General features: G+C 54.5%; 43 protein-coding genes and 1 tRNA gene. 15 read left to right on the top strand and 29 right to left on the bottom strand.

The annotated features are described in order from the left end of the window. Nucleotides 1–106: 106 nt before the first annotated feature. The 5 genes from JUK32_RS19810 to JUK32_RS19790 form a co-directional block, all read right to left on the bottom strand. Nucleotides 107–1,540 carry a hypothetical protein gene (locus JUK32_RS19810; RefSeq protein WP_204140592.1) on the bottom strand — a complete coding sequence of 478 codons (1,434 nt, stop codon included), beginning with the start codon at nucleotides 1,538–1,540 and terminating at the stop codon, nucleotides 107–109. Nucleotides 1,541–2,417: 877 nt separating this feature from the next. After that, nucleotides 2,418–3,857, bottom strand: a complete 1,440-nt coding sequence (locus JUK32_RS19805) for a DUF697 domain-containing protein (protein ID WP_375541592.1) — start codon at nucleotides 3,855–3,857, stop codon at nucleotides 2,418–2,420. Next, nucleotides 3,858–5,426, bottom strand: a complete 1,569-nt coding sequence (locus tag JUK32_RS28500; protein WP_204140590.1) for a YcjF family protein — start codon at nucleotides 5,424–5,426, stop codon at nucleotides 3,858–3,860. 187 nt (nucleotides 5,427–5,613) lie between these two features. Next, entirely contained in the window at nucleotides 5,614–6,033 is a 420-nt protein-coding gene (locus JUK32_RS19795) for a type II toxin-antitoxin system HigA family antitoxin (protein ID WP_204140589.1), read from the bottom strand. 33 nt (nucleotides 6,034–6,066) lie between these two features. Further along, nucleotides 6,067–6,369: a type II toxin-antitoxin system HigB family toxin gene (locus tag JUK32_RS19790; RefSeq protein WP_204140588.1), complete on the bottom strand. Its 303-nt coding sequence runs from the start codon at nucleotides 6,367–6,369 to the stop codon at nucleotides 6,067–6,069. 243 nt (nucleotides 6,370–6,612) lie between these two features. Between JUK32_RS19790 and JUK32_RS19785 the strand changes: the two genes are divergently transcribed. Both JUK32_RS19785 and bioD read left to right on the top strand, forming a co-directional pair. Beyond that, complete coding sequence (locus JUK32_RS19785) at nucleotides 6,613–8,532, top strand: serine/threonine-protein kinase (RefSeq protein WP_204140587.1); 1,920 nt, start codon at nucleotides 6,613–6,615, stop codon at nucleotides 8,530–8,532. A 2-nt stretch (nucleotides 8,533–8,534) separates the two neighbouring features. Next, nucleotides 8,535–9,230, top strand: a complete 696-nt coding sequence (gene bioD, locus JUK32_RS19780) for a dethiobiotin synthase (RefSeq protein WP_204140586.1) — start codon at nucleotides 8,535–8,537, stop codon at nucleotides 9,228–9,230. A gap of 159 nt (nucleotides 9,231–9,389) precedes the next feature. On the opposite strand, the gene JUK32_RS19775 is transcribed toward bioD, so the two are convergent. The 7 genes from JUK32_RS19775 to JUK32_RS19750 form a co-directional block, all read right to left on the bottom strand. Further along, a complete protein-coding gene (locus tag JUK32_RS19775) occupies nucleotides 9,390–10,319 on the bottom strand; it encodes a glycosyltransferase family 2 protein (RefSeq protein WP_204140585.1) in 930 nt (309 codons plus the stop codon). Nucleotides 10,320–10,400: 81 nt separating this feature from the next. Further along, nucleotides 10,401–12,149 carry a glycoside hydrolase family 9 protein gene (locus JUK32_RS19770; protein ID WP_204140584.1) on the bottom strand — a complete coding sequence of 583 codons (1,749 nt, stop codon included), beginning with the start codon at nucleotides 12,147–12,149 and terminating at the stop codon, nucleotides 10,401–10,403. An 842-nt stretch (nucleotides 12,150–12,991) separates the two neighbouring features. Continuing rightward, on the bottom strand, nucleotides 12,992–13,192 hold the full coding sequence (locus tag JUK32_RS28800) for a hypothetical protein (protein ID WP_375541591.1): 201 nt from the start codon (nucleotides 13,190–13,192) through the stop codon (nucleotides 12,992–12,994). Beyond that, entirely contained in the window at nucleotides 13,189–14,907 is a 1,719-nt protein-coding gene (locus JUK32_RS19765) for an ABC transporter ATP-binding protein (protein ID WP_375541590.1), read from the bottom strand. The genes JUK32_RS28800 and JUK32_RS19765 overlap by 4 nt, the downstream gene beginning before the upstream one ends. 136 nt (nucleotides 14,908–15,043) lie before the next feature. After that, on the bottom strand, nucleotides 15,044–15,688 hold the full coding sequence (hisG, locus tag JUK32_RS19760; RefSeq protein WP_204140583.1) for an ATP phosphoribosyltransferase: 645 nt from the start codon (nucleotides 15,686–15,688) through the stop codon (nucleotides 15,044–15,046). Nucleotides 15,689–15,766: 78 nt separating this feature from the next. Then, a complete protein-coding gene (locus JUK32_RS19755; RefSeq protein ID WP_239112875.1) occupies nucleotides 15,767–16,516 on the bottom strand; it encodes a DUF4336 domain-containing protein in 750 nt (249 codons plus the stop codon). Nucleotides 16,517–16,540: 24 nt separating this feature from the next. Further along, nucleotides 16,541–17,158, bottom strand: coding sequence for a TetR/AcrR family transcriptional regulator (locus tag JUK32_RS19750; protein WP_204140582.1), 618 nt, complete (start codon nucleotides 17,156–17,158; stop codon nucleotides 16,541–16,543). A 201-nt stretch (nucleotides 17,159–17,359) separates the two neighbouring features. Here JUK32_RS19750 and JUK32_RS19745 point away from each other — a divergent pair, with 201 nt between their 5' ends. Together JUK32_RS19745 and JUK32_RS19740 are read left to right on the top strand one after the other, a co-directional pair. Then, nucleotides 17,360–18,727, top strand: coding sequence for an 8-oxoguanine deaminase (locus JUK32_RS19745; protein ID WP_204140581.1), 1,368 nt, complete (start codon nucleotides 17,360–17,362; stop codon nucleotides 18,725–18,727). 472 nt (nucleotides 18,728–19,199) lie between these two features. Beyond that, nucleotides 19,200–20,471 carry a tetratricopeptide repeat protein gene (locus tag JUK32_RS19740; protein WP_204140580.1) on the top strand — a complete coding sequence of 424 codons (1,272 nt, stop codon included), beginning with the start codon at nucleotides 19,200–19,202 and terminating at the stop codon, nucleotides 20,469–20,471. Between the two features lie 59 nt (nucleotides 20,472–20,530). Here the strand turns inward: JUK32_RS19740 and JUK32_RS19735 are convergent, their stop codons facing one another. From JUK32_RS19735 to JUK32_RS19725, 3 genes are all read right to left on the bottom strand, one after another. Further along, on the bottom strand, nucleotides 20,531–21,376 hold the full coding sequence (locus JUK32_RS19735) for a hypothetical protein (protein WP_204140579.1): 846 nt from the start codon (nucleotides 21,374–21,376) through the stop codon (nucleotides 20,531–20,533). 110 nt (nucleotides 21,377–21,486) lie between these two features. Further along, nucleotides 21,487–22,461, bottom strand: coding sequence for a TraB/GumN family protein (locus JUK32_RS19730; protein ID WP_204140578.1), 975 nt, complete (start codon nucleotides 22,459–22,461; stop codon nucleotides 21,487–21,489). A gap of 101 nt (nucleotides 22,462–22,562) precedes the next feature. Continuing rightward, entirely contained in the window at nucleotides 22,563–23,975 is a 1,413-nt protein-coding gene (locus JUK32_RS19725) for a NupC/NupG family nucleoside CNT transporter (protein ID WP_204140577.1), read from the bottom strand. A 169-nt stretch (nucleotides 23,976–24,144) separates the two neighbouring features. Between JUK32_RS19725 and JUK32_RS19720 the strand changes: the two genes are divergently transcribed. Continuing rightward, nucleotides 24,145–24,432 (top strand): hypothetical protein, encoded by a 288-nt coding sequence (locus JUK32_RS19720; protein WP_204140576.1) that lies wholly within the window; start codon nucleotides 24,145–24,147, stop codon nucleotides 24,430–24,432. Between the two features lie 5 nt (nucleotides 24,433–24,437). Further along, nucleotides 24,438–25,370 (top strand): ribokinase, encoded by a 933-nt coding sequence (gene rbsK, locus JUK32_RS19715; protein ID WP_204140575.1) that lies wholly within the window; start codon nucleotides 24,438–24,440, stop codon nucleotides 25,368–25,370. Nucleotides 25,371–25,500: 130 nt separating this feature from the next. On the opposite strand, the gene JUK32_RS19710 is transcribed toward rbsK, so the two are convergent. The 8 genes from JUK32_RS19710 to JUK32_RS19675 form a co-directional block, all read right to left on the bottom strand. Continuing rightward, a complete protein-coding gene (locus JUK32_RS19710; RefSeq protein ID WP_204140574.1) occupies nucleotides 25,501–26,250 on the bottom strand; it encodes a hypothetical protein in 750 nt (249 codons plus the stop codon). Nucleotides 26,251–27,071: 821 nt separating this feature from the next. Beyond that, nucleotides 27,072–27,563: a hypothetical protein gene (locus JUK32_RS19705; protein ID WP_204140573.1), complete on the bottom strand. Its 492-nt coding sequence runs from the start codon at nucleotides 27,561–27,563 to the stop codon at nucleotides 27,072–27,074. Between the two features lie 169 nt (nucleotides 27,564–27,732). Further along, a complete protein-coding gene (locus JUK32_RS19700; protein WP_204140572.1) occupies nucleotides 27,733–30,558 on the bottom strand; it encodes a tetratricopeptide repeat protein in 2,826 nt (941 codons plus the stop codon). Nucleotides 30,559–30,695: 137 nt separating this feature from the next. Beyond that, the gene (locus JUK32_RS19695; RefSeq protein WP_204140571.1) at nucleotides 30,696–32,012 is read right to left on the bottom strand and encodes a hypothetical protein; all 1,317 of its coding nucleotides are present in this window, start codon (nucleotides 32,010–32,012) and stop codon (nucleotides 30,696–30,698) included. Between the two features lie 377 nt (nucleotides 32,013–32,389). Continuing rightward, the gene (gene trpA, locus JUK32_RS19690; RefSeq protein WP_204140570.1) at nucleotides 32,390–33,193 is read right to left on the bottom strand and encodes a tryptophan synthase subunit alpha; all 804 of its coding nucleotides are present in this window, start codon (nucleotides 33,191–33,193) and stop codon (nucleotides 32,390–32,392) included. A gap of 91 nt (nucleotides 33,194–33,284) precedes the next feature. After that, entirely contained in the window at nucleotides 33,285–33,623 is a 339-nt protein-coding gene (locus JUK32_RS19685) for a DUF3007 family protein (RefSeq protein ID WP_204140569.1), read from the bottom strand. 126 nt (nucleotides 33,624–33,749) lie between these two features. Then, the gene (locus JUK32_RS19680; RefSeq protein ID WP_239112874.1) at nucleotides 33,750–34,247 is read right to left on the bottom strand and encodes a DUF302 domain-containing protein; all 498 of its coding nucleotides are present in this window, start codon (nucleotides 34,245–34,247) and stop codon (nucleotides 33,750–33,752) included. A 79-nt stretch (nucleotides 34,248–34,326) separates the two neighbouring features. After that, nucleotides 34,327–34,524, bottom strand: coding sequence for a hypothetical protein (locus JUK32_RS19675; RefSeq protein WP_204140568.1), 198 nt, complete (start codon nucleotides 34,522–34,524; stop codon nucleotides 34,327–34,329). A gap of 38 nt (nucleotides 34,525–34,562) precedes the next feature. Here JUK32_RS19675 and JUK32_RS19670 point away from each other — a divergent pair, with 38 nt between their 5' ends. Beyond that, nucleotides 34,563–34,778, top strand: a complete 216-nt coding sequence (locus JUK32_RS19670; protein ID WP_204140567.1) for a hypothetical protein — start codon at nucleotides 34,563–34,565, stop codon at nucleotides 34,776–34,778. A 106-nt stretch (nucleotides 34,779–34,884) separates the two neighbouring features. Here JUK32_RS19670 and JUK32_RS19665 read toward each other — a convergent pair whose 3' ends face one another. After that, entirely contained in the window at nucleotides 34,885–36,126 is a 1,242-nt protein-coding gene (locus JUK32_RS19665) for an NAD(P)/FAD-dependent oxidoreductase (protein ID WP_204140566.1), read from the bottom strand. 180 nt (nucleotides 36,127–36,306) lie between these two features. On the opposite strand from JUK32_RS19665, the gene glpX reads away from it, so the two are divergent. Both glpX and JUK32_RS19655 read left to right on the top strand, forming a co-directional pair. Next, nucleotides 36,307–37,347: a class II fructose-bisphosphatase gene (gene glpX, locus JUK32_RS19660; RefSeq protein WP_204140565.1), complete on the top strand. Its 1,041-nt coding sequence runs from the start codon at nucleotides 36,307–36,309 to the stop codon at nucleotides 37,345–37,347. Between the two features lie 305 nt (nucleotides 37,348–37,652). Then, entirely contained in the window at nucleotides 37,653–38,948 is a 1,296-nt protein-coding gene (locus JUK32_RS19655) for a glutamyl-tRNA reductase (protein ID WP_204140564.1), read from the top strand. A gap of 303 nt (nucleotides 38,949–39,251) precedes the next feature. Here JUK32_RS19655 and JUK32_RS19650 read toward each other — a convergent pair. From JUK32_RS19650 to sufR, 5 genes are all read right to left on the bottom strand, one after another. Then, nucleotides 39,252–39,323, bottom strand: a tRNA-Gly gene (locus tag JUK32_RS19650). A gap of 259 nt (nucleotides 39,324–39,582) precedes the next feature. Then, nucleotides 39,583–40,671, bottom strand: coding sequence for a DUF3365 domain-containing protein (locus JUK32_RS19645; RefSeq protein WP_204140563.1), 1,089 nt, complete (start codon nucleotides 40,669–40,671; stop codon nucleotides 39,583–39,585). Nucleotides 40,672–41,002: 331 nt separating this feature from the next. Beyond that, nucleotides 41,003–41,878, bottom strand: coding sequence for a rhodanese-related sulfurtransferase (locus tag JUK32_RS19640; protein WP_204140562.1), 876 nt, complete (start codon nucleotides 41,876–41,878; stop codon nucleotides 41,003–41,005). Between the two features lie 54 nt (nucleotides 41,879–41,932). Further along, entirely contained in the window at nucleotides 41,933–42,784 is an 852-nt protein-coding gene (locus JUK32_RS19635; protein WP_204140593.1) for a histone deacetylase, read from the bottom strand. A 239-nt stretch (nucleotides 42,785–43,023) separates the two neighbouring features. Further along, the gene (gene sufR / locus JUK32_RS19630; RefSeq protein WP_204140561.1) at nucleotides 43,024–43,695 is read right to left on the bottom strand and encodes an iron-sulfur cluster biosynthesis transcriptional regulator SufR; all 672 of its coding nucleotides are present in this window, start codon (nucleotides 43,693–43,695) and stop codon (nucleotides 43,024–43,026) included. 315 nt (nucleotides 43,696–44,010) lie between these two features. On the opposite strand from sufR, the gene JUK32_RS19625 reads away from it, so the two are divergent. The 6 genes from JUK32_RS19625 to JUK32_RS19600 all read left to right on the top strand — a co-directional run bounded on the left by JUK32_RS19625 (nucleotide 44,011) and on the right by JUK32_RS19600 (nucleotide 49,903). Further along, nucleotides 44,011–44,373 carry a ferredoxin-thioredoxin reductase catalytic domain-containing protein gene (locus tag JUK32_RS19625; protein WP_204140560.1) on the top strand — a complete coding sequence of 121 codons (363 nt, stop codon included), beginning with the start codon at nucleotides 44,011–44,013 and terminating at the stop codon, nucleotides 44,371–44,373. A gap of 84 nt (nucleotides 44,374–44,457) precedes the next feature. Beyond that, nucleotides 44,458–45,894, top strand: a complete 1,437-nt coding sequence (sufB, locus tag JUK32_RS19620) for a Fe-S cluster assembly protein SufB (RefSeq protein ID WP_204140559.1) — start codon at nucleotides 44,458–44,460, stop codon at nucleotides 45,892–45,894. Between the two features lie 4 nt (nucleotides 45,895–45,898). Beyond that, entirely contained in the window at nucleotides 45,899–46,321 is a 423-nt protein-coding gene (locus tag JUK32_RS19615; protein ID WP_204140558.1) for an aspartyl protease family protein, read from the top strand. Between the two features lie 65 nt (nucleotides 46,322–46,386). Beyond that, on the top strand, nucleotides 46,387–47,175 hold the full coding sequence (sufC, locus tag JUK32_RS19610) for a Fe-S cluster assembly ATPase SufC (protein WP_204140557.1): 789 nt from the start codon (nucleotides 46,387–46,389) through the stop codon (nucleotides 47,173–47,175). After that, on the top strand, nucleotides 47,175–48,518 hold the full coding sequence (sufD, locus tag JUK32_RS19605) for a Fe-S cluster assembly protein SufD (protein ID WP_204140556.1): 1,344 nt from the start codon (nucleotides 47,175–47,177) through the stop codon (nucleotides 48,516–48,518). The genes sufC and sufD overlap by 1 nt, the downstream gene beginning before the upstream one ends. Nucleotides 48,519–48,628: 110 nt before the next feature. Then, nucleotides 48,629–49,903, top strand: coding sequence for a SufS family cysteine desulfurase (locus tag JUK32_RS19600; protein ID WP_204140555.1), 1,275 nt, complete (start codon nucleotides 48,629–48,631; stop codon nucleotides 49,901–49,903). Nucleotides 49,904–50,030 lie beyond the last annotated feature (127 nt).

The raw sequence follows: 50,030 nt of genomic DNA, 5'->3' as shown, positions 1-50,030 counted from the left end.
CCGCACTCCTGAAATAAACTAGGGCCTGTCGTCCTTTTGCCGCAAGGCTTTGATGACTAAATGATGACAGGCCCTAGAATTTTGATGACAGTTTCAGGCTCAGACTCTAGATTGCTCGACCTTCTGCTATGCCAAAGGTTGCATAGTGTTCAAAAGCACTCTTGAGGCTACCGCCAGCCACCGCCGTAGCAACATCACCATGGATAGCTAAGTAAGCATCTTGGTCAAAGCCCGCGCTCGGATCACGATTTTCGGTTTGGCCAAAGGCGAGAAAATGCTCCCATCCTGAGTTAATCAAGCCGTCCGTCACTGCTTTGGCGACATCCGCGTTACTCGCTAAATAGTAACCTTCATCAAATAACAGCCCACCCAGTCGGCCTTCAGCCAGACCAGCGTTAGCAAAATGCTCGAACGCACTGCCCACGACACCGCCGTCAACCGCCGCCTTGACATCGGGGTTGTTGAGTAGATAGTCGCTGCTATTAAACACCGCAGCAGGGTCGCGCCCTTCTTCATGGCCCGACAATAGAAAATGCTGTAGCCCACTCACTAAGGCTCCGGACTGCACCGCTGCTGCCACATCCGCATTGTTGGCTAGGTAGAAATCTTCGTCATAAAACTGGAAGGGCTCGCGGCCTTCTGCCAGACCAGCACTCAGAAAATGGATATAGCCTGACTCAATCGCCCCAGCCGCGATCGCCGCCCTAACATCAGGGTTAGTCGCTAAGTAATACCCCTCGTCAAAAATGTTTTCGATATTAATGCCGTTCACCACGTAGCCAAAGGTCTTTACCGGTTGCCCCAAACCCGCCAAGCCAATTTGCGCAGACAGGCTCAGCGGCAGAAAGAGCGCATCTGATACAGGCGTGATGCTGCCCCCTGAACCACCGCTGCCACCCACCACACCACCGATGTCTCCTGAACTGCCCCCTGAGCCACTGCTGCCCCCCGACACAGTAACGGTGAAGTTGCCCCCAGCAAAAATTTGTTGATTTTCGTCGTCGGTTGTCCAGTTACTCGGGTCAAAGAGGGCAGCTTGTAGAGTGGCTTTGTCGCCGGAAAGGGAACCTGTGTATACAGCATTATCAACTTCATTCAGGGATATGGCATGGATGCCTTCTGTCAGGCCGAAGGGCAAGGCAGAGCTATTTGTGTCTGGTGCGTCAGCCTGCCATGTGGAGTCTTGATTATTGAGTGCGGCAATAAAGGTTGGGGCCTCGGCTGTACCTTGATACGCAAGAATTTGGTCGCCAGCTGTTGACAAGCCATATGACCCAGCAGACCTCACAACCGTGCCTGCCGAGGTCGAGTCGCCATTTCCGGTAATGGTGACCACAGTGCCAGCGCTGATGCCACCTGCGGGAGCCGTCCAAGTCAAGACCCCCTCGCCGATCCGAAAGGTGTTGTCACTCTTCCACCCCCGGTCGGTAAAATTAATCACCACATTAGCGTTGATTTTGACGAGGGCAACAAAGCCAATTTCATCCGGGTCGTCGGAGTTATATAGGACAAAGCCAATATCGCCAGCAGTCAGTGACATGGTAGATATCTCTGTGAAGTTTGCCGAGAAAATTGTGGTGTTAAGTCTTCGTGCCGCTGGTTCGCTTGCACCAATGCTCGATGATGTGGAGTGCTGGGAACGCCGATGAAATGTCCGAATCAGTTCCCCATAAACCTGCCCATATCAATCCTCGTTTGGGCTGGGTTGAGTTAATCGCTGATAAGCGCAATGGATATCTCAACCGATTTGCAGCCTTAGGCCAAAGTATTCGACTCGCTTCACCTGATTAAACGAGGACGGGAAGATGGCTCATGTAGTCTCTGATCGTGCGACGGGAAGGGGATTGATAAATCTGAGTTGGGGGATGAAATTGGCAACTGTCGGATTTGGCGGCGATCATCAGACTGTTCAAAGCGGTTGGTACTGGCAACCTGCTCGCTTTGGCAACGCCTCCGATCTGGGTGATCATGCGGCAAGGTCAGTCGAGGTTGGCTGATTAATTTCATAAGTTCATGCGCTGTGTAGATGCCCATCTAATCGCGGCGGATCAAGGCATTGATTAATGTCAAGTTGCCCAAGTGGGTGTGGCATCTTCTACGCAGAAACTCGGATTTTTCCAGCGTCAAATATTATTTCTATTAAAAAACGTGTAGTATTCGGGCCATCGCAAACTTCAAAAGGCAAAGTACTCTTCGAGAAGGGCAAAGCCCTACCAACTTCAAAGGTAAGCCCCTGGCATTACAAGGCCTCTGGCACTTTAAGGGGCCTGAGACCATCAATCAGCGGCTTGCGATCGCCTGTCGTCGAGTTTGGCCCAGACAAACGCTTGTTATGCAAGCAAATGCTCACCCTACTGTGGGCTGAGTGCAGGGTTAATGATGTGTCTTCTTGGCCACGGGCAAAAGACGAGGGCCAGTTAGCGATCGCTTTTAGCCAGCAGTTGGGCTTCAAGTTCTTGACGCAGGCGGGAAACGGTAGAGTCGGAGTCGATCTGGCTGAGGATATCTTTCATGACGGCTTTGACGCCGTTAGGCCCCCAGGTGCAGCCTTGTTCTAAATACACTTGGGCGGCTTTGCCGACGGCGTAGGTGCCGTAGCCGGAAGCGCCAGCCTGAGCAGCCATAACGCTAAGCAGTGCCGAAAATCCGCTCGCACTGTCAAACATGCTCCACACGGCGGCGGCTCCTTTGCCCGTGCCTAAAAGCAATCCGGTGCCGACTTCGCTGAGCAGCAGAGTACCGGAACTTTTGGCGATCGCCTGCCACAGTTTTTTTGCCTCGTGTTGGGTGATGGGCAGTCCATAGAGTTTCGCAAGCGTCCGAATCATGACGAGGTCGGTGACGAAACCGCCTGCCAAATCCAATACGGCGATGGGGTTGAGGGCCACAGCGAGAGCTTTGTATTTGGCAAATTTCCAGATCAGGGCTTCGGCGTCTTCGTGGTGCAGGGCGATCGCCCGTCGGGCCATGTCGGCTTCCAGGGAGTCGGCTTCGCGCAGGGCATTGAGGGCGATTAACGTGGTGCCATCTTGACGAGCGATGGTTAGCAGCGCTTGCTTCAGGCCGTCCATTTGCGGCGGCAACTGTTCCCATTCATGGGTGATTTTGCCGTCGGGCCACTCGACCCGGACTTGCAGGGGGGCTGGGGCGGCCGCCACCATCACCACATCGTCAACAGCCAGGGCGGCATTGGGGCGATCGCGGTTCGTCGTTTTCCATAAATTTGTCAGCACCTGATAAATGGCTTGGCGATCGGTATCAGGAAACAGATCAATCTTGTTAAAGACCAGCAGCAACGGCTTCTTCGCGGCTTGCAAAGTCACCAACGCATCATATTCAGTGCGGGTGATGTCTCCCGCCACCACAAAGAGAATTAAATCAGCTTGATGCGCCACATCCTGGGCCATCGCCCCCCGGGCCTCGCCGTCCACTTCATCCAGTCCCGGCGTATCGATCAGTTCAATTTGGGGCAGTTCGTCGACATCGTGAACCGCCTCAATGGGGGGCCGCCAGTACACCGATCGCGGCCAGCGGGTGACGCCGTGCAGCGGCCCGGTGGGCAAAATATCTTCCCCCACCAGGGCATTAATCACCGCCGATTTCCCCCGGCTCACCAAGCCGAACACCGCCACGCGCAGCACCGGTTTTGCCAGTCGGGCTTCTAAGGCACTCAGCGCACTAACGCCGTCTTGCACCGCTGCTTTTCGCGCTTGTTGATCTCCATCTGACCACGATCTTTGCAAGGTCGGCGCATATCGCTGCACGCTCTGGCGCAGGGCTCGGCGCACCTGCTGAAACCGATTGATGGCAGAAGTGGACACAGTGTGATTCTCTACAAACGATGGGCGTTCAGCAATTCAGACCAGTTCACCTGAGGATATCGTCTCCATCTGAGTGGACAATATTTGAGGGGTCGGTTGAGACAGGTTCAGGGCGGCTGTTTCCCCTGGTGCCAGGGCTGGGGCGGTTTTGGGTGAAAGCTTTTGCCGCCCCTGGTTGATGAGGGTTTGCAAAAACTCGGCGCGCTGGGTGCTGGGCATAAGGGCTTGTAGCTTTTGCCCGATCGCGTCTACCGAGATGGCGGTTTCGGCCTGTCCCGACAGGGCGCGCTCCTCAAAATAGGCCATCAGACTTTCGCCACAAAGGCGGGTGAGATAAGCCGCACTAAACGCCTGGACGCCGCCGCCCACGACAAAGGTCGCTGCATGGCTTTTGAGGGCCGCAGTCAGCAGTTGAGTGGAGACTTCGACCACGCCGAGTTTGACCACGACGGTGGCGAGTTCAGCGGCAATGGTTTTTGCCTGATCAAGCGCCAGGGGTTGTTGATAAGCCTTGCTTAAATCCATCACCAGTTGGCCGTTGATGGCGATCGCGGCGAGCAAATCGAGCGACGGCACGGGACTCGCAAAGGCGGTACCCGCCGCCGCCCACTGCAACTGTTCGACCAGGGGCAGGGCCTGTCGATGGCGTGCCTGATTCAAAGTCGTCTGAATGTCGCGACGGAATTGATGCACCTGACGCATGACGGTTTGTGCCACCAAATGCGGGACTTCCTGCTCGCACCATTGTTGAACTGGGGTCGTGATCGGAGCCACTTCTGGGTCTGGGGTTTCTAGGTGCTCGGTCACTTGGCCCGCCGCGTCGTGGGTGCGCACTTTGATGGGGCGCGGGGCGGTGGTGATGGCGACACAGGCAATAGTCTGCGGTAGCGATCGCAGTTGGGCCTGCATCTTATCCAGTATTGCAGTCTGTTCGTCGGGCAAATAATGATCTCGTTTGTTGAGGCACAGCAGTACCCGCTGCCCCGCTGCCGTTAAAGTTTTCAAGTCGGCAAACACCGAATCTGTCAGGTCTTCGGTCACTAAATAGATGACGGCATCTTGCTGTTGCAGCAAGTCAGCCATGACTTGAGGATGAGCGGTTGCAGCGGTTAGGGCGATTTCTGCCACCGTTAACCCTGCATCGGTTGCCTCTGGGGAGGCTGACGGTAAGGCTGTCAGAAATGTCTGCAACAAGGATTTGCCAGAGCGGGGATAGCCCGCGATCGCCACCTTCAACGCGGCTCTATCCAGCTCTGTCAGAAGTTCCTGGCGCTGCTGCTCGAACCGGGCCATGGTGGCCGCGACCAGCTCCTCTGCTTCTAAAGCGGACAACTCTTGCTGTAGGGCGTCGAGGTCAGCTTTGAGGGTAGCGATCGCGGCCGCCACTTGCTCCCGCTCAACGGGCGTCGTCGGCTTGATCTCAACGGTTGCAGTCTCAGGACGTTGGCGTCGCCACCACCAGACCCCAGCCCCCGTCGCAACGAGCCCTGCCACCGTGGTGCCGTCGGCAAAGACATCCTGCAACCCGCCCAACAAACTCAGCGTCGCAGCTAAGCCCAGCCCCCCGATCAAAATTGGACGTTCGAAAAGCAGCTTGCGCACCACCACACAGACCCCGCAAATGCCAACATGCTCGCTAACGTCAGAAGCTAAGCATTCTCATTTTAAGACCTCATCGGGCTTTGTAGATTACGGCAACCCGACTGCAGCACCTTCCTGCTGTGGAAACAGGTCTGGGTCTGACTCGCTGTACCAACTTGAGTGGGGCTGGGCGAGTAGCCCAAGCGGGCCATCACTCCAAATTTTGGGATTTAGCGTTAAAGAAGACGGAAGGTGAGACAGAAAAGAACTGGGCGAGTTTTTCGATGTGTTCCACAGTCAAGCGGCGATGACCGTTGAGCACGGCTGACACAATGGACTCCGTTTTGAAAATCGGCACCAGATCTTTTTGCTTCAGGTCAAACTCTTCAATGAGGGCCTTGAGCAACTCCACTCCGGCTAAATCTGGCATGGCGACGTGCTGCTCATCATATTCCTGAATAAGTAGACCCAATAGATTCAGGTAGTCGCGTTGATCTGCGGTCAGCTCTCCTGCATCCAGCAAGCGATCGATCACTGCTTGCAAAGCCCAATAATCCTGTTCAGATTTAATTGGACGAGGGGGAAAGTCTTGCAGGAGTTCGAGATAGGGCTTGGGTTCCGTTGTAAACATAGCGTTATAAGTCACCAAAGTTTGACAACCGACCTATTGATACCAGCTATTCTGCTTCCACTTTTCTTGGTCATATTCGGCATGGGTCAAAATGTCGCGGATAAACACCTTTTGATAGGTGTAGTCAATGAAGGTAATCAAACGATACTTGTTGCCACCGATATTAAAGACCGTAAAGTTAGCCACTTGATCGGCGGATCCAAAAGTCTTACGGACTTCAGCTAAATCTTGCCATTTAGCACTTGTGGTCAACTTGTACCACAGAGATAAACCAACTTGCGCTTGAGGGTGCCGCTGCCAAAACTTGGTCAACCGTAGTTTTGTAATTACATGCATTCAGATGTTGGGTTATGCCCCTGCCCTTCTTATCCAAAGTTTCACTGGGTATTGGGACCGGGAAAGCAAGACCTTAAGACAGATCCTTTGGTGCTTAATACCCGCGCTTTTAATATAGCGAAAATTCGCAAATTGCGAAGACTGCCAAGTGGGATTGGCACATTCTACAATCGATAAATCTTGAAGGCAGGCTACCTTGATTGAGGTATGCTTGCTTGTGTTTTTGCCCAGAGACGTTGGTTTATGTATTCTCCACTCCCCTTTGGCACTGTCCTTCAGTCGCGCTATCAGATCGTTCAACTGCTCGGCCAGGGGGGCTTTGGACGGACTTATCTGGCGCAAGACCAGAATCGCTTTAATGAGCGCTGCGCGGTCAAGGAATTTCTGCCGCAGCAGGGAGAAGATCATTTCTCTAGCAAGTCTGCCGAACTATTTCAGCGGGAAGCGACCATTCTGTATCAGATTCAGCATCCCCAGATTCCGCAGTTTCGCGCCACGTTTGAGGTGGAAGGGCGGCTGTTTTTGGTGCAGGATTACGTGGAAGGATCGTCCTATCGCGAGCTGCTGAATCAGCGCCGCCTGCAAAATTCGACGTTCTCTGAGGCGGAAGTCCGCCAATTTCTGCAGCAAATGCTGCCGGTGCTGGCCCATATTCACGCTAAGGGCATCATTCACCGCGATATTAGTCCGGACAATATTTTGCTGCGCAACCAAGACCGCCTGCCCGTGCTCATCGATTTTGGCGTGGTGAAAGAGGTGGTGACGCGGGTGCAAATGTCGGGGCAAACCCATCACGCGACGACCGTAGGCAAACCGGGCTATGCGCCGAGCGAGCAAATGCAGTCCGGGCGGGCGTACCCCAGTAGTGACCTGTATGCTTTGGCCGTGACGGCGATCGTGCTGTTGAGTGGGCGGGAACCCCAGGACATTTTTGATGATGTGAATCTGACCTGGTATTGGCATGATTATGCCGATGTCAGTCCGGGGCTGACCCAAGTGCTGGATAAGGCGACCAGTTATCGACCGGGCGATCGCTATCAAACCGTGAGTGAAATGGCCCAGGCCCTGGGCACGGTCGGTAGTTTTGCTACGGCTCGACCCCAGGCACCGTTTACGCCAGCGGTGGCCCCAGCTTCTCAAGTGCGGACGGTAGCAGTGGGGCGATCGCCCCAATCCACTACCATTGCCGGCCCAGAATCGCCGCAAACCTATCGACCCTCTACGCCTGGCGTGCTGACCGAAGATGAGGGCTCGATTTGGGAAAATCCCCTGGCGATCGGAGCCTTGGCGTTAGGGTTAGCCCTGGTGGCGGGACTCGGGGGATGGGGCCTGGTCACGACCCTCAATCGGGCACCGACCAACCAGCCCGATGTACCGGAAATTGAAATTGATCCAGACCGTCCCGTCACGCCGCCCACTACGCCCGACCCCGACCCCGACCCCGAACCGCCAACGGAGCCCGTGGAATTCACGCAAAATTTAGACATTCGCGCGGGCGAATCCACCACCGTTGAGGGTAGCCTGAAAGCCAATGAAACCGTGAATTACATCGTGGCGGGGCGCGAAGGCGAAACCCTGCTCGCCCAATTAGAGGGCGAAGGCGTACTGATGACTGTGCTTGCCCCGAATGGCAATCCGCCAGACCGTCAGGCCCGCCGAGTGTTGGGATGGACTGGCACGCTGGAACTGACCGGCGACTATACGGTGCAACTGCGACCCGTTGAGGGCGTAGGCCAGAGCGACTATCGCCTCAATGTCTCGTTATCTGAGGGGGAAGATCCCGAAGCGCCAACGGAGCCGGAGACGCCCGATCCCGAGCCCCCCATCGAGCCGGAAACGCCGGAACCACCAGACGAACCAGAAATCATTTCCGAGCAGCGGGTCAGATTTCCCGCGGGCCAAAATACCACATTGGTCGCTAACAGCGCCGGGCCGGGGCGCATCCGTCGTTATGTCATTAACCTCCGCGAAGGGGAAGTGATTGAAATTCGAGTGGCCCGGTCGACGGCCCCCACGAGCTTTACGGTAAAACTGCCGACGGGCGATCCGTTGGCTTCGTCGGTAGAGCTGTGGGAAGATGCTGCGCCTGTGGGGGGAGATTACCTGGTCGATGTGACGGCCACGGGCGACTCAGAATTTACCCTACAGTTTTTGAAAAGGTAGCGATGGGCACTCCGATTAAGAATGGCTTGCTGATTACGGGGACTGACACGGATGTGGGTAAAACCATCGTCACTAGCGCGATCGCGGCTTATTGGCTCCAGCACCATGCCGCCGACTCCTTGGGACTGATGAAACCCGTACAGTCGGGCCTGGGCGATTTTGAAACCTACACGCGGCTATTTGACCTGAAGCAGTCCGCTGAGTCGATTACGCCGCAGCGCTTTGCGGCCCCGCTAGCGCCCCCACTCGCTGCCGCCCAAGAAGGTAAAAGGATTGACCTGACAATTGTTTGGCATTATCTCAGTCAACTGCTAGCCGAGCGGCAATTTGTCTTGGTGGAGGCGTTGGGTGGCTTAGGGTCGCCCGTTACGGATGAGTGGACGATCGCCGATCTTGCGGCTGCTTGGCATTTGCCCATCGTGTTGGTAGTACCCGTCAAGCTGGGAGCGATCGCTCAAACCGTGGCCAACGTGGCCTTAGCTCGTCAGCATCAATTATCAGTTCGGGGCATCGTCCTCAACTGCACGGCACCGCTTACTGCTGAAGAGCGACAAAACTGGGCTCCGATTGACCTAATTGAGCGTCTGACCCAACTCCCTGTTTTGGGAGCGATGCCCTATCTGCCTCAGACTGACGATATTTCAGCGCTGGTGCAGGCCGCTTCTGATCTCAAGCTCGAAGCCCTGTTGCCGCACTAACACTGCCAGGGTAGAGCGATCGCAAAGTGGCAAATTAAAAAGTGAAGCTGTCGCCACACCAGGTTCCTAGCTTTGCAAGGTGACTGCAGGCAACTATGAGTCGCTGTGAAATGCGCGCTTAAATTTTGGGCACCGCACCTTGGCTGCAAAGGTGTCGCCTTAACGATGAGCGCCGCCCCAGGCTCCTCGGATATTCACCAAGCCCGATAGACTACCGAATCCTCGGTAAACATAGATCAGAGATTGAGCAATCCGGTGCCGTCCGAGCAATAAACCAGGTGCCAGCAAACATAGCCCCAGCAGAATATTCAAAAAACCTTTAAGGACTCTTTGCGCTTGAATCAAGACAGACGGAAAGTATTTTTTTTCGGTCACACTGTGAGCACTGTAGCCGTAATAATTTCGGTCTAGTAGCCATTTGACGCGCATACGATTTTCTGGGATGAACTCATAAACCATTGCCTCACTACACCAGACAATTTTGGCTCCCTGAGCAAAAAGTCGGGTAAATAGGTCAACATCTTCTGCCCCCTTAAAAGCCAGCTTGTCATCGAAGGGAATTTCAATCTGCCGTATTAGCTGGCTTTTTACCAATGTGTTGTTAGTAAATGCCACTCCCATCAACTTGCCAGTTTCATGTTGCACAGGGTCAAAAAAACCGCCCTTGAGCACCCAGCTTGGCACTTCGGCGACCTCAAATTTAGGCGTGATTGGTCCCGTTACGACATCAGCATCATATTCTTTTTGACAAATTAGCAGCGTCTCTAGCCATAAGGCATCAGGCACTTCATCATCATCAATAAACACGAAGAAATCAGCGTCTGGGGACGCTAACGCAAGGGAACGATTGCGCGCAAACGTTACCCCCTGGTGAGGCTCAATGCCATAGACCAATTTCCAGTTAAAGGTGGGCTTAACTGATTCATAAATCTGCTTGGCTGATCCTGCTTTATCATTATCGGCAATGACCACTTCAATCGTCGGAGTTTCAAGTTCGCTAAATCTTAGAGTGTTAATGCTTTCTAACAGTCGAAATAGCCCTTGAGGACGTTTGTAGGTGGCGATGCAGATTGAAATAGAGGTTGTCATAACAAAGCGTTGATGATTAATGGGAAAAAACTAACCGACTATGGACTGTTTAGTGACATTGATGAATAGGTATTAGGAAGATTAAAGGCGTGATAAAAGCCTGATATAAGGTGCTTGATAAGTGATCGATGGCTCCGTGATTTCCCACATGTAGAGCTCCGAATCACTCCGATCTAAGTAGGCTCGCATAATGGGACGCTCGGCAATCCCCTCAGCCGGGCCGGTGTAATCGTTATTGGGTCCACCAGTAACATACCCAGGTGCTGGCCCACTACGAGAGGTTTGGGCATTTTTATAAATCCCATCGCCCAGCCAGGCATGGAACATTTCGTTTGCCGAGTATTCGGCCCCGACATCGTACATGTTGGTGAGATAAACGATTCCGAGTGGGTTGACCCCATGTAAATAATGCAAATAGCCCAGGGCCTGATTTGTATACATTTGAGCGGCACTGGTGTCATTCGTCGCGGCGCTTATCGCTTGGTTGATATTGCCAAAGTTGCTTTTGACGGCATTGCTACCCCAGTGATATTGCCCATCGGGCATGTAGGCCCGATACGGGTCGAGGTTCACAATATCGTTAAAAAAGGGGGATAACTGGTCGAAAAAGAGCGTCGAGAAATCAGCCTCCATCTGGGCTTTGAGATCGGCGGGGGCGTTAGCCGATTGAAGATAGGTCATGAGACCATCCACCACTGACGAGGCATACAACACACCCATGGAATCATCGAAGGGTCGCGTCTCTGAGTAATGGTCGCGGATGTAGGTGTGAAACTGCGGGTCGTCCCGTAGCTGTGATAAATAGACGGCGGCTAAAATCGCCCCTCCCATTTGCACCGCTGGGTCGCGATCAGCATCACCTGCTTTGATTTCCTGGCTATCACACTCGGTCTGTATCGGGTGGCGGTTGAACCAATCCCAAGCTTGTAGCGATCGCTGCTCTAAAGTCGCCGCTACCGATTGCAATTCAGGAAAGTCGCGAAAGACCACTGCCGCGTGGGCAAAGGTACTCGCTAAGTCAATCGTAGAGGAAGAACATTTGGGGCCATAAAAACGCGGGCGGCGATCGCGACCGGGCGTACTGGCAGCGTTGTGGTCTAGAGTCCCTAGCTTGATAAAAACACCGCCGTCATCGTCTTGCATGCGCTGAAACCAATCTAGCTCGTACCGCACTTCATCCAGCAGGTCGGGAATGCCATTGTTGGACTCTGGAATATTAAAGTCATCCGGCCACCGGTCAGGATTTTGGGAATAAGCGCTGAGCAGTAAGTGTAGAGGCTGAGCCGCAAACGTGACGTATTTATTGGTATCGCCCGCATCAAACCAGCCGCCACGCATATCCCGTGCGAGCGCAGCATTGTCTTTATCATCCACAAAGCGGGCTTCCGGATCTTGACCAGGGCCTAAAAAAGCCGCCCGATCCGTCCAGCGTGGATCGGCGTAGGGCGGTGCTTTCTCAAAACCGCTGCGCTGGTAGTAATACATGCGGGTAGCCGTTTTCAGCACGTTTTGATAAACGTCTGGAGCGATCGCAAATTGGGCCGATGTTTCCCCCGTACGAGTGTTTTGGATCGCATAGTTCCCTGGAGTTTGCACGGTCGAAAAATCAAACCAAGCGACGCGATCGCCAGATTGGTCGTGGATTTTTCCGTCGGCCCAAATTTCTGCTGAGGCGGTATAAACTGGGGCGTCAGGTGCTTCGACATCGATGACCTGAAAGGTATCGTTTAGATGCTGATATAAGTTCGGGTCATCCTCTTCGGTCGCATTTGCTTGCTGAATTACGGCAACTTTTTGATCGCCAGGACGGTAGCCAAACTGATCGATCAAGATGTTAGGAGGTGAGGCTAGAGCCGATGATTGAAACGCTGAGCAACTGCCAAAAGCGATCACCGCGATTGTGCTAAGCACGCCCAAGCAGATAACCAGCCATCGCCGATGGCGACCGAACAGATGGCGACCGAATAAGGAACTAAATTGAATCGATGCAAATGTTGCCATAAATGTTAATTGATCAAATGCTCTGAAAACCTTGCACTCTCAGGGTGTTCAATGCCTTTCTGGATTTTGAAAGCAGTTTTTTATCGTCACTATCGATCAACACATTAGGCCATGCCGATTTAGGCTGGCGATGCCTGCTTGTGTATGAGATATTCACCCTCAAGGGTCTCATCAACTTTCAGTCCAGAAATTTGCTTCAGTACCCGAGTCTTAAAAGTGGCTTGAACCTATTTTCAGAATGCGACTTGATTAAAGGATATTGAGCGCTATTCAGGCCTGAATAGCAGTTTTCAGTTTGAGGGAATGGGCCAAGCATCCCATCATTGTCAGGCAGGAAAGACAGCATATTCAGTGCAGAAAAAGACAAATCGCTCACAAATACTGGGATAAATAGCCTTGATTGAATAACCTCTATTCAATAATTAAAAGTGACACTATTAGCAAAAGTATACGCTGAACGTTTAGAACGTCGTAAGTGGGCATACTCATTGTTTTCATGAAAAATACGGAGCTTACTTTAAAGTTTTTATGAAGTTAACCGAACCCATGGTGAATATTACCGATATCAGGGTGCTTCGCATACACCCTGATTTGGGCTAGCCAATCTGGCTGGTGGATAAGCTTTCCGCCCTCCAGCGTGGTTGAATCGCCAATCTAGGCCCGCCGCAACTTTAGCCCTCTAACATTTGCAGTTTGTACAAGCTGGCATATAGGCCATTTTGCGCCAATAGTGACTCGTGGTTGCCCTGCTCAATCAACTCGCCTTGCTTGAGCACGAGGATGCGATCGACATTGCGAATGGTGGAGAGGCGGTGGGCAATGATGATGGCGGTGCGGTTTTCCAGCAGCTTTTCAAGGGCATCTTGAATCAAGGCCTCTGTGCCAACATCGAGGTTGGCACAGAGGCCTCATCCAAAATGAGAATACCGGGGTTGCGGATGGCGGCGCGGGCGAAGGCGAGGAGCTGCTTTTGTCCGCCCGATAGGTTGGTGCCCCGTTCTCGCAGCAAGGTGTCGTAGCCCTGGGGCAGCTGTTCGATAAAGGATGCCACGTTGGTTTTGGCGGCGGCTTCTTGCACGGCCTCCAGGGGATAGTCTTCGCCGAGGGTGATGTTGCTTTTGACATCGCCCGCAAACAGAAAGCCGTCTTGCAAAATCACGGCCATGCGGCGGCGCAGTTCTGCCTGGGGCAGATCGCGGATATTGACGCCATTCAACAAGATGGCTCCTTGGGTGACGTCATAAAGTCGACAAAGCAAGCGAATGATGGAGCTTTTGCCTGCGCCCGTAGGGCCGACCAAGGCGACTTTTTCGCCGGGTTGAATGGTGAAATTCAGGTTTTTGAGGACATACTCATCGGGCTTATAGCCAAATTGCACCTGCTCAAAACGGATTTCTGACGCTTTGGTGCTATCGCTCTTGTCGCGATCGCCATGCTGTGCCGCGATCGCCACTGCCACGGGTGCATGGGCCGAGCCGTTCACCAGCGCATTGGCCGGCACCGCCTCAGGAGCAATTTGAGGCAGCTGTGTGTGCCCCGGATCTTGAATTTCGACGGGGACATTGAACAGGTCGGTGATGCGTTCAACGGCAGTAAATCCGGCCTGAATGGAGGTGAACTTATCGGCAAATTGTCGCAGCGGGTCAAATAGCCGCTGGGCGAACAGAATGAAGGAGGCCAACACCCCAAAGGTGAGCGACTCCTGCATGACCAGATAGCCCCCTAGCCACAGCACCCCCGCGATCGCCACGAGGGCAATCCATTCCAGGGTGGAAGAGACGGCGGAGTCGTGAAAGATGGTTTTATCGATCGCCTGCACATACTGCTCATTGGTGGCCCGAAAGATTTCTGAGTTGAAGCGCTCGCGGCGAAACATCTGGACTACTTCGATGCCCATGATGTTTTCTTGCAGGGCGGCGTTCAGTTCGGACAGTTTTTCGCGGGCGCGGTAGTTGGCTTTGCGGTACTGCTGCTGAAAGTAAATGATCAGCCAGGTCACGGGAATCAGCATGCCCATGAGCATCAACGCGAGCTGCCACTGCAACCAAAACATGGCGATCGCAATCACGCCAATGGAAAAAATGTCGCTAAAAATGCCGACAGCGCCCGTGGAAAACACATCGCCCAGGGCATCTACATCACTGGTCAGGCGGGTGATGAGCTTGCCGACGGGAGTGCGATCAAAGAACCGGACTGCCAGGGACGTTACGTGCGTAAACAAATCGTTGCGGATGTTGGCCGTGATGCGCTGGCCGACTTTTTGCACCAAAAAGCTTTGCCAACCGTCCAGGGTCAGCCGCACCGCTACGGTTACCACCAGCACCGCCACCAGTAAATTGAGCCCTCCTTGGAGGGTGCGCTCTTCTAAAAACCAGGCGACGGGCTCTTGGCGAATCAAGGAAATAGCCTGACCAATCAAAATCGGCTGTAGGGCATTGGCCAGTGATAGCGGCACGAGCATCACAAACGGCAGCCACAGGTAGCGGCGCTGGGCGCGGATATAGGGCCACAGCCGCAAAAACAGCCGCCAGTCACTGTTTGGGGCGGCGGCGGTGGGAAGATTGGATGTATCAGTGGCTGAGGTCATAAAACGGGGGAATGCGATCGCCGATAAAGGGGCAGAATTGCCGACGCCCGACCAGCGCATTGGCGAGGACTGGCCCTCTTCACACTGTATCTCAGGTGACGAAAACCCATGGGCGATCGCCGGGGTGGGGCGGGGGCTAAGCCGTGACCAAGGCGGGCGATCGCAATTGCTGGATAATGTCGCTCAAACCATCGGAGTTGACCCGATAGCTGATGGGATGGGCAATGAGGCGAGCCGTGCTTTGATAGAGCACCTCCAACTCCACCAGGTTATTTTCTTGGAGGGTGCGCCCGGTAGAAACCAAATCCACAATGGCTTCTGACATGCCAGTGATCGGCCCCAGCTCCACCGAGCCATACAGCGGCACAATATCCACCGGCAAATCAATGCCGTTGAAATAGTCCCGAGCGCAGTTCACAAACTTCGACGCCACCCGGCAGTGGGCGGGCAAATCCAGCGCTGAACGATAGGGACTCGTGGCTTTGACCGCGACCGACATGCGGCAGTGTCCAAAGCCCAAATCTGCTAGCTGCGCCACATCGGCCTGCTTTTCGCGGAGTACGTCATAGCCGACGATGCCGAGTTGCGCTTGGCCATACTCCACATATACGGGTACATCTTGCGCCCGCACGAGCAGCCCTTGTGCTTTGCCATTGGGCGTGGTGATTTGCAACTGGCGGTTGGACTTGTCGAGAAAGGCGCTAAAGTCTAGGCCAATCGCTTGAAACCGAGCAATACTTTCTTTGAGCAGGGCTCCCTTGGGGAGGGCGATCGTCAGCATGATGTTGTGGGTGAATATCGCCTCTGATCCTATCAGTGAATGATTGCGAGTGTGTGACTGGCGCGTTATCCGATCGCCTCAGCTGTTGCCGGCTATCGTCAGGGGCTGACCGGGGGCCAGCGATCGCCCCAAAAACCACTCAAACCCCTCTCTTAGCTGGGTTTTGGCGTCGTTCTCGATAATCGAGCCGTGACCCGGAATGACGAGATCGAACTCCCACTGCAACACCTGGCGAATGGACTGCTCAACAGCATCTTTGTCAAAACTGCCCCATTTTTCGAGCCGGGTCGGGCGGAGCGTTTGATAGCTGCCGAGCACCTGGGCCGCGAGCCGTGAGGTAAAGGGAAACGTTTCATCAAAATTAAAAGCAATATCCGTGAGAATCAGCGTCTGGCTGGGCTGATGCCAAAATACGGTTTCATGCGCTAGCTGCACGCCCTGCAACATAATGCTGCCAAAGCCCTCAACCGGTAAATAATGGAGGACGTCAGCAAAACTGCCGGGCTCATTCAAGGTACCGTCAAACCTGAGATCAGGCCGTTTTTGCGCTAGTCCTTGCACCCCCCAGGCCTGCGCCTGGGGATAGAGAGCCTGCGCATTGCCAAAATAAAGATGGTGAAAGCGATTGGGCGCAATCAAGTGTTTGACGGTACCCAGAGCGTCTAAACGAGCGCGATCGCCATGCTTCAGAGGCAACGGTGAAATTAACACGAGTTCACGGTTGGGCAATCGCACCACCGTCATGCGACAGCCGACTTCTAAGCCCAAAAACCGCAGCAATTGAGTCGCCGTCCACAAATCGGGAGCCATCTCGGTTAAAAACAGCATCTTATTGATTCCTGCCGCGACACATTATGACCAACCCCCGGCGTTGACAACGTTTTTACGGTGAACCGCTGTTGCGCCCAAGCCGACCCAGCCCCTGGCATAGAGTTGACAAAAGGCGTTGATCTGCCGGGTAATTTCGGCCTCACCCCGTCCGTAAAGGCATTGCAACAGCAGGCCATCTAAATAAGTCAACAGACAATCCACTGCCTCGGGGGCGATCTGTAAATACGCCACCAACTGGTGATGTGTTTGTTGCCAAAACTGCTGTAGTACGGTGTCGCTGCCCTTGCCGGTGTGCTGACAGTGCTGATAGAAATCAATCCAAATCAAAAACTGCTGCTGATAGGCCCCATAGTTATGGAGAAAAAAAGCCATCACATATTGCAGTCTTTCTTCTGTCGTGGCGGCAGTAGGCGCTTGGGCAAAAAACTGGGCGACATCCTTGCTGCAATACTCTTCGACTAATTGCACAAAGATGCTCTCTTTGTTGGGGAAGTAGTGGTATAGCGTCCCGGTTGACACGCTGAGGCTCGCGGCAATTTGCCGCATGGTGACCGCCCCAAATCCCTGTTCGGCAAACAGAGATAGGCATTGGGCGAGCAATTCTCGCCGATAGCGATCGTGGTTAACAATCTTAGGCATGTCTTTTTATATCATGCGTTCGATATAAAAAGACGATCGCTGACTAGAGCGTCGATATTCATTCGCGACCACCCGTAGCTACCATGCGTCCTAACTTAAACAAGGGTGAGTTTCGCGTTATGCAATACATCGAAAGCGCGTCAGGTGGCAGACAGTATGATGGGGCGATCGCATCTGCCAACCCACTCAGGAGGACATCGCGTGGCAACTTTGTTGGTCAAAAATATCCATACCTTGGCAACTTTTGATGATGAACGGCGAGAAATTCGACAGGGGGCGCTATTTGTTCGCGACAACGTGATTGAGCAAGTCGGGACGACTGCTGAGTTGCCTGACACGGCTGATGAAGTGCTGGATTTGGGCGATCGCTACATCGTGCTGCCGGGACTCGTCAACACCCACCACCACTTCTTCCAAACCCTGACGCGCGTCATTCCCGCTGCGCAAGATCATGAGTTGTTTCAATGGCTCCAGAGTTTGTATCCGCTCTGGTCCAATATCACCGCCGATATTTTGCGTACTAGCGCCCAAATGGCCGCCGCCGAACTCATCTTGTCCGGCTGCACGACCGCCAGTGACCACAGCTACTTATTTCCCAATGACTGCACCCTCGACGACGAAATCCAGGCCGTACAGGAAACTGGGCTCCGCTTTCATGCCAATCGCGGCAGCATGAGCATCGGCGAAAGCAAAGGCGGGCTGCCGCCGGATGGCTTGGTTGAGGCCGAAGATTTTATTCTCAAAGACAGTCAGCGACTGATTGAGCAATATCACGATGACGAGCGCTACGCGATGCTGCGCATGACCTTGGCCCCCTGCTCACCGTTTACGGTCTCTCAGGATTTAATGCGGGAATCTGCGGCCATGGCGCGATCGTATCCGGGCGTCAGGCTGCACACCCACCTGGCGGAAAATGTGAGCGATGTGAATTACAGCCTGGAGCGCTTTGGGCAGATTCCGGGGGAATATGCGGAATCGGTGGGCTGGCTTGGGGACGATGTTTGGCATGCCCACTGTGTCAAATTGAGCGACAGTTCCTTGGCAAAGTTTGCCGCGACGGGGACTGGAGTCGCGCATTGCCCTTGCAGCAATATGCGGTTAGCCAGCGGCATTGCTCCCATTCGCAAAATGTTGAACTTACAAATTCCCGTCGGGCTGGGGGTCGATGGGTCGGCCTCCAATGACTCGGGCCATTTGATGCAAGAAGCCCGCCTGGCGATGTTGGCGGCGCGGGTGCGGGACGAAGCGCCGGGAGCCTTGACCGCTAGGGACGCCTTAGCGATCGCCACGCGGGGAGGGGCTCGCGTGCTGGGCCGGGATGATATCGGGGCGCTGGCTCCTGATATGGCTGCTGATTTTATTGCGATTGATTTGGAACAGCCTTCTCTCGCTGGGGCGGCGGTGCATGATCCGGTCGCGGCCCTCCTGTTTTGCCATGTGAATCAGGTCGCCTACAGCTTTATCAACGGTCGCCGGGTCGTGGATGAAGGTCGGCTGACCACCGTCGACTTGCCGGCGCTGACGCGACGGCATAATCAGGCCGCGTTGCAGTTACTTGCCGCTGGGTAATGATCCTGGCCATTGCCAATCCTTGGGACAGCGATCGCCGAGCCACTGGTGCTGCGGCCGGGGACATTTGGTCATAACTAGCACCGTTGATCGGCGATCGCAACCCAAGATATTCCCGATTTTTCGGACAATTTTTGTGAGCGAATCCAGAATCTCAGGCTGTTTTATGAAGATTGTATGAACCCAATCCAACCTGTCCCCTGGCTTTAGACCCCTTTCGATTAGTCTATAAACATCGCGAAAATTCGAGTGTGTGCGGTCAAAATATTGGCAATTCATACATTCCCGGTTCTACAGGTAGGCTTGATGGGCTACTTTTGGCGACGCTTCCTAATCGCAGTTTTTTGGGATTGTTGGGGTTGGGATACGCTAGTAGTAAGGTACGTGAATACCGAAGCTGAGCCATTCTGGCAAGGTGGCGTCAATTCAAAGAAGATGACTGGGATCGGCCTCTAAGGGTTGAGGTGCCAACATGCATTGGAAAACGATACTCAATGAGGCGATTGATCGGGCACGTCGGGGCGAACTGGCCGAGGCCGTGATTCTGTTCGACCAAGTTTTAAAGCTGGAGCCAGGATATAGCAAGGCACACTACAACCGAGCCTGTGCTTTGAGTGATTTAGGGCGGGCGCAGGAAGCCTTACAAAGCTTTTCGGAAGCCCTGCAACTGAATCCTGATTACGTCAACGCTTACCTGAATCGAGGCAATCTCTACCGCAAGATTGGCGACTATGCCGCAGCCATGGCTGATTTTGAAGCGGCTTTGCGCCTTGATCCCACTTCGGCTAAAGCCTATGGCGGGCGAGGGCTCACGGCTTTGATGCAGTCACACTACGCGGCGGCTATCCGGGACTTTGAGCAAGCCCTGACCTATTCCCCCAAGTTTGCCAAGGTTTACCTTTGGCGCGGCTGCGCCTATTTGCATTTAGAGGATTATCATCAGGCGATCGCTGACTTTAACCAAGCCTTGACGTACAAACCGTCGTTGGCCGATGCCTTACATAGTCGCGGTTTAGCCCATATGCATTTGGGCAATCTTTATCAAGCGATCGCCGATATGAATCAAGCGATCGAGCTGAATCCTCAGTTCGTGGAAGCCTATGGTAACCGGGGCCTGTTACGCCATAAGTTAGGCGATACGGCGGGGGCGGTGAATGATTATCAACAAGTCATGCAGTTCACTGCCGAGCTCTCGAATGCGGCTACTCCAGTGCCGTCACCGGCCGCGCTAGCCGACCCCCATGGCACGGCTTCCGGAATGACGCAAACCTACGAAAAAACGTCGACATCGGCGACGCAACTCGCGGAGATTTATCACAGCCGTGGCAAGCTCAGGGCCGAGTTGGGTGATCCCAAAGGGGCGATCGCTGACTATACCAAAGCCCTCTCCATTGAGCCCCAAAAAGCCCGCCCCTACAACGAACGGGGTGTCTTACGGTTGCAGGCGGGCCAATATGAATCGGCGATTCAAGATTTTGATCAAGCGATTCAACAAGACGCCAACTACGCCGAAGCCTATAACAATCGCGGTAATGCGTACTACGAGTTAGGCAATGCCAAAGCCGCCTTGCAAGACTTTACTCGGGCCTTACAGCTTGACCCCAATTTGACCGACGCTTACATCAGTCGAGCGCAGGCTCGGGCCGCTGCCGATGATGCCGAAGGCGCACTCCACGACTATCAGCGGGCGTTGCGGCTGCGAGGGCAGCAGGGCACTTCTGCCATCACATCGCGAACGGCTTAGGCCACGCTCAAAGTCAGCCACAATCAATGGGTCGTGCTGCTGCCCAACCTATTCAGAGGCTACGGCTGCCTCGGGGCGTCATCTTCCTCCGGCCAAATTTCTTCGGAATCCACATCAATGGTGTTGCCGGGCACCTGGGGCGCACCGGGTCGGCGCACATGATCAACACTAGAAGCCGCATCGGCAAAGCGATCATTCACCTGCGATCGCCAACCTTTGCTGCGCTTTTTGACCTGACCAAACACTTGCCCAAACTGACTACGGGCCTGTTCCGTCAGTTTTTGGGCCTGGGTTTGCACCTGCTCGGCCACTTCGCGGGTACTGTCGATCGCGCCTTGCATGTCTTGGCGTGTGCGGGACAGATCTTGCTGCCAGGCTTGCTGCACCTGTTCCTGTATGCCGGGGACAAATTGCTCCGCCTGTTGCAGCGCGGCTTGTTGCACCATCATGCGCTTTTTGCCGACACTCACGACTGCTGCTGGGGCCACCGTGTACAGCCCATCTGTCAGGCCCTGCCAGCCAGGAGCCGTAAACAGATATTGGGTAATCGCCCCGGTCGAGAGGTCAAGGCAATAGTCCACCAGTTGACCGACTTCGCTGCCCGCATCTGACCAAATGGCTTGGCGGTCGAGGGCGATCGCGGCATCCAAGCGCTCGGAAATGGTCGCTCCATTGCGGCGCACCAAAATACAGTCCTGCCCCACAGAATCGACCTGCACCCACATGATGGGCACCGTTTCAAGGCTCAGCAGTCCCTTTTTGCACACAAAGCCTTCGACTTGGTGATGCTGGACATCGACCAAAAACTGCGACAGTTTGCCGAGTTCTTCCGTCGTTTCCAGGTCAATCACTAGTTTTTGATGCAGTTGACTCTGTCGAATTTGTGTGGGTTCACCATCAGTCATGACCAGCGCCTCAAGCCCTATCGTTATCTTAGTTTAGACATGAACCAGCGACAGACCAGGTGCGATCACCCAACCAAAAGAGAGTCGCCCCGCCATCAGGCCCACCCCACTCAGAGTTGCTCCGCTTCGTAACCTTCTTCCGCTAAGAGGTCGAGGACATTATCTGGACCGACCAGGTGTAGCGCCCCCACGACGATCAGGTAATCGTCATCAGATTCCAGCCAGGGCAAGATTTGGGTGGCCCAGTCGCGGTTGCGATCGCGGAGGAAAATCGCCTGCATTTCGGGATAGTCGGCAAAGCCCGTCAGCAAAATTTCCGCCATGCGATCGCGATCGCCCGTCTCCCATGCCGTCACGATATCGTTAAAAGATTCCTCAAATAAGTCCAGTTCTGCCAAAGTTTGCTCGGTAAACAGGCTTTGCTCTTCGATAGAAAGCTGCTCAAATAAATTGAACTGTTGCTCCACAGTTTCTAAAAACAATATGGGTTTGTCGTTGACCTGAGCTTGCTCATAAAAATGTTGATCAACGCCGTATTCCGGCGTAAAGCCCAGGGAAATGAGTTCTAAAGAGGTCAGCGAAATGGCTAAAAACCAGGGTTCAAATTGTTCAAACATCTGAATCGGCAGGCCCAGTTCTTTAACTTTTTGAGCCGCCAAACCGTACGTTTCCGCATTCAGTACTGCCGTTAAAGATTCGCCGACTTCAGGCTGGGCGGCGGTCAATAGCAAAGCCGCGACTTCGGCTTCGGTGCCGGGGCCAACATCTGCTTCTAACACCAATGTTTCAGCGTCTCTAAAAGCCGCCTGCATGGCCTCGGGCAGCGGATAGCTGTCGGCATTTAAAAAGTGAACGGAGCCGAGTAGATAAACCGTATTGTTGGCGGTCTCGATCTGCCAGAGAAAATGATCTTCGGGGGCAGCGGTCGGTGCAGCGGCTTCAGCGGGGTCGCGGTCGGCAGCAATGATGACGACGGGGTTAGGAGCCGGAGCGATCGCCAGTCCCGCGATCATTCCCATGCCGAGCAACCAGGGCAGCGGCTGTTGGCAACGGTTCCAGGCTCTTCTTCCTGCTCGCTTGACCACAATCCCACTCCCTTAAATCGTCAGATGGACATCGATGAGATGACGAGATGACTGCGATCAAAGTGCCTCAGCCAAACACGCCAGCATTCCCAACTTGCCGCCTATCGGCCCAGCACAGCGGTACCGTCATAGAACCAAACACCGGCGATGCAGCCCGTCATTAAAGTCGCTAAGGTGCCTGCCCATAGGGATTTCCAGGCGAGAGAAGAAATATCTTGGCTGCGGGAGGGCACCAAGCCAGCGAGGCCGCCGACAAAAATGCCGACAGAGGGCACATGGGCAAAGCCGCACAACACGTAGCTGACGATGACTAAAGCGCGATCGCTCAGTACCCCCTCAGCGGCCAAATCTGCCAGAGCGATATAGGGGGGGATCGCCGTTTTCAACAATCTTTGCCCAATCAACACCGAGCAGGTCCACAGTTCATTCCAGTCCAACGACACCCCAGTCAAAAAGGTCAGTGGCAAAAACAACACACCCGTAATGTTGTCGAGGGTGATGACGCTGAAAATTTGACCGATGGGACGCAGCAGGGCAATGTTGCTGGTTTGCAGTCCGGCGAGGGAGGCAAAACACAGGTTCAGCAAGGCGACTAAGCCGAGAATTGCAATCAACGAGGCAGCAATGCCGACGGCCATTTTGACCCCATCCAAAGCGCCCAAAATCAGGGCATCCATCGGACTTTTTTGGTCTTCTTCAATTTGGGATAAATCGGGCACTTTCCCCAGGGTTTCTGGGACTTCTTGTTCGGGTACGAGGATTTTCGCCATCACGAAGGCGGCAGGAATCGTCAGCACTGAGGCGGACATCAGGTGACCGGCGATCGCGGGGAAAGTGGCCCGCAAATAACCGGCATACAGCCCTAGCACCGTGGAGGCGATCGATCCAAAGCAGGAGGCTAGAATGGCGCACAACTCACTGCGGGTCATCCGTTCGAGAAACGGTTTAATGGCGATCGCTGACTCAATACCCACAAAAATATTGGCCGCCCCCGCCAGAGACTCGGCACCACTGATATTCATTACCGAGCGGAAAAACTTGGCAAAGACCCGCACCACCGGCTGAATAATCCCGAGGTTGTACAGCAGGTTGAAAATGGCTGCGAAGAAAATGACCTGGGGCAAGGCCCGAAACGCCAGGATGTAGCCCATGCTGAGATTATCCGCCCCGAGGCGATCGCCCGGCACGGGGGTGAAGGGCGGCGTTAAGGCCCGCGCCAACCAGCGCCCCGCCCCCTGTGGCCCGACCTGTGCCCCTAAATCTGGCACCAAGATCGGGCCAAACAAAAACTTTGACCCTTCTTCTGAGGCATCGATCAGCGCATTGAGCAAGCCGCTAAGCCACACCACAATGTCGCGGGTAATGGGCGCTCGAAAAATGAACAGCCCCAGCACCAGTTGCAGCCCAATGCCCCACAGCATCAGCTTCCAGGGAATCCGGCGGCGGTCTTCTGAGCCTAACCAAGCCACAAAGCACAGACCCGCAAGACCCACCAGCGACAGTAAGTTCAGCATCGGCGCATCCTTTTCCGATTAACGCCACGATTCTACAAGGGTTAACGCGATTCGCGACGTTCTAGCGAAGACTTTGTAAGGCATCGCAATACGCCGAGATTTCACCCTTGGGTGTACGAGATGGCGATGCCCAACCCATAATGAGGGAAATGGTTCCTCCCCAGCATTTATGAATCCCTTTTCTTCCATGCCGCCAACCTGGTCTGAGTCCGCAGTTCATGCCTATCAGTTTGGTTGTCCTCGTTGTGGAGCTGGCATCTCAGAGTCAGAAGCCGTGTGGATCAATCGCCGATCGCCCGTTTATACCGAGGGGCATCGGCGTAAGTGGCAAGAATTTTATCAATGTGGCGAATGCCAAACTGCGTGGTGGGCCTGGAGTAGCGATCGCCCGCCCACCGTCTGGAGTGGTGACTCAGCAGCGCCAGAAGACATCACCGAAGACCCGTTTGACTTTTAGCGACCATGACGATTTTGGTATTGGGCAGTTTGAACATGGACTTGGTGGTGCGATCTCCCCGCTTGCCGCACCCCGGCGAAACTTTGACCGGCAGGGACTTTGCTACGATTCCCGGTGGTAAGGGAGCCAACGAAGCGGTGGCCGCCGCGCGTCAGGGTGTTGCCACAGCGATGATGGGCCGAGTCGGGGCCGACGACTTTGGGCACCAGTTACGCCATGCCCTCGCTGGTGATGGGATCAATATTGATGCGGTCAAGGTCGATGCCGAGACTCACACAGGCGTCGCAGCGATCGTTGTCGCCAAGTCGGGAGAGAATCAGATCGTCATTGTGCCGGGAGCCAATAGCCGCCTAGATACAACAGATCTAGCTGCGCTGGAGAACGCTTTAGCGTCTGCCCAGTTGCTGCTGCTGCAATGTGAAATTCCCGCCGCGATGGTGGCGCAGGCGGCCCAACTCGCCCATGCAGCAGGCGTTACCGTGATGCTTGATCCCGCTCCGGTGCCAGCCTTTGATTTGACGCCCATCTATTCAGCGATCGATATCCTGACGCCCAACCAAATCGAAGCCGCTCAACTCACGGGATTGCCTGTGAACAACGTGGCCGAAGCCGAGGCCGCGATCGCGCACCTGCAACGCCAAGGTGCATCCACTATCCTCATCAAACTAGGCGAGCAAGGCGTTCTCTGCGGCACTCCGACCGAAATGTTTCATGTTCCAGCCTTCCCCGTCTCGGTGGTGGATACCGTCGCCGCAGGGGATGCCTTTAATGGGGGGCTGGCGGTCGCGCTAGCCGAGGGGCGATCGCTCAAACAGGCGGTCATGTGGGCATCGGCAACCGCAGCCTTATCGGTGAGTCAAGCCGGAGCTCAGCCGTCCATGCCCACGCGATCGCAAGTCGCTGAGTTCTTACGCCAAGCCAATACATCCCTGGACTGAAGGGAATCCGCGATCGCCTCGCGCCGTGCTAAATCGCCGCCAATAAAAAAGACGCCTCGCTAACACGAAGCGCCTCATAAACTCAGAGAAGCCAATGTTCCCCTAAGTTTCAACAAGACTCTGACCAATGCTATGGTCGCGTACAGTCCTCCGGCGGATACTGCTCCACCAATTTGGTATTCAAATCTTCGGAGAAGAAGGGCACCCAAGCCTGGTTTTCTTCAAAAATATCAACTAATACAAAAGCATTGCGACCGTGGTCTACCACGACTTTATGCAAAGGATAGCTGGCATAGGCGATATCCGTTGGCACATAATTAGCATCCAGTGGTGTATGAAAATCGGGTCGCCCATAGAGATTGGTCGGCGATAAGACAAAGTAACAAGCCCGATCATCCTCGCTGCCACCGGGAAAACCAGACGCATTGACACCCGGGTTCGGGCAATCTGCCAGGTCAACCAAGATGGGAGTATCACTTCCCTTAGGGAACCGAGGCACCCAACCCACCGTGCCGTCAAAACCAGCAACCTTGATAAATGAGTTGCCGTCTTTTGTCTTATCCCTAAACCAATAAGACTTGATGGGGTTGGTAGTCGCGTAGGCAACATCGCCCACCGCATAACGACCTACCACTTCTGAGTGATAGGAGGGGTGGGCGTACATTTCGGTCTCAACTGCGATATTGAAACAATAGGGCGTGACATTATGCCCGGAGCTTTGGGCCGTCTGCGAAATCAGGGCTAACGAGCTGGCCCAAAAACCCATTCCCAAGAAAGCTATAGATTTGCGCCAGGGCAATTTAGCGAGATTCATGTAATTTTCTTTTCTCCACAACATAAAAACGGTGAAATGCCATGTGGCCGACCAGTAACTTGCCATGAGCTACAACGCTCATCCCTAGCAAACAACTGCGGCTAAGGCGATGAACCAATTGAGAATCTGGTCTCGAGATCGTCATCTATAGGGAAAAAAGAGGGAATCGGTCACCCAGCTAGCCGATCGCGCCTGCTTCCTACCCGCCTGATTAGCGGTGTCACAAGCAATTGGCACGAAAATCATTCACGCTAGACCAGAATCACTTCAGCAGTACATGGGTGCTGTTGTGCAACAACCAAACCTGCTGACGGTAGACTTTTTTGATTACACGACATGTTTCCAGTATTTCGGAATTTACGCAATAGTAGGCCAAAATTTTCAAAGTAGACATCATTAAATTGTGAAATTAGTTTTAGAACCAGAAAATCACTTAGAGATTGCAATATAAACTTCACTTACCAGTATATTTGTCCTAATTGATCGTGGCTTGATGTGGACTAAACTCACCGATTCACAGATGAAAAGATTTGTTCAAGCTATCGATCTACCCTGTTGGGAAAGGGATTCAGCCTTTTGAAGTATTAGCAATTATCGGCTAAGCGCACGAGTTATATACAGGCTTAGCCATGCAGGATTCAGTGAGCTACTGCTCCTTGACTTCTGTTTTCTGGTAAGCATGTTCTACTTTTTGGGAGCTGATTTCTGGGTTTTAAAAATTTCAAAAACCAGTCTTGGTTTACTTAATCAATAGGATTGAAGATCCCAAAGTCATGGCGGCGGGAGCCGCTTTATTAGCGCCAGTTATCAAAAAAGTTAGCGCCAATGAATTTTCAGCGATCGCCTCAAATATCGAGATCGCTGAAAATCCATTGGCGTATCTGAGATTAGCGGCGATAGTTTTTGGCCCAGCGCTGTTGCAGCAGCCAGATGCCACCGACACTCGCGGCGCTGACCCAAGCCAGGCGGCCACTTTGGAGGTGGCCGGTGAGCAGAAAAAAGCCGCCGGCGATGAACAGGATAAACGTGCCACTGCCCGCGATCGCCACCATGGCGCGAATGGCCTGGGTCGCCGCCAGCATTTGAGCGGCTAAATCCTCCCCTGGCGGCATCGGGACGGCCGCTTTGAGCGCTGCTTGAAAGGAGTCGTACTTGGCGAGATCAATCTGGTAGTACGTGCCGAGTTCCTCATCCCGCAGGTCGCGTACGGAGTAGAGGCCGAATTGCTTGGCCTGAGCGATCGCCTGACGAATCTGCCGTTTGGTCGCCAGCGATCGAAACGCCTCAAAGATCGATTCGCGATAGACGCCGGTTTTGGCCATCTCTAAGATACGTTGACTCAGCTCAGTTTCCGAGAGACGGGGGGCAAGTGACGACATCAGACTCAGAGGATGAACAAGAGCAACGGTGAGGGCGTTAAACCAGTGATCGCCAATTCTCACGCGGAGTTGGCGTCACTCCCAACGGGATGACGACCAACAGTTGTCCCTTAGTATATGCGAACCAAACCGCATTCACCGTGGTCGCTGTGGGCTTTGCTCGCCAGCATTACAGCCCGACCAGTTCGCGGAACCAGTCGTCGTTGCGAAGGTCAGTGAAGGTGTCTTCCATTTGGGCGTCGGCCCGCAGGTTGGGATCGAGCCGCACGGCAAGCTGCAAGTTTTCTAGGGCGATGTCGTATTCGCGTTGCAGGGTATAGCAAAGCGCTTTGTGATACAGCGCTTTGGCATAGTCGGGGTCAATGTCGAGGGCGCGATCGAAGCTCGTGAGTGCTTCTTCATCCCGGCCCAACTTCATCAAAGCGAGTCCTTGATTGTCCCAAGCTTTGGGTACTTGCGGATTGAACCGTGTGGCCTTATCAAACGAGGACAGAGCTTCCTCGTAACGTTCAAGTTCCAGGGCTGCGAGCCCTCGGTTTAGCCAGGCCACCGCATCGTTGGCTTGAATTTCTGTAGCCTTGTCGAAGGACTGAAAGGCCTCGGTGTGCTGCTGCAAAACGCCGTAAGAGACGCCACGATTGACCCAGGCTTCTTGATAGTCGGGCTTGATGGTCAGGGCTTTGTCAAAGGCCGCGATCGCTTCTTCCCGTCGCCGGAGTCGGCCCAAGACCATGCCCCGGTTGACCCAGGCCTTGGCGTCTTCGGGGTTCAGCATCAGCACTTTGTCGAAGGATTCCAGCGCCTCTTCATACCGTTTGAGGTCTTTCAGCGCTTGACCTCGTTGGAACTGAGCTGCAATCTGATCGGGGACGAGTTCGAGCACTTGGTCAAAGGCGGCGATCGCCTCTTCCTGGCGATCTAGCCCCACTAAGGCCAGGGCTTTGTTGAGCCAGACTTCGGCGTTATCGGGTTGAATCGTCAATGCTTCGGTGTATTGCTCTAAAGCGGCCGCGTAGTTTTCGTCGGCGAGATATTGATTCGCCGCGTCGATGCGTTCCTCGGCAGAGAGGAAGAGATTGGGGCGATTACCCCGCAGGCGCTGCACCAGCCCCGACACGGTTTCAAGCTGCTGCTGTGTCGTCGCCATAAAGCTGTTAGCTACATATTCGGGGGCGAGTTCGCCCAGCCGTCGCATAATGGCTTCTTTTTCGCCCTGGGCTTCGGCTTGCAGGGTGATCAGTCGCTCTTGCACAGTGCGCTTGACGTCTTCGAGGTCGGCAATGACGTCAGTGCGACCAGCGGCAATGTCTTTCTGCAACTCGGCCAATTGGTTACTAAAGTCAGTCTCAATTGCGGTCAGGCGCTGTCGGGCCTGTTCTTGGCGCGTGGCGGATTCACTTTCGAGCGCGCCGACATGTTCCGTCAGGCGTTGGTCAAAGCCGTCGAGTTTTTCGAGCATGCGATCGCGCCGCTCAAAGATGATGTCGCGCACGTCGTTCATTTGTCGCCCGACTTCATCTTCCATCCGAGCCAGGCTTTCTAGGGCGACGGTGGCGCGATCGCGGCTTTCACCCTGGAGCTGCTTTAGGGTTGCCGAGAGCTCTGAGGCGGTTTGCTGTACGGCGTCCCAAGTCACTGTTTTGTTCTCGTCCAAATCCGCCATCATGTCACCGAGCTGACGCCGGAAATCTTCGGCACTGCCGGTTACCTGGTTGAGGGCGTCAGCCTTCTGATCATCCACTTCATCTTGCAGGAGGGTGAAGCGATTGAGAAAGTCATCGGCAGATTGCTGCATGTCTGCCAAGATCTGGGCTTTGCCCGCGTCAATTTCGCCTTGATAGTTGCTGAATTGGCCCAAAAAGTCGTCGAGCGATCGCCGCAAATCGGACAGGGTATTGGCGCGTTGGGCCAGCACTTCGTCTTTGATCTGGCGAAACTGTTCTTCAAAGTCTTGGATGGAGCGCTCCATCGTTTGCAAAGCGAGGTCGCGATGGCCCAGGGTGCTGGCCTGCATCTCATCCAGTTGGCGATCAACCGACTGCTGGCGATCGCTCATGGCATCCATGACGCGCTGCTGATACTGCTCAAGCTGCGCTTCCAAATTGTCCCGCAGGGTTTCAAAGTAGGGGGCAAACTCTTCGCGTAACTTGTCTAAATCAGCGAGGGTGCGATCGCGCGTTCCCTCAACTGTCGACGTTAAATCCCGCATTTGGGCCGCAAAGTCATCAGAAGAGGCCGCCATTGTGGACAAGGTTTCGCCCTGGGTGGCCGCGACCTGGTCAGTCATCGCCGTCAACTGCTGCTGAAACTCCTGGGCGCTGGCCTGCACCGAAGCGAGTACAGCAGTCGTCTGGTCAGCGGTATCGGTGTCAATGGTGGCGGCCCGCTCCTCCATGCGCTGTTTAATTAGGCTGGCTTGCTCCTCAACGTTGCGTTCTAAGTCAGCCAAGGTTTTGGAGAGCAGCGTCACCTGTTTTTGCCAGTCTTCCAGGGTATGCGCCTTGGAGTCATTGATTTCGGAGAGAGCCTGATTGAGCACGCGGCGCTTTTCGTTGAGCAGATCTTTGAAACTCTCAGCGTCTTGCTCAATATCGTCGCTAATGTCTTCCGCGTCTTTCAAGACATTGTTGAGTTCGCGGGTAGCGGTGCGAATCTTATGCTCCAAATCGGACATTTGGTTCAGCTGGGTGCGAACGGCGGTCGCCACCTCTTGCACCACGGAGCGGCGCAAAAACCACAGCATCGCGACTCCCAACACCAGCAGTAGTGCTAATGCCGTCAGCAAAATCGCGACTAGAGTCGTCGCGCGAGTGAAGGCCAGGTTGGCCTCTTGCTGGAGCCGTTCGAGTTCGGCTTGCTCGTTGGCAGTGGCATTTTGGGCGATCGCGGGGGCCAGGTTCACAGTGGGGACGATGCCGCCCCCCAACAGGCACAGCGCCACCAACGCACTGCCACGCAATAACTCAGTTAAGGAAAAGGAAAAACGATGCCGCATCGGTCTCGCGATCACACTCTAGGGAAGGCTTCGTTTAAGGATACTCAAAGTACCGCCCAACGATACGCCTAGCATACCGTGAAGCCCTGACGGGAAGAACGGCATCCCTAGTGGTGACCGATCGCAGCAGTCAGCGATTAGGCTTGGCGCTGGTTGCGATGCTTCCACGCAAGATTGAGGATTTGGCCCCAAGTGCGGTGCACCCGCTTCGGCGTACATTGCAGCAGTTCCGACAGTTCGCCCGCATCCATGTCCTGCTGCCCCGCCCGAATTTGCGTCCGCCGCAGTCGCAAAAGTTGCTGTTGGAGGGGATTCAAGGTCGCCACAAAGTGATCCCACTCTTCCGAAGAGAGGCCAAGATTGTGCTCCAGGTCGATGCCCAACCACTGATGCACCATCTGCCAATTGTGGACTTGGGCAAATTTCTCGACATGATACTTAAAGCGCTGTTGCAAATAGTCGCGCTGCCGCGCCGTCAAGTCGAGAATTTCATCAATTTCGGCGGCGGGGAGATCCTGCAACCGCAGCACAAAATAGTCGATGCAGTCGTGCTGGTCTTGGGTTTCCAAATATTCAATCAGTTCTTGAATAATGCGATCGCGCAACACCTGATCAGCGGGATCGTCGGCCTCTGTGACCATTTGTTCGCGCACCTGTTGCAGTGCGGGCGAACGATTCTGGCTGTCCATTTCGTCTGACCGGGCCGACTCCATGGCGCGTTCAATATCGACCGACGTTTCATCGGGCTGCCGCCGGGCAAAGGTCTGCGCCCGCAAGACGATAATTTGCTGGTTCACCGCACCCGGAATGGTGATCCGCCGCTTGGCATACTGTTCGCAAAACGTCATGTATTCCGACAGTTGCAGCCGTGTCTTCGGCGAGTAATCAGCATCAACCGGGTTTTCCCGCCGAAAAGCCTTAAGCGCTTCGATATAAAATCCTTGTAAAAAGTCTTCGAGCAGGGTGTAACGCCCTTCAAACCCGAGTCGGGCCTGGCGCGGCGCGATGTAACGATAGGCGATCGCGCTGAGGGTGCTGTGCAGTTCCACCCGGCCCCGCTGGGAGCCCAGATTAAAATATTTCAGACATTTAGTAATGCGATGACGGGCCAGCGATCGCTGCCAGTGAATCACCTCGCCCGACGATTGGATCCGGCGGCTCATGCGGCAAATGCGATCGACCTCGCTAGCAATGCGCGTGGCCACTTGCTTCAGGCTGCTGACCCGTTCCGGCAGTTCGCGCTGAAATTCCGCCATAATCCAATCGACAAACACTGGATCGGGCGGCGGCGGGGCCGGGGGGGCAGTTTCAGCGGCGGGCGCGGCGGAAGCTGACGCAATGACCTCTCCATGACCCACGGCTAAGCTACGGGTCGCCGATTGATCAGCCGGTGGTTGAGATTGTTGCGCGCACAGGGGTGCATTAGTAGAAATAGAAGATATTGAGCGCATCATAAGCTTGGGTAGTGCACAGAACAGAGTTGGGCGATCGCCTGAAGCAGAACAATCATCAACCCTTGAGAAGTAACCCTACTTTAACTAGAGTGCCCAAATCAGCAGCGTAATATTGTGGCACTCTTTGAATCTGTGCCAGTTGAGTGGACGTTTTGGTGTGATGAAGTTCGGTTATACGACCCAGCCCCAACCGCTACATGCCCCGCCCGCCAGGGACTCCAAGTGAATTGACTACAGTGAAATTGTGACGACACTGGTCAAGAGAAGATCGCTGACCGGAGAGACAGTCAACGCAGTGGTCGGCCCCTTCCGGAATCAGGTTCCTGAGCGGTGAATAGTCGTATTTTCCGATCCCTTCAAGCGATGGAGGGGGCTACTTATGTCCCTTTAACGGCCTTTCCGAGTTCTTGGCAAAAGGCTTCCAGGTCGGCAAGACCAGCTTGCGGATCGTCAGTATTCGCTAAGCGTTTGACAAACGCGCTGCCCACTACGACGCCATCCGCACCCCAGGTGCGCAATTGGGCGGCCTGATCGGCTTGTGATACCCCAAAGCCGACGGCGATGGGCTTGTCCGTCAGACTGTGCAGTTCTTCGAGTAATTCTTTGACGCGGCTCTGAATTTCAGTACGGATACCCGTGACGCCTGTGACGCTCACCAGATAAATAAAGCCCTGGGACTTTTCGGCGATCGCCTGAATCCGTTCTTTCGGACTGGTCGGGGCCACCAGCAAAATGACTTCAATGCCATGTTGAGTCGCGGATTCCAGCACGCCGCTGACTTCTTCCAGCGGCAAATCGGGGACGACGAGGCCCTTCGCTCCGGCGGCGGCAATATCTTTGAAGAACGTGTCGATGCCCCGATTCAAAATCGGGTTGTAATACGTGAACAGAATGATGGGGGCTTGCAGCTCTGGGGAGACGGTTTTGACCAGTTCCAGCACGTCATCCAGCGTCGTCCCTTGCTGTAGTGCCCGCGTGGCGGCGGCCTGAATGACTGGCCCGTCGGCTAAGGGATCGGAGTAGGGTACCCCCAATTCTAAGAAGTCAGCACCGTTACGATCCAAGGTTTTGAGGGCGATCGCGGTTGTCGCCAAATCGGGATCACCCGCCGTTACAAAGGGAATCAGAGCACATTGCTGGCGATCGCGGAGTGCCTGAAACTGCTCAGAAACCGACTTCATAACCTGATCCTCTTAACGCTAGACCGTTCATCAACCCATACAGCAATCTAGGGCAAGACGGAGCCCGAGTCTACTAGGGCAGCCTGAAGTTCTAGGGGTCAGTAGACGAGGCCGCGGCTTCTTCGTCAGCCAATTTGGCGGCGGCGACTTCGGCTTCTAGCGCCGCTAGCTGCTCCGGTGTCATTTCATCCAGACGTTTTTGCAAAACGGCGTTTTCATAGTCCCGTAGTTGCTGACCGTAGGTCATATCGCTCGTGACGACCCGAAATAAGTAGGTCGCGACCCACCCGAGCAGCCCCGTCACGAAGATGACCTGACTCCAGACGCCCGCCGAAAGGCCGTCCAACCCGGCGAAGCGAAACCCGACGTAAAGGCCGCCGCCGAGTAAAAAGACCCCTAATCCAATGCCGATGACATCAATTCTGCGCATACTTTCACTTTGGTGCGATCGCTCTTTGGCATTTTAAGGGGTTGGCTCGGTAGGCGGTTGCTGGGGCAGACTTGATCATCAGCTTTACCTTCCCTAGAAAAGTTAGCAAACTTAGCTGCTGACCAGCTACGCTTGCGTGGCCTGCTGCGAAATATCGCCGAGTACCTGACCGATGCGATCGAGAATCATTTCGCAACCAGCCAAGTCATGTCGTTCGCCGAGATACTGCGGATCGTTGTAAGCCAGCCAAACTTGATCGGCTGCATCCTGCCAGATCAGCATTTTTTGGGGCAAATCGATCGCCACTGATTGACGGCACTGCATCAGCGGCGTGCCCACCGCCGGATTGCCAAAGATAAAGAGTGTCGTAGGGCGCAGATCTTTGCCCACAGAGGCGGCATTTTGCGCGTGATCAATGCGGGCAAAAACGTTGAGATGGCGTTCTGCTAATAGGGCGTCAAGGCGATCGCTGGTTTCCTCAACGCTAAACTCACTGCTGACCTGAATTAAGCCGGTTTCTGTCATGGGAGATTGAGCCGCCACAGGAACATTCACGGTGGCGATCGTGCCACAGAACAGCACCACCGCCGCTACCCACACCCAAAATTTTTGCTGCCGATTCATCTCAAAGCCCTTCGCGTCAGGATATGGCCATCATAGAGGACAGGTCATTTTCGTACCGCACAGCAGCAACAGCCCCAAATTAGAGTGGTTGCGCTGCACTGCGGGGTATCCACCGGAACGTGCCGGACTCGCTGAGAGAGCACGAGGCGATCGCCCCCTGACCGGGATGGACTGTTGAACTGCGGCCATATACTGCCCGAGCGTCATCAGGATGGGGTGAACGCTTGGATGATTCCTTAAAGCTGCCGAAAATTCCGGTAGCGACCCAGGGGGGCATCAGTATCGTGAACAGCAAGAATCTATTTTTGCTTGCCCATGACCACATCTCAGGAGATGTCGCTGCCTCGCCGCCCGGTGGCGATCGCCCCAGAGTATCTCGAAGCCTACGCCGAAGCCGATGCCCAGGCAGGGCAACCCAATCCGCGCTTCAAACAGTCCAAAATCTACACTCATCGTTATTTGGCGGTGCGTATGCGCTTGGTAGATTTCGAAAACTTGACCGATACCGAACTCGACCTGATGATTTTCTAGCGGGTAGGTCAGGCGTTCGAGCTGCCCAGGGGCGATTTCGAGCCATCCGGTTGCTGTGCGATCGCCGCTCCAGACTGCCCTGGTGGCAACCAGGATCACCAAATTGCTAATTCGGCGCTGGAGCCGCGATCGCCTGCCCTGCCAACCAACCTGTCGTCCAAGCACTTTGGAAGTTGAAGCCCCCTGTCACGCCGTCAACATCCAGCACCTCACCCGCCAGATATAGACCCGGACAGCAGCGACTGGCCATCGTCTGAAAATTCACTTCCGACAGTTTCACCCCGCCGCAGGTGACAAATTCGTCTTTGAATACTCCCTTGCCTTGGATGTTGAAGGTGCCGCGAGCGATCGCCTCCACTAATTGATTCGTCGCCTTTTTGGACAAATTTGCCCAGGTCACGGAGTCATCCAGCCCTGTCTGCTGCACCCAATAACGCCACAGCCGTTTGGGCAGATCAAACGGGCAGTGATTGGTGATCGCCCGCTTGGACACTTCTTGCTTGGCCGCTAACAGGCCTTGGCGAACTTGTTCCGCATTGAGCGAGGGCAACCAGTTCACTTGCAATGTGGCTTGGTAACGGGCCTCGTGTAGCTGCCGTGCCCCCCAAGCCGACAACTTCAGCACGGCGGGGCCACTCAGCCCCCAATGGGTGACCAATAGGGGACCAGTTTGTGTCAGTGGCTTCGCGCCCGCCACGACGAGTTTAGCCACCACCGGATCAACCGCCACCCCGGCCAACTCTCGCAGGGCGCGATCGGGAATATTAAACGTAAACAGCGACGGCACTGGCGGCACAATGGTATGCCCCAGACTAGCCGCGAGACGGTGCCCCTGGGGACTGCTGCCCGTAGCGAGCAAGAGGCGATCGCTCGTCAAAGTCTCTCCCGCTTTCATCTCCACGGCAAAACTATCGCCCGCGTACCGCATCGATTTCACCGCAGTGCGAGTCCGCACCGTGACGCCGACCCGCCGCGTTTCCCGCATTAAACAGTCCACAATCGTGCCAGAGTCATCCGTTGTGGGAAACATGCGCCCATCCGCTTCCGTTTTCAGCCGCACCCCCCGCCGTTTATACCAAGCCACCGTGTCCTGAGGCTGAAAGCGCGTAAACGCGCCCCGCAGTGCCCGCCCCCCGCGAGGATAGTGCTGCACCAACAGCGCCGGATCAAAGCAGTGATGGGTCACATTGCACCGCCCTCCACCCGATATCCGCACCTTACCCAAGGGGTGAGCCGCTGCCTCTAGTAGAGTGACTTGTGCATCTGGGTTCGCCTCAGCCGCCGCGATCGCCCCAAAAAAGCCCGCTGCGCCCCCCCCAATCACCAGTACTTTTAGCCGCTTTGTCATACTCCGCCCCAATCCGCACCTCCATCTTGTCACACCCCCTTGCGCCGGCCTTATGCACTGTCCCCCTGCCCTCACACCGCCCGCCCCACTATCCCCTGATCCCCTCCTCTGATAGACTGAAAAACTGAGATCGACCTGGTCAGACCCACGTAAAGTCGGGAGTTTTGGAGGATATAAGTCTTGTTAGAAACCACACTCGGTTTAGAAATTATTGAAGTTGTCGAGAAAGCCGCGATCGCGTCGGCTCGCTGGATGGGTAAGGGAGAAAAAGATATTGCCGACCAAGTGGCCGTAGAGGCAATGCGGGAACGCATGAACCAGATTCACATGCGGGGCCGCATTGTGATTGGTGAAGGCGAGCGCGATGACGCCCCCATGCTCTACATCGGTGAAGAAGTGGGTATTTGTACCCAACCGGACGCCAAAAACTTCTGCAACCCTGATGAACTAATCGAAATTGATATTGCCGTTGACCCCTGCGAGGGCACCAACCTCTGTGCCTACGGTCAGCCCGGTGCGATGGCGGTGCTAGCGATTTCCGAAAAGGGTGGCTTATTCCATGCGCCTGACTTCTACATGAATAAGTTGGCGGCACCGCCAGTTGCCAAAGGCAAAGTCGATATTCGCAAGTCCCCCACTGAGAACCTCAAGATTTTGGCCGAGTGCCTGGATCGTTCCATTGACGAACTCGTGGTGGTGGTGATGAAGCGTGAACGCCACGATGACCTGATCAAGGAAATTCGGGAAGCCGGTGCGCGCGTCCGTCTGATTAGCGACGGTGATGTTTCCGCCGCAATTTCCTGCGGTTTCTCCGGTACCAACACCCATGCGCTCATGGGTATCGGTGCCGCTCCCGAAGGCGTGATTTCTGCCGCTGCTATGCGGGCCATTGGCGGTCACTTCCAAGGCCAGCTCATCTATGATCCCGCTGTGGTTAAAACGGGTTTGATTGGTGAGAGCAAAGAATCTAACATCGCTCGCTTGACCGAGATGGGGATCACCGATCCTGACAAGGTGTACGATGCTGCTGAACTTGCTTGTGGTGAAACAGTGCTGTTTGCGGGCTGTGGCATTACGCCCGGCAACTTGATGGAAGGCGTACGCTTCTTCCACGGTGGCGCTCGCACTCAGAGCTTGGTCATCTCCAGCCAGTCTAAGACGGCTCGGTTCGTGGACACGATCCACATGTTTGAAGAACCCAAAGTCATTCAGGTGAAGTAAGCCAGGTGGGTAACTAGACACGTTGCTGTACAAAGCACTTAGCCCTTGGGTATGCGCAAGGCCAGGGATGAGGGCACTCATCTCTGGCTTTTTGCTGTCAGTAGTTGCCGCCTTTGGGGGCGAGATCGCCCTTCAGACGAGCAAGAATTTGATGGACTTTTGTTGAGTTTTCTTGAGTCCGACCCCGTTTATTCTTTACCTTCAGAAGAGCTGGTAAATAAGCAAAACGCTTTTGGGCCTTACGTTTGCCAAAAGGCCGCTCTTTTTATTTGACGAATTACAAAATAATTTCGTTGGGAGGACGCATGAATATTGCTGTCGTGGGCTTGAGCCATAAAACGGCCCCGGTTGAAGTACGGGAAAAACTTAGTATCCCCACCCCCCAGACGGGCGAGGCGATCGCTCAGCTCCTCAGCTATCCCCACATCGAAGAAGTCTCGATCCTCAGCACCTGTAATCGTCTGGAGATTCATATTGCCACCAGTCAGGCTGATCAGGGTGTCCGTGAAGTTATCCAGTTCCTGGCCGACTACGGCAAAGTTGAGCTGGCCGAACTCCGGCAGCACCTATTCATTCTGCTGCACCAAGATGCCGTCATGCACCTGTTTCGCGTCTCTGCCGGCCTCGACAGCCTAGTGCTGGGTGAGGGCCAAATTCTGGCTCAGGTCAAACATGCCCACAAGCTCGGGCAACAGCACAAAGGCGTCAGTCGCATTCTCAACCGTTTGCTGAAGCAGGCGATTACCGCCGGTAAGCGGGTGCGTACTGAGACCAGCATCGGGACGGGGGCAGTTTCCATCAGTTCTGCTGCTGCCGAACTCGCCAAAATGAAGCGCCCTGATCTAGAAGAGTGTCGCATCAGCATTTTGGGGGCCGGAAAAATGGCTCGACTGCTAGTTCAGCACCTGCTCTCCAAAGATTCTTGCCAAATCACTATTCTCAACCGCACGGTTGAACGCGCCGATGAGCTGGCTGCTCAGTTTAATGGCGCGAGCATTCAGACGGGCACCCTAGACGTCATGATGGAGACTGTCTGCAACTCCGATGTCGTCTTTACCTGCACTTCGGCTACGGAACCCATCTTGGATAAGGCGAAGCTCACCGATGCTCTAGTTTCGAAGCGATCGCTGATGCTGTTTGATATTTCGGTGCCGCGTAACGTTCACACCGATGTGAATGAACTGGATAACGTGGCCGCGTTTAATGTCGATGACTTGAAGGCGGTCGTCGCGCAAAATCAGGAGAGCCGGCGGCAAATGGCGATGGAAGCCGAAGCGCTGCTTGAGGAAGAGCTGGAAGCCTTTATGGATTGGTGGCGATCGCTCGACACCGTCTTCACCATCAGCAGCCTGCGCAGCAAAGTCGAAACTATCCGCGAGCAAGAGCTGGAAAAAGCCCTATCTCGTTTGGGTGAAGAGTTTGGTAGCAAAAAGCAACGGGAAGTGATTGAAGCCCTGACCCGAGGCATCGTCAATAAAATCCTCCACGACCCCATGGTGCAGCTGCGGGCACAGCGCGATATCGAAGCGCGTAAGCAGGCTATGACAACGCTACACACCCTGTTTGATCTAGAGCCGCTATCTAATGAGAAGTTCGGCTAACGGCGATTGGAGACGTTAAGGGACTTGCGCGAAAAAAAGATCCCCATAAACCGAGTTTCGACTTCGCTCAACTCTCGATGCTGGTAGGGTGAGCGAAGTCGAAACCGGATTGAACGGGTACTTTATTTAGTTGCAGTTCCCTAACCGTTCGACATCTAATCAATAGTCAGGAGGATTACTCCTCTTGACTATTTTGGTCGGTGGATATTACAGAAATCCGCTCCAATGACAATGAAGGCGTCTGCGCAATCTGCACTTAAAGCAAAGCGCAACATGATAGAAAACTAACTTCAGTTTTTTGAAAGCGGGTAACGCGATTCGAACGCGCGACATTCACCTTGGCAAGGTGACGCTCTACCACTGAGCTATACCCGCATTTGCCTTTTAGGCGTTTAATCAATATCTCAAACAGCGATTCCTTTGTCAACATTGCGCGACCACATTTCTTTGACCTGGCCTGATGGCGCGGATCATCTGCGGTGTCTGGATTTCATTGGCTTGGTCAGTGCCGATACGGCTCACAAGTGCGGCTGAATATTTTGCGTGGTGAGATACGGCAGCGGCAATCACCCATGATACCCACTATCTGCTGGCTAAGGGATCGGTCGAACTCAGCTCATGCCAGGTGATCGGGTTAATCTTCATCGGTTTTACGATTACGAAACTGCTTGGCCTTTTGTTGCAGATTTTGAAAGTAATCGGTTTCGACAATCTCTTCGACTTCTTTAGTCTTACGAGAGTGATCAATTTCAATTTTGAGATCACGAATTTGTTGGCGCAGCCGTTGCTGTCGAGCAAGCACTTCGTTGACCATCTTTTGGAAGACTTGTCCGAGCTGGCCTAATTCATCCTGGCGCTTAAGCACAGCAGTCAGTTTGCGCGATTCTGCTGTGTCTAGCTCTTCAATTGTTTGAATATCATCTGCGGCTAGCTTTTCAGACAACTTTGCGAGTCCCTGGACGGGTTTGATCACCAACGGTTTTAACAGCACATTGATACCGAAAAGGGCGATCGCAAAGAATAAGATAAATAACCCCATCACCCCAGAAAAAGCCTGCTGAGCACTGTCAAACACCTCGTCCGCAGGAACGTAGACAACCTGCGTGCCGATCACCTGGTTGAGCGGCCAGTTGAACCCATTTTCGCGACCATACTGAGCCAACATTGCCGGGGGAGCCGCCTCTGGGGTGCTATGGCAAACTAAGCAAGACTCATTGCGAATGATGATCGGGAGTGCGCTATAAAAATATCGGCCCTGGCCTGGCACGTCGCGATAGCCGGCCTGAACCTCAATATCTGGATTAGCTGAGTAATCTTGCACCAAAGCCGCTTCAAACTCGTCTACCAAGTCATCGGGGTTGGTGGGGTTCAACACGGCTTCTTTGTAGTGATGGTCAAAGTCTGCCGAGTCAAAATTCCCAGAGGTTTGATTCGCTTCTGACAGTAGTTCGAAGGTGCGACGGGCGGCATATGCGGGCACGACCTCGGGCCAAAATTCATCGTCATTTTCGTAGCGCGCCAGAATGGGCAGGACTTCTTGGTCGGTATACCGTCGCACGGCCTGCATCGACTCCATTAACATGACACCTTCGGCGGCGACTTTGGTTTCCGCTTGATAGCGCAGAGCTTTGGACAGCGCGAGGCCCCCGATCGCACTGCCCACGACAAAGATCAGCAGCAGAATGATGGTGAATTTGGGGGCGAGTTTGAGACGATTGAACATGCTGAGCACAAGATGAGTGAGATGAACCGGATGGTGGGGAATAGCGATCGCTGATTAGAGTTCCCTAATCGTGAGGATACCCAGCGATTACAGCAGGATGCGGGCAGACGACCGGACAACCCAGCGGGCGATCGCCAATTTTAAATTTATCGATGGTTTAGGGCAGGCAGCTTGCCCGCGATTGCGCCCCAAAACTGAGACGTACTCCCCCCGATTGTCTGGTTGGTTCTAATCCTATGCAGTCATTCCTTAAAATGGATGCTCATCTTCAAAGTCGCGCCAAAAGTTTATCCCCAGACATTGACTGGCGATGCGGAGCAGCAGGGCAAGACTATGGCTGGTGGCGCTGTTGCTGGCGCATGACCTGCTTGGCCTGCTTTTCGGGTGTCATCCTGTCATAGCAGTGGGGACAGGAGACGCCGGGCACATAGTGGGTATGGGCGCGATCGCGCTCACTGACAGGATTGCCACAGGCATAGCACAGCTCATGGCTACCCGGTTGCAAACCGTGACGCACGGCCACCCGCTCATCAAAGACGAAGCATTCCCCTTCCCATAGGCTCTCCGTTTCGGGCACCTCTTCCAAATATTTGAGGATGCCGCCTTGCAGGTGATAGACCTCTTGAAAGCCTTGCTTGAGCAGATAAGCCGTGGCTTTTTCGCAGCGAATGCCGCCTGTGCAGAACATCGCAACCTTGGGATGTTTTTGGGCATCGAGTTGGGTCGTCAGGGAGGCTGGCAGTTCGCGAAAAGAGTCGGTGTGGGGGTTTAAGGCTCCCTTAAAGGTGCCGATATTCACCTCGTAGTCGTTGCGAGCATCCACCAGCACCACTTCGGGATCGCTGATCACTTGGTTCCATTCGGCGGGGGCGACGTAGGTGCCCACTTGTACCGTAGGGTCGGCGTCGGGCTGCCCCAAGGTGACAATTTCCGGCTTGATTTTCACCTTCATGCGCCCAAAGGGATGGTCATCAGCATGGGACAACTTGGCGGTTAAATCTGTAAATCGCGGGTCATTTCGCAAGTCTGCCAGTAGTTGATTAATATTTTCTGAAGGGCCGGAGACGGTGGCGTTGATGCCTTCAGATGCCAGCAAGATAGTGCCCTGGAGGGCTAGGGCATCGCAGCGGTGTTGGAGCGATCGCTGCAACTCTTCGCAATCCTCAACGGTCACAAATTTGTAAAACGTGGCAACAACGACAGTCATGGCAAAAGCGAGCTAGAGGATGGGCCTAGCCCCAAAATTTAGACAATCTCTATTTTACAAACGATGTTGCTGATAGATCTCGGCTGCCGCGCGATGCAACAGAGAATGTCGATAGACCAAATCAGACATATTTTTGTCGTAGCCCCCGCCGATGACACAGGCAACAGGATAACCACCCGCGACACAAGTCTCTAGAACAAAGCGATCGCGCTCATACAGCCCGCTATTGGTGAGGGCTAACTTGCCGAGGCGATCGCCCCGATGCACATCAGCCCCGGCATCGTAAAGCACCAGATCAGGATTGACTTGGCTCAGCAGATCAGGCAAATAAGCCCGAACTTTTGACAGATACTCGTCATCTTCCAGACCTTCAGCCAAGGGAATATCCAGATCACTTATTTGCTTTTGGCGCGGAAAGTTCACCTCACAATGCATGGAAAAGGTGAACACGCGGGGATCATCGCGAAAGATCCAGGCGGTACCGTCGCCTTGATGCACGTCTAGGTCAAAAACCAAGAGGCGCTGTACTCGGGTTTGGGACAAGAGGATGCGAGCAGCGATCGCCAAATCATTAAAAATGCAAAACCCTGAACCGTATGCCGGAAAGGCATGGTGAGTGCCGCCTGCCGTATTGCAGGCAAGGCCGTGACTCAGGGCCAGCTTCGCTGTGAGAATGGTGCCCCCCACCGCCGTACACGTTCGCTTCACCAAATTTGGACTCCAGGGTAGACCGATGCGGCGCTGGGCTTTTTCGTCTAAAGTGCCAGTGCAATAAGCCTGCACATAATCGGGCGTATGCACCTGCTCGATCCAGCTTTGCGGCGGTGGTCCAGGCTGAAAAATCTGGTCAACGGCGACTACACCATCGCTCACCAATAAGTCTTTCAGTAGGCCAAACTTCGGCATCGGAAAGCGATGCTGGGGCGGCAACGGTGCCACATAGTCGGGGTGGTAAACGATCGGCAGGCCAGTCAAGGCGTCGAACCCAGGATATCGGTGATGGATGCTTTAATCTTTACGCAAGATTTCATCGATCGCTAGGAGCGAGGCCTGCTCTGTTTTGACCAGAACGCATTATTGAGAGGGCCTTACCCCGACCGAGGGTTGGCGGTTGAGAATAGCTGGCCTCTGACCGTGGATGGGGCTTACCCGATCACTTTCGCTTCAGCCTGCACCAGATATCCACAGCGGTGTTCGCCTTCCACCAACCAGTGGGTGCGCTGCACAGAGCAGTCCGGCAGGGCCATCTGAAACATTTCCAGTTCGTGACCGCAGACGCTAGGGAAATTTTCGGCGATGTGGGAAATGGCGCAGTTGTATTCGGTAATCATGAAGCAGGGGCCAGTGGCGCACCGCTTTTCGTCCGGCTCGACCCGGTGCCATTCGGCCATGTAGCCTTCTGCTTTGCGCAAGTTGACCAGGTGCTCTACCCGCTCTTCAATCGGGCCTTCCCCGACTTGTTGGCGATAGTCGATGGCTTTGCGCTCCCACTGCTTTTGCAGGATGGTGCTAACTTGCTCATGCCCGACGGTTTCAGCCAGGGTATCGAGTAGGGAAATGGCAAATTCGTCGTATTGGGCGGGGAAGCGATCGCGCCCTTTACGGCTCAGTTGATACAGATAATTGGGTCGCCCCATCCCAGCTTGCACGGTGCGATGCTCAATGAGGGCTTCTGCGGTTAAATCCTTGAGATGTCGGCGAATCGCTTGTGCACTCACGCCGAGCGATTCGGCTAGCGTTTGCGCACTGGCTTCCCCTTCCTTGAGCAAATATTGCAAGATATCGTCCTTGGTCGAGACTGGTTGGAGAGAAGTCATGGGATTGGAACCGTTTCAACGCTGACAGACGGGGAACTTAAGCGATACCAATAGCCGTACTCCCGACTATCAGTTAGGCGCATGGGGCAGCCGAGCGATCGCCCTGAACTTCTATGCACACCTGCATACTGAGCCCAGAATCACCCTCAGCATGGTAGCTTGCCTGCTACTTTAGCAACAATTTGGTTGTTTTACTTTGACAACATTTGTGTTGCTAAAGTAACCTGAAAGTTAAATCGAGTAACTTACACAACTTTCAAGTTGTTTTAATTATAAGATTGAACAGTCAAGACGCCACCTAATTTAGAAAGTCCGATGCAAGACACTCAAGCCACGACCCAAGCGACCGAAAAGAATTTAGAGCTGATGCGCAACTTTGCCCAAAGCTACGCCAAGCGTACGGGAACGTATTTTTGTGCCGATCTCGGTGTGACTGCAGTTGTTCTGGAAGGGTTGGCAAAGCATAAAGACGACTTGGGTGCGCCGCTATGCCCTTGCCGTCATTATGAAGATAAAGAAGCCGAAGCGAAGGCCACCTACTGGAATTGCCCCTGTGTGCCCATGCAGGAGCGCCACGAATGCCACTGCATGTTGTTCCTGAAAGACGACAATCCCTTTGCGGGAGATAAGCAGGAGATTTCGTTCGACGAAATTCGCTCTGAAACCAACAAGTACTGATTGTCTGTGGGCGATCACCCTCTTGTCTGAGGGGCGATCGCTCATCCTGAGTCCACCATTTGTAGATATACCCCTTCTACGTTTATGACTACTTCCGTCCGGTCACTGGTTAGCGAACCCTACAAGTACGGCTTTAAGACTGACATCGAAGCCGATACGATTCCGCGTGGTCTGAGTGAAGACACGGTGCGGCTGATTTCCGCGAAAAAAGAAGAGCCGGAATTCATGCTGGAGTTTCGCCTGAAGGCCTATCGCAAGTGGCTGACTATGGCGGAGCCGGATTGGGCAAACGTGGGTTATCCTGCGATCGACTATCAAAACATCATTTATTATTCTGCGCCCAAGCAAGAGAAGAAAAAGCTCAAGAGTCTGGATGAAGCCGATCCAGCCCTGCTAGAGACCTTTGAGAAGCTGGGGTTGCCCCTGTCGGAACAGAAGCGGTTAGCGAATGTCGCCGTAGACGCGGTGTTCGACAGCGTTTCCATCGGCACCACCTATAAAGAAAAGCTGGCAGAAGACGGCGTTATTTTTTGCTCCATCTCCGAAGCGCTAGAAGAGCATCCTGATCTCGTCGAAAAATACCTGGGCAGTGTGGTGCCCGTCGGTGACAACTATTTTGCGGCATTGAACTCCGCTGTCTTCAGTGACGGTTCCTTCGTCTACATTCCCAAAGGCACTAAGTGCCCGATGGATTTGTCCACCTACTTCCGCATCAACAACGGTGACTCCGGCCAGTTTGAGCGGACACTGATTGTGGCGGAAGAAGGCAGCTCCGTAACCTACTTGGAAGGCTGCACTGCCCCCATGTACGACAGCAACCAGCTGCACGCTGCGGTGGTAGAACTGGTCGCCCTAGACAACGCAGAAATCAAATATTCCACCGTACAGAACTGGTTCGCAGGGGACAAGGACGGCAAAGGCGGCATCTACAACTTCGTCACCAAGCGAGGCATTTGTCACACCAACGCCAAAATCTCCTGGACGCAGGTGGAAACGGGCTCCGCGATCACTTGGAAGTACCCCAGTTGCGTGCTGCTCGGCGACAACTCCGTCGGTGAGTTTTACTCTGTCGCGCTGACGAACAACATGCAGCAGGCCGACACCGGCACCAAAATGGTGCACATTGGCAAAAACACCCGCAGCACCATTGTGTCCAAGGGTATTTCCGCTGGCAAGTCGAAAAACAGCTATCGCGGCCTGGTGAAAATTGGGCCAAAAGCGGCAGGGGCGCGCAACTATTCTCAGTGCGACTCGATGCTGATTGGTGATACCTCTAACGCCAACACCTTCCCCTACATCCAGGTGCAGAACCATACCGCCCAGGTCGAGCACGAGGCGTCCACCTCCAAAATCGGGGAAGACCAGTTGTTCTACTTCGCCCAGCGGGGCATTTCGCCCGAAGATGCGGTGTCGATGATCATCAGCGGTTTCTGCCGCGAAGTGTTCAACGAACTGCCCATGGAGTTCGCCGCTGAGGCCGACAAGCTGATGGCCCTGAAGCTGGAAAATACCGTCGGTTAAGACCATGATGGGCATCACCTACGCCGATATCGAACTGATTCGCGCCGCCGATCTGATCTTGGTGCAGGAAGGCTATTTAACCGAGGATCAAATCCGGCGAGTACAGGTGGCGGCCCTCGTAGACAGCAGTTCTTCCATGTTGGCCATCCCGCGATCGCTCGTCCGGCTGCTGAATCTGCGCAAAATGGATGAAGTGCAGACAGAACTTGCGAATGGCAACATTATGCAAGCCGATGTGGTAGGCCCGTTGGAAGTCCGATTTCAAAATCGGCGGGCAACAGTTGATGCGGTTGTCATTGAAGCCGAAACAGAGGTATTGCTGGGGGCGATGCCGATGCAAGGGATGGACGTCATTATCGACCCCAAACGAGAACGACTGATGGTAAACCCAGAGAGTCCTGATCAGGCCCGACTGTTGCTGAAATAGCCTTGCCCACACGGGCATTGATCATGATTGATTTGACGTAGTTAGGATTGCTAGACCCAAGAGCCATGATTAACGAGAACAGCGAAGTGATATTGTCCGTGCGGGATCTGCACGCCACCGTCGATGGCACAGAGATTCTGAAAGGAGTCAACCTAGAAGTAAAAGCCGGCGAAATCCACGCCATCATGGGCTTGAACGGGTCCGGCAAAAGCACCTTCTCGAAAGTGCTGGCGGGGCATCCCGACTACGAAATGACGGGCGGCGAAATCAAGTTCAAGGGCGCAGACATCGCTGAACTGGAACCCCACGAACGCGCCACCGCTGGCATTTTCCTCGCGTTCCAATATCCCCTCGAAATTCCGGGTGTGAGCAACCGTGACTTTTTGCGCGTCGCCTTCAACGCTCACCGTAAATCTCAGGGTGAAGAGGAAATGGACGTGTTCGACTTCGACGACCTGATCGAAGAAAAGTTGGATGTTGTCAAAATGGATGCCGCCTTTTTGGATCGCAGCGTCAACGAAGGCTTTTCTGGCGGCGAGAAAAAGCGTAACGAAATTCTGCAAATGGCCCTGCTGGAGCCGACGCTATCGATTCTGGACGAGACCGACTCCGGTCTGGACATTGACGCGCTGAAAACCGTGGCGGGGGGCGTGAATCAGCTGGCAAATCCCGGCAACGCCGTGGTCATGATTACCCACTACCAGCGCTTGCTGAACTACATTGTGCCGGATTACGTTCACGTGATGGCTGACGGTCGCATCATCACCACGGGCGGCAAAGAACTGGCCGAGCGGCTGGAATCGGAAGGTTATGAAGACATCATGGCAGAGCATAAAGCGGAGGTGGCAGTGTAATGGCGATTCAAGTTCCCAATTCTGAAACTGCGACTCAGCCCACGAAACGCGAGCAGCGGGAAGCGTATTTGAAGTCCCTGCTCAGCACCGCGCAGGCTAACGTGCCTGATACGCTGGCCTTTGCCGATTTACGGGCAAAAGCTGAGGCGATCGTTAACGAGCATACGTTTCCCTCGAATCGGGACGAAGACTGGCGCTTCACTGACTTAAGCCCGATGCTCGCCGTGCCTTTCCAAGCGGCGGAGAGTCCGGCTGAGATCGATATGGGGGCGCTGGGTCCGGTGCAGATGCCGGAAGCGATCGCCCGTATCGTGCTCGTTAACGGCCAATACAACGCCACCCTGTCCGACGTGGACAAGCTGCCCACAGGTGTAGTGGTCGGCAGTCTCGCCAGTCTTAAAGACGGCGCTTTGGGTGAAACGCTTACTGCTCGCCTTGCCACCTCTAACGGCGGTCACGAAGTCTTTACCGCTCTAAATACCGCTGGCTTTCAGGATGCGGCAGTAGTCTACGTGCCGCGCAATCAGGTGGTGGAGCAGCCGATTCAGGTGGTGTACCTCTCGGTGGCTCGGGGTGAACCCATCATCGCCAGCCCCCGCTGCCTGGTCATCGCAGAATCCGGCAGTGCCGTGACCGTGGTCGAAGACTTCTTCGGCGCTCACGATCGCGACCATTGCAACAACAGCGTCACCGAAGTGTGGGCCGATGACAACGCGCAAGTCACCCACGTCCGCCTCCAGCGGGAAGGCGCAGGCACCTTCCACATCGGCAAAACCGCCATCACCCAAGGGCGCGACAGCCGCTATACCATGATCCCCGTGACGCTGGGCGCGCGGCTCTCCCGACATAACCTGGAGGTGTACCAGAACGGGCCGCAGACTGACACGAACTTGTATGGCCTGACGGCGATCGCCCAATCTCAACTGGCCGACACCCACAGTCTGATCGCCATGAATCATCCTCACGGCACTGCCGATCAGCTTCATAAAGCCATCATCGACGACTCCGCTCACGCCGTTTTCAACGGTCGAGTCTGGGTGCCCCGTGATGCCCAGCTCACTAACGCCAGTCAGCTCAATCGCAATCTACTGCTGTCAGGCAAGGCACGGGTCGATACTAAACCGGAACTCGACATCGTCGCTGATAACGTCAAGTGCGCCCACGGAGCCACGGTGAGTCAGCTCGACGCCAACGAAGTCTTCTATCTGCAAAGTCGCGGCATTGATGCCGAGGCCGCTCAGCGGCTGTTGATTTACGGCTTTGCGATGGACGTTGTCGATCGCATTCCCATTCCTTCCCTCAAGCAATTGCTCACGGATACCGTGACCCAGCGTTCCTCATAGTGAATAGTTGTCAGTTTTGAGTTTCGCGTTGGTCAAACAATTCAAAATTCAAAACTAATTCCCTAGTATGTTGATAAAGCTCTTCCATCGTTTTCATTGAAACTGGCATTATGACTCTGGCTCAAGCCCAAGACCTGTCCCTCGCTGCTAAGGTTCGTGACGACTTTCCGATTCTCCATCAGGAAGTGAACGGTCACCCGTTGGTGTATTTTGACAACGCCGCCACCTCGCAGAAACCGAAGCCGGTGCTGGATGTGATCAAGCACTACTACGAGTTGGATAATGCCAACGTGCACCGGGGGGTGCACGCTCTGAGTGCGCGGGCGACGGACGCCTACGAAGGGGCACGGGACAAAATTGCCGCTTTTATCAACGCGGCCTCGCGGGACGAGATTGTCTTTACCCGTAATGCCAGTGAGGCGATTAACCTGGTGGCCTACGCCTGGGGCATGAATACCCTGCAAGCCGGGGACGAAATCATTCTCTCGGTGATGGAGCACCACAGCAATTTGGTGCCCTGGCAGTTTGTCGCCCAGCGGACGGGGGCCATCCTCAAGTTTGTCGGGCTGACCGACACCCAGGCGCTGAATATGGATGAGCTGCGATCGCACCTCTCCGACAAAACCAAGCTCATCGCCGTCAACCACGTTTCCAACACCTTGGGCTGCGTCAACCCGGTGGAAGACATCGTCGCCCTGGCCAATCGCTATGGCGCGCGAGTGCTGATTGACGCCTGCCAGAGCACGCCCCACATGCCGCTGGATGTGCAGGCGATGGGTTGCGATTGGCTGGTCGCGTCTGGTCACAAGATGTGCGGCCCCACAGGCGCAGGCTTCCTCTATGGCAAACTCGATCTGCTGAAGGCAATGCCTCCCTTCCTGGGTGGCGGCGAAATGATTGCCGATGTGTTTTTAGATCACTCTACCTATGCGGAACTGCCCCACAAGTTTGAAGCGGGCACCCCAGCAATTTGTGAAGCGATCACCCTGGGCGCGGCGGTGGATTATTTGAACGCGATCGGCATGGACAAAATTGCCGATTACGAGCACGAATTGACTGCCTATCTGTATCAACAAATCAACCAGATTCCCCACCTGACGCTGTACGGTCCCCAACCGAAAGCGGACGGTTCCGGTCGGGCCGCGTTGGCAACCTTCACCGTCGATGGCGTCCACGCCCAAGACCTCTCGACCCTGCTCGATCAGTCGGGCATTGCCATTCGCTCTGGACACCACTGCACCCAACCCCTGCACCGCCTTTTGGGCGTCACCTCCACGGCACGGGCCAGCCTCTATTTCTACAACACCCGCGCAGAAATCGACGTGTTCATCGCGGCGCTAAAGGACACAATCGATTTCTTCGCCAGCGTGTTTGATGACGATTGATGCGGGCGATCGCCTGATGGCCTCGCCCCTAGGGATCTGCAACCAAAAAGAGTACCCGTTCAATCCGGTTTCGACTTCGCTCAACCTACCAGTATCGAGAGTTGAGCGGAGTCGAAACTCGGGTCAT

Origin of the sequence: Halomicronema sp. CCY15110 (genome assembly GCF_016888165.1) — a bacterium.
Classification (GTDB): domain Bacteria; phylum Cyanobacteriota; class Cyanobacteriia; order Phormidesmidales; family Phormidesmidaceae; genus Halomicronema.
Note: the sequence above shows the minus strand (reverse complement) of the source record. Positions and strands in the feature narration are given on the sequence as shown.

Bases quoted from the DNA above. Each gene is read 5' to 3' on its own strand.
- JUK32_RS19755 (WP_239112875.1), bottom strand. From the start codon at position 16,516: ATGCTGTTTTTAACCGAGATGGCTCCCGATTTGTGGACGGCGACTCAA.
- sufR (WP_204140561.1), bottom strand. From the start codon at position 43,695: ATGACTTCTCTCCAACCAGTCTCGACCAAGGACGATATCTTGCAATAT.
- JUK32_RS19750 (WP_204140582.1), bottom strand. From the start codon at position 17,158: ATGCCTAAGATTGTTAACCACGATCGCTATCGGCGAGAATTGCTCGCC.
- JUK32_RS19665 (WP_204140566.1), bottom strand. From the start codon at position 36,126: ATGACAAAGCGGCTAAAAGTACTGGTGATTGGGGGGGGCGCAGCGGGC.
- JUK32_RS19725 (WP_204140577.1), bottom strand. From the start codon at position 23,975: ATGCTGAACTTACTGTCGCTGGTGGGTCTTGCGGGTCTGTGCTTTGTG.
- JUK32_RS19695 (WP_204140571.1), bottom strand. From the start codon at position 32,012: ATGATGCGCTCAATATCTTCTATTTCTACTAATGCACCCCTGTGCGCG.
- sufD (WP_204140556.1), top strand. From the start codon at position 47,175: ATGGCGATTCAAGTTCCCAATTCTGAAACTGCGACTCAGCCCACGAAA.
- JUK32_RS19705 (WP_204140573.1), bottom strand. From the start codon at position 27,563: ATGTCGTCACTTGCCCCCCGTCTCTCGGAAACTGAGCTGAGTCAACGT.
- sufB (WP_204140559.1), top strand. From the start codon at position 44,458: ATGACTACTTCCGTCCGGTCACTGGTTAGCGAACCCTACAAGTACGGC.
- JUK32_RS19795 (WP_204140589.1), bottom strand. From the start codon at position 6,033: ATGTTTACAACGGAACCCAAGCCCTATCTCGAACTCCTGCAAGACTTT.
- JUK32_RS19635 (WP_204140593.1), bottom strand. From the start codon at position 42,784: ATGCCGAAGTTTGGCCTACTGAAAGACTTATTGGTGAGCGATGGTGTA.
- JUK32_RS19675 (WP_204140568.1), bottom strand. From the start codon at position 34,524: ATGCCCCCCTGGGTCGCTACCGGAATTTTCGGCAGCTTTAAGGAATCA.
- hisG (WP_204140583.1), bottom strand. From the start codon at position 15,688: ATGCTGACGATCGCCCTCCCCAAGGGAGCCCTGCTCAAAGAAAGTATT.
- sufC (WP_204140557.1), top strand. From the start codon at position 46,387: ATGATTAACGAGAACAGCGAAGTGATATTGTCCGTGCGGGATCTGCAC.
- JUK32_RS19810 (WP_204140592.1), bottom strand. From the start codon at position 1,540: ATGTCACTGACTGCTGGCGATATTGGCTTTGTCCTATATAACTCCGAC.
- JUK32_RS19680 (WP_239112874.1), bottom strand. From the start codon at position 34,247: ATGAATCGGCAGCAAAAATTTTGGGTGTGGGTAGCGGCGGTGGTGCTG.
- JUK32_RS19640 (WP_204140562.1), bottom strand. From the start codon at position 41,878: ATGACTGTCGTTGTTGCCACGTTTTACAAATTTGTGACCGTTGAGGAT.
- rbsK (WP_204140575.1), top strand. From the start codon at position 24,438: ATGACGATTTTGGTATTGGGCAGTTTGAACATGGACTTGGTGGTGCGA.
- JUK32_RS19670 (WP_204140567.1), top strand. From the start codon at position 34,563: ATGACCACATCTCAGGAGATGTCGCTGCCTCGCCGCCCGGTGGCGATC.
- bioD (WP_204140586.1), top strand. From the start codon at position 8,535: ATGGGCACTCCGATTAAGAATGGCTTGCTGATTACGGGGACTGACACG.
- JUK32_RS19685 (WP_204140569.1), bottom strand. From the start codon at position 33,623: ATGCGCAGAATTGATGTCATCGGCATTGGATTAGGGGTCTTTTTACTC.
- JUK32_RS19775 (WP_204140585.1), bottom strand. From the start codon at position 10,319: ATGACAACCTCTATTTCAATCTGCATCGCCACCTACAAACGTCCTCAA.
- JUK32_RS19790 (WP_204140588.1), bottom strand. From the start codon at position 6,369: ATGCATGTAATTACAAAACTACGGTTGACCAAGTTTTGGCAGCGGCAC.
- JUK32_RS19645 (WP_204140563.1), bottom strand. From the start codon at position 40,671: ATGTTCAATCGTCTCAAACTCGCCCCCAAATTCACCATCATTCTGCTG.
- trpA (WP_204140570.1), bottom strand. From the start codon at position 33,193: ATGAAGTCGGTTTCTGAGCAGTTTCAGGCACTCCGCGATCGCCAGCAA.
- JUK32_RS19785 (WP_204140587.1), top strand. From the start codon at position 6,613: ATGTATTCTCCACTCCCCTTTGGCACTGTCCTTCAGTCGCGCTATCAG.
- JUK32_RS19615 (WP_204140558.1), top strand. From the start codon at position 45,899: ATGATGGGCATCACCTACGCCGATATCGAACTGATTCGCGCCGCCGAT.
- JUK32_RS19765 (WP_375541590.1), bottom strand. From the start codon at position 14,907: ATGACCTCAGCCACTGATACATCCAATCTTCCCACCGCCGCCGCCCCA.
- JUK32_RS19600 (WP_204140555.1), top strand. From the start codon at position 48,629: ATGACTCTGGCTCAAGCCCAAGACCTGTCCCTCGCTGCTAAGGTTCGT.
- JUK32_RS19740 (WP_204140580.1), top strand. From the start codon at position 19,200: ATGCATTGGAAAACGATACTCAATGAGGCGATTGATCGGGCACGTCGG.
- JUK32_RS19700 (WP_204140572.1), bottom strand. From the start codon at position 30,558: ATGCGGCATCGTTTTTCCTTTTCCTTAACTGAGTTATTGCGTGGCAGT.
- JUK32_RS19655 (WP_204140564.1), top strand. From the start codon at position 37,653: ATGAATATTGCTGTCGTGGGCTTGAGCCATAAAACGGCCCCGGTTGAA.
- JUK32_RS19720 (WP_204140576.1), top strand. From the start codon at position 24,145: ATGAATCCCTTTTCTTCCATGCCGCCAACCTGGTCTGAGTCCGCAGTT.
- JUK32_RS19710 (WP_204140574.1), bottom strand. From the start codon at position 26,250: ATGGCAAGTTACTGGTCGGCCACATGGCATTTCACCGTTTTTATGTTG.
- JUK32_RS19735 (WP_204140579.1), bottom strand. From the start codon at position 21,376: ATGACTGATGGTGAACCCACACAAATTCGACAGAGTCAACTGCATCAA.
- JUK32_RS19625 (WP_204140560.1), top strand. From the start codon at position 44,011: ATGCAAGACACTCAAGCCACGACCCAAGCGACCGAAAAGAATTTAGAG.